Genomic DNA, 55,319 nt, shown 5'->3' on the forward strand with positions numbered 1-55,319 from the left:
GGGGCCCCTTCGCCCCCCCCCCCGGCCCGGCCACCCTAACCGGGGTGTGCCCCCCCGGACCCGCGGACCGGGGAGCCACACCCGTTACCTACTGGCCGCCGCTACGGCATGTGCGCACGAGCCTCACGCCGATTGTCACGGAAGTTGTTCACTCGACGAGCCGTCGCGAAGAGCGGGATCACCGCCCCCATCACGAGCTGGAGCGCGCAGCCGGTCTGGAGCAGCAGCAGGCCCTCCGGCGCGTCGAACGCCCAGGCCGCCAGCAACCCCATGCTCAGCACGATCCAGGACAGCATCGCCACCGCGAGCCACCCCCGCGGCTTCGGGTACTCGACCCGGCTCACCATCAGCCACGCGGTGCCCACGATCGCGAGCAGCGTCGCGAAGAAGGGCAGGCCGAGCAGCACGATGGACACCACGGTCAGCGCCCCGAAGGGGCTGGGCATGCCCTGGAACACGCCCTCCCGCACGGTCACGCACGAGAACCGGGCGAGTCTCAGCACCACCGCCAGCAACACCACGATCGCCCCGACCGCGGCGACCTTCTGGTACGCGTCGTCGGCGACCATGCCGTAGACGAGCACGAAGTACGCGGGGGCGAGGCCGAAGCTGATCAGGTCGGAGAGGTTGTCCAGCTCCGCCCCCATCGGCGACGACCGCAGCTTGCGGGCCACGAGACCGTCGAAGAGGTCGAAGACCGCCGCGCACAGCATCAGGATCACCGCGGTGGCGGCGGAGTGCCGGGCCATGCCGGACTCGTCGCTGCCGGTGAGGTGCGGGATCAGGATGCCCGTGGTGGTGAAGTACACCGCCATGAAGCCACAGGTGGCGTTACCGAGGGTGAGGGTGTCCGCTATCGACAGCCGCAGGGACAGCGGCATGTCCTCCGCATCGTCCTCGGCGCCGTCGGGCCCCTCGGACGCCTCGGCCTCCGGCACCCAGCCGGGTGAGGCCGGAGGCGAGGTCTCGGGATCAATCACGGTCAATGCGAGTCACCCCCGCGGTTGTCTTCTGTCCGACCTCGACATCCACGTCCACGCCCTCGGGCAGGTAGATGTCGACGCGCGAGCCGAAGCGGATCAGTCCGATCCGGTCACCCTGCTCGACCTTGGTGCCCTGCGGCACGTAAGGCACGATGCGGCGCGCGACCGCTCCGGCGATCTGCACCATCTCGATGTCGCCCAGCTCGGTGTCGAAGTGCCAGACGACGCGCTCGTTGTTCTCGCTCTCCTTGTTGAACGCCGGAACGAACCCGCCGGGGACGTGCTCGACCGACGTCACCGTGCCGGAGAGGGGGGCACGGTTGACGTGGACGTTGAGCGGGCTCATGAAGATCGCGACCCGGGTCCGTCCGTCCTTCCACGGCATGATGCTCTGCACCACTCCGTCGGCGGGGGAGATGACCCGGCCCTGCGCGATCTCGCGCTCGGGGTCGCGGAAGAACCAGAGCATGCCGGCCGCGAGCGCGGCGGCCGGCACGGCGATGACGGCCGCCTTCGAGGAGCGACGCGACCGGGCCAGGCTGAGGGCAGCGGTGGCGACGGTCGGCAGGAGCCACGGCGACGCTCCGCGAGCGAGGCGGACCCGGCCGCGAGGTGCAGAGATTTGGCTGTCGGGCATGGATGACCTTCGTAGCGGATGATTGCCGCGCTGTACGGGGGACGGCGGCTGTACCGCGATCGTATCGGTTGCGGGCCGCAACTGGGCAAGCCAGGAAGCCGAGTCGGAGCCCGAACAAGGTGGACAGGATGTGACGTTCTTCTCGAAGAAACCACCCTTATCGGGGCAACCGACCCGATGCTCACCCGTGAAGTCGATACTCCTCAAGCAGTCTGCGCCCGATGATCATCTTCTGGATTTCCGCGGTTCCTTCGCCGATCAGCAGCATCGGGGCCTCACGGTAGAGGCGCTCGATCTCGTACTCCTTGGAGAAGCCGTAGCCGCCGTGGATCCGGAAGGCGTCCTCCACGACCTCTTTGCAGTACTCGGAGGCGAGGTACTTCGCCATCCCTGCCTCAAGGTCGTTTCGTTCCCCGGAGTCCTTTTTGCGCGCTGCGTTCACCATCATCGCATGGGCGGCCTCGACCTTGGTAGCCATCTCGGCCAGCTTGAACTGGATGGCCTGGTGCTCGGCGATCGGCTTTCCGAAGGCGTGCCGTTGCTGTGCGTAAGAAACGCCCAACTCGAAAGCACGGTGCGCGACCCCGCAGCCACGCGCGGCGACGTTCACCCGCCCCACTTCGACGCCGTCCATCATCTGGTAGAAGCCGCGGCCGGTGTCACCCCCCAGGACGCGATTGGCCGGAATGCGCAGGCCATCCATGATCAGCTCGGTGGTGTCGACGCCCTTGTACCCCATCTTCTCGATCTTCCCGGGGATGGTGAGGCCCGGCCTGACCTCCCCGAACCCGGGTTCCTTCTCGATGAGGAAGGTCGTCATCGAACGGTGCGGAGCGGTGCCCTCCGGGTGTCCCTCGTCACTGCGCACCAGCACGGCCACCAGGTTCGCGGTGCCCCCGTTGGTGAGCCACATCTTCTGACCGTCCAGGACGTACTCCGCGCCGTCCCGCACCGCCCGGGAGGTGATCGCCGAGACGTCCGAGCCGAGCCCCGGCTCCGACATGGAGAAGGCCCCGCGCACCTCGCCGGTCGCCATCCTGGGGAGGAAGTGCTCCCGCTGCTCCGGCGTGCCGTGCTGCTTGATCATGTACGCCACGATGAAGTGGGTGTTGACGATCCCCGAGACGGACATCCAACCGCGGGCGACCTCCTCCACGCACAACGCGTACGTCAGCAGTGACTCGCCCAGACCTCCGTACTCCTCGGGGATCATGAGCCCGAAGAGGCCCAGTTCCCGTAGGCCGTCGACGATCTCCTGCGGGTAGGCGTCGCGGTGCTCCAGTTCCGTCGCGACCGGGATGATCTCCTTGTCGACGAACTCCCGGACGGTCGCCAGGATCTCCTGCTGGACCTCGGTGAGGCCGTGGGTCTGGGCGAGTCGGCTCATGGCGTCACTTCTCCTGCGGCTGCTGGGTCGGGTCGAGCGGTACGGGACGGCCCGGCTGTTCACCGCCGCGCTCCGCGACGTGGGCGCGCGTGGGCACCATGACCTTGCGGCGGAACACGCACACCAGCGTGCCGTCCTGCTTGTGCCCCCGGGTCTCCACCTGGACCACGCCCCGGTCGGCCTTCGACCGTGACGGGGTCTTGCCGAGGACGGTCGTCTCCCCGTAGATCGTGTCCCCGTGGAACGTCGGCGCGACGTGCCGCAGCGACTCGACCTCCAGGTTCGCGATCGCCTTGCCCGACACGTCCGGCACCGACATGCCCAGCAGGAGGGAGTAGACGTAGTTGCCCACGACCACGTTCCGACCGAAGTCGGTCGCCCGCTCGGCGTAGTGCGCGTCCAGGTGCAGCGGGTGGTGGTTCATGGTGAGCAGACAGAACAGGTGGTCGTCGTACTCCGTGACCGTCTTGCCGGGCCAGTGCTTGTACACGGCGCCGACCTCGAACTCCTCGTAGGTGCGGCCGAACTGCATCGCGCTCACCCCCGGGGCGCTTCGAAGGCGGAGGTGCGGGACAGTCCGGCGGCCCGCCCCTTGCCCGCGATCACCAGGGCCATCTTGCGGGACGCCTCGTCGATCATCTCGTCGCCGAGCATCGCCGACCCCTTCATGCCGCCCGCCTCCGAGGTGTGGTGGGCGTAGGCGTCGAGGATCAGCTCGGCGTGGTCGTAGTCCTCCTGCGCGGGCGAGAACACCTCGTTCGCGGCCTCCACCTGCCCGGGGTGCAGCACCCACTTGCCGTCGAAGCCGAGCGCCGCGGCCCGGCCCGCGACCTCCCGGAAGCCGTCCACGTTGCGGATCTGGAGGTAGGGGCCGTCGATCGCCTGGAGGTCGTGCGCCCGGGCGGCCATCAGGATGCGCATCAGGATGTAGTGGTAGGCGTCCGCCGGGTACCCGGGCGGCTGCTCGCCGACGACCAGCGTCCGCATGTTGATGGAGGCCATGAAGTCCGCGGGGCCGAAGACGATCGTCTCCAGTCGGGGCGAGGCCGCGGCGATGGCGTCGACGTTCAGCAGGCCCCGGGCGTTCTCGATCTGCGCCTCGATGCCGATCCGTCCGACCTCGAAGCCCATGGTCTTCTCGATCTGCGTCAGCAGCAGGTCCAGCGCCACGATCTGCTGGGCGTCCTGCACCTTCGGCAGCATGATGCAGTCGAGGTTCCGGCCGGCGCCCTCGACCACCGTCACCACGTCGCGGTAGGTCCACTCGGTCGTCCAGTCGTTGACCCGCACCACCCGGGTCTTGCCGCTCCAGTCGCCCTCGTTGAGGAACGTGACGATCGTGTCCCGGGCGGCCGGCTTGGCGAGCGGTGCGCAGGCGTCCTCCAGGTCCAGGAACACCTGGTCGGCGGGGAGCTGCTGGGCCTTCTCCAGGAACCGCGGATTGGAACCCGGCACCGCCAGGCAGGAGCGGCGCGGACGCAGTCGGTTGGCGGGGGCGGTCATGCGGGGACCTCCAGGGGTGCTAGCTCGTTCGCTGTGCGGATCTCGTCGACGATACGGCCGATGATCTCGGTGATGCCGAAGTCCTTCGGGGTGAACACGGCGGCCACTCCGGCCCGCCGCAGCTGCTCGGCGTCGCCGTTCGGGATGATCCCGCCGACGATCACCGGCACCTCGGCGGCCCCGGCCGCCCGCATCCGCTCCAGTACGTCGGGGACCAGCGCGGTGTGCGACCCGGACAGGATCGACAGGCCCACGCAGTGCACGTCCTCGGCGAGCGCCGCGGCCACGATCTGTTCCGGGGTGAGCCGGATGCCCTGGTAGACCACCTCGAAACCGGCGTCCCGGGCGCGTACGGCGATCTGCTCGGCGCCGTTGGAGTGCCCGTCCAGGCCCGGCTTGCCGACCAGCAGCCGCAGTTTGCCCGCCCCCAGGTCCGCGGCGGTCCGGGCGACCCGGGTGCGGACCAGGGCCAGCGGGGTGCCCGCCTCGGCGGTCACCGCGACCGGGGCCGACGACACGCCGGTGGGCGCCCGGAACTCCCCGAACACCTCCCGCAGCGCCCCGGCCCACTCGCCGGTGGTCACCCCGGCGCGGGCGCACTCCAAGGTGGCCTCCATGAGGTTGTCCGTGCCGGCCGCGGCCGTCTTGAGCCGTTCCAGCGCCTTGCAGGGCCTCGGATGGTTGAAGGGCGGCTGGTAGCGGGTGTCCCGCCAGCCGCGCAGTGCGGCCACCACCCGGGCCTCCACCGCCGGGTCGACCGACTGGACGGCCGTGTCCAGATCGGCCGTCAGCGGGCTCGGCTCGCTCGTCGCGAAGACGTTGACCCCGACGATCTTCTCGGTGCCCGCTTCGATCCGGGCCCGCCGCTCGGCGTGCGAGGCCACCAGGCACCCCTTCAGATAGCCGGACTCGACGGCGGCCATCGCCCCGCCCATCTCCTCGATGCGGTCCATCTCCGCCAGCGCCTCGGCGGTCAGGGCGATCACCTTCTCCTCGACCACGTGGGAACCGGCGAACAGGTCCTCGTACTCCAGCAGGTCCGACTCGTGGGCCAGCACCTGTTGGATGCGCAGGCTCCACTGCTGGTCCCAGGGCCGGGGCAGCCCCAGGGCTTCGTTCCACGCGGGCAGTTGCACCGCCCGGGCCCGGGCGTCCTTCGACAGCGTCACGGCCAGCATCTCCAGGACGATCCGCTGCACGTTGTTCTCGGGCTGCGCCTCCGTCAGACCGAGCGAGTTGACCTGCACGCCGTAGCGGAACCGGCGCTTCTTGGGGTCCGTGACGCCGTACCGGTCCCGGGCCACCCGGTCCCAGATCCGGCCGAAGGCGCGCATCTTGCACATCTCCTCGACGAAGCGGACCCCCGCGTTCACGAAGAACGAGATCCGTGCCACGACGTCGCCGAACTCCTCCTCGGGCACCTGCCCGCCGGCGCGCACCGCGTCCAGCACGGCGATCGCGGTGCTCATGGCGTACGCGATCTCCTGGACGGGCGTCGCCCCCGCCTCCTGGAGGTGGTACGAGCAGATGTTGATGGGGTTCCACCGGGGCAGGTGCCGGACGGTGTACGCGATCATGTCGGTGGTCAGCCGGAGCGAGGGGCCGGGCGGGAAGACGTGCGTCCCGCGCGACAGGTACTCCTTGACGATGTCGTTCTGCGTGGTGCCCTGGAGCGCGGTGAGGTCGGCGCCCTGTTCCTCGGCGACCACCTGGTAGAGCGCCAACAGCCACATGGCCGTGGCGTTGATCGTCATCGAGGTGTTCATCCGCTCCAGCGGGATGTCCCGGAACAGCCGCCGCAGGTCCCCGAGGTGGGACACCGGCACCCCGACCCGCCCGACCTCGCCGCGGGCGAGCACGTGGTCGGGGTCGTAGCCGGTCTGCGTCGGCAGGTCGAACGCCACCGAAAGTCCGGTCTGGCCCTTGGCGAGGCCCAGCCGGTACAGCTCGTTGGACGCCTCGGCGGTGGAGTGGCCCGCGTACGTCCGCATCAGCCACGGCCGGTCCTTGGATCGCTCGGTCATGCGTGCGCTCCCTTCCCGCGCTCAGACGTTCCGGAAGCGGTTGATGGCGTCGAGGTGCCGGGCGCGGGTCTCCCCGTCGCGCACGCCGAGCCCTTCCTCGGGCGCCAGGCACAGCACGCCGACCTTGCCCTGGTGGAGGTTGCGGTGCACGTCGTACGCGGCCTGCCCGGTGTCCTCCAGCGCGTACACCCGGGACAGCGTGGGGTGGATCTTCGCCTTGGCGACGAGCCGGTTGGCCTCCCACGCCTCGCGGTAGTTGGCGAAGTGCGAGCCGATGATCCGCTTCAGCGACATCCACAGGTAGCGGTTGTCGTAGGCGTGTTGGTAGCCGGAGGTCGATGCGCAGGTCACGACCGTGCCGCCCTTGCGGGTGACGTAGACGGAGGCGCCGAAGGTCTCCCGGCCGGGGTGTTCGAAGACGATGTCGACGTCCTCGCCCCCGGTCAGCTCACGGATGCGCTGGCCGAAGCGCTTCCACTCGCGCGGGTCCTGCTCGTGCTCGTCGCGCCAGAAGCGGTAGTCCTCGGCGTCCCGGTCGATGATCGCCTCGGCGCCCATGGCGCGGCAGATCTCCGCCTTCGCCGGACTGCTGACGACGCAGATCGGGGTGGCGCCCCCGGCCAGCGCGAACTGGGTCGCATAGGAACCGAGCCCTCCGCTGGCGCCCCAGACGAGGACGTTGTCGCCCTGTTTCATGCCCGCCCCGTTGCGGGACACCAACTGCCGGTAGGCGGTGGAGTTGACCAGGCCGGGGGCCGCCGCCTCCTCCCAGCTGAGGTGGGCGGGCTTGGGCATCAGCTGGTTGGACTTGACGAGGGCGATCTCGGCGAGCCCCCCGAAGTTCGTCTCGAAGCCCCAGATGCGCTGTTCGGGGTCGAGCATGGTGTCGTTGTGCCCGTCGGAACTCTCCAGTTCCACCGAGAGGCAGTGCGCGACGACCTCGTCCCCGGGGCGCCAGGCGTTGACCCCGGGCCCGGTGCGCAGCACCACGCCCGCGAGGTCCGAGCCGATGACGTGGTAGGGCAGGTCGTGGCGCCGGGTCAGCTCGGACAGCCTGCCGTACCGCTCCAGGAAGCCGAAGGTGGACAGCGGTTCGAAGATCGACGTCCACACGGTGTTGTAGTTCACCGAGGAGGCCATCACGGCCACCAGGGCCTCGCCCGGGCCCAGTTCGGGCACCGGCACCTCGTCCAGGTGGAGCGAGTCGCGCGGGTCCTTCTGCCGGGTGCCGAGGCCCGCGAACATCTCGGTCTCGTCCTTGTGCACGGTGACCGCGCGGTACGAGTCCGGGATGCGCAGGGCGGCGAAGTCGGCGGCCGTGCTGTCCGGCGACTGGATCGCGTCCAGGATTTCCTTCACGGTGTTGCCTCCGGCGAAGTGGTGTTCCCCGCGGGACGGGAGAAACACGAGAGGGAATGCGGGGAACGCTCGGGGGCCCCGGGACGGGGCGGGGAGGGTGAGGTGGGTGGGGCTGCCGTCGGTCCGGCGGAGGTGCGTGGGGCGCGGGTGGCGCCGAAGGTGCTGCCTGTGACGCAGGCGTCCGGGCGCACGGGCGGGTGCTCGTGGGGACAGTCGACGTACGGGGAGTCCCGTGTCGTCGGCCGCCCGGACCACTTCACGGTATTGGCACCCCGTGCCATATCGCAAGACACTGCGTGCCAAGAATTGGTCTCATCTGGCTAATGTTTCCCTCAGATGAGCGATGATCGATCGTTGTCCCCGCGCAGCCCGCTCGTCGGGTGCGCACGGGCACGGCACACGCGCACGGCACACGCACACGGCCCTGGTGACGCCCCTCGTCGGGGTGTCGCCAGGGCCGTGCGGGTCCCTCCTGGGGACGCGTACTCAGTCGCCCGCGGGATGGCGCAGCGCGTGCTCGATGGTCCGCATGACCTCGTCCAGCGGCGCGTCGGTGCGGGCGACGGCCACCAGTACCTGGCCCTCGGTGCCCTCGGCGGTCGACACCGCCGTGCTGCGACCCGAGCCGATCCCGGTGCCGAACGTCCGGCGGACGATGGCGAAGGCGTGGTCCAACTGCCCCTCGACGTCCCCCTCGCCGCCGGCCCGCAGCCACCGACGCAGAACGTGGTTGTGCGCGGTCACCACCGCGGACGCGGCCACCTCGGCGAGCAGCGGGTCGTCATTGCCGTGGTGGTGCGCCTGCTCGTCGAAGTGGGCCAGCAGATAGCGCGTGAACAACCGCTCGTAGCGGGCCACGGAGGCGATCTCCCGCTCCCGCAGGGTGGGCACCTCCCGGGTGAGCCGGTAGCGCTCCACGGACACCGCGGGCGAGGCGGCGTACATCTTCATGACCTCTTTGATCCCGCGGCACACCGTGTCGAGCGGATGCTCGTGCGGCGGGGCCGCGTTGAGCACGGCCTCGGCCCGGATCAGGGTGTCGTCGTGGTCGGGGAAGATCGCCTCTTCCTTGGACCGGAAGTGCCGGAAGAAGGTCCGCCGCGCGACCCCCGCCGCCGCCGCGATCTCGTCGACCGTCGTGGCCTCGTACCCCTTCGTCGCGAACAGCTCCATGGCTGCCGCCGCCAGCTCCCGGCGCATCTTGAGCCGCTGGGCGGCGGCACGGCTCCCGGCCGCGCTCTCGGGTGCTTCGGACGTGGACGAACGGGGTGCACGGCGGGCGGAATCCGCGGACTGGGACATGCCACGAACGTACTCCATCCCCCCGCACGGGCGCGCACGTCCCCGCTCCCCGCGGAACGCGGGCGCGGGAGCCGGACGCGGCGGTGGACGGGGCAGCGGGCGGGGCGGACGCGACCCCGCCCGCCGCCCGCGCCCGCCCCGCCCGAACCGGCCGGCTCCCGTGGGCGTTCGGGTCGCCGCCCGACGGCTCAGCGAGGGGCGTGCTCGCGGAAGCCGCGCCCCGACTTGCGGCCCAGGCAGCCCGCGGCCACCAGGTGCTCCAGCAACGGCGCCGGGGCGAGGCCCGGGTCCCGGAACTCGGCGTGCAGCACCTTCTCGATGGCCAACGAGACGTCGAGCCCGACCACGTCCAGCAACTCGAACGGCCCCATCGGATACCCCCCGCCCAGCTTCATCGCGGCATCGACGTCGTCGGGGGTCGCATAGTGCTCCTGCACCATCTTCACCGCGTCGTTGAGGTACGGGAACAGCAGCGCGTTCACGATGAACCCGGCGCGGTCACCGCAGTCCACGGGATGCTTGCGGATGCCGCCGCAGACCTCCCGGACGGTCGCGTGCACGTCGTCCGCGGTCAGCACCGTCCGCACGACCTCGACCAGCTTCATCGCCGGTGCCGGGTTGAAGAAGTGCATCCCGATGACGTCCTCGGGCCGGTCGGTGGCCCGGGCGCAGGCGATGACGGGCAGCGACGAGGTGGTGGTGGCGAGCACCGCACCCGGCCGGCACACCCCGTCCAGCACGCCGAACAGCCGCTGTTTGACCCCCAGGTCCTCGGCGACGGCCTCGACCACGAGGTCCACCGGGGCGAACGCCTCGTACCCGCCGGCGGGCGCGATCCGGTCCAGCGCCAGGGCGGCGGCCTCGGCGGAGGTCCTGCCCCGGGCGACGGAGCGGTCCAGGGCGGCGCCGATCCGGGTCCGGGCGGCCTCGGCCTTCGACCGGCTCCGGGCGGCGAGCACCACCTCGTACCCGGCCCCGGCGAAGACCTCGGCGATCCCGGAGGCCATGGTCCCCGACCCGGCCACCCCCACCGTCCGCACGGGCCGCCCGGCGGCGGTACGCGGACCCGGCAGCCCGGGAGTGAGGGCGTCGGGCGCCACCGCGGCGCCACCGCGCTCCGCGTACGTGTAGAAGCCGCGGCCCGCCTTGCGCCCCGTCAGACCCGCCGCGCCGAGCTGTCCGAGGACCGGGGCGGGCGCGTACAGCCGGTCGGCGGATGCCGCGTACAGGGCCTCCAGGACGGTGCGCGCGGTGTCGACGCCGATCAGGTCGAGCAGGGCGAGCGGCCCCATGGGAAGTCCGCAGCCGAGCCGCATCGCCGCGTCGATGTCCTCGCGGCTCGCGTACTTCGACTCGTACATGGCGGCTGCCCGGTTGAGGTAGCCGAACAGCAGCCCGTCGGCGACGAACCCCGGTCGGTCGCCCACCGCGACCGGTTCCTTGCCGAGTTCCACCACGAGGTCCGTGACGGCGGCCACGGCGGCGGGCGCGGTGAGCACCGAGGAGACCACCTCGACCAGGCGCATCGCGGGCGCGGGGTTGAAGAAGTGCAGTCCGAGGAGGCGTTCGGGGCGGGCGGACCCGGCGGCGAGCCGCGTCACCGACAGCGCGTTGGTGCCCGTCGCGAGGACGGCATCGGGGGCCACGACCGCGTCGAGTGCCCGGATCACCTGCTGTTTGGTCTCGTAGGACTCCGGGGTGACCTCGATGACGAGGTCCGCTTCGGCGGCGGCCCGCAGATCGGTGGTGGCTCGGAACCGGGCGAGGGCGTCGGAGCGTTCGGGGTCGCTGAGCCGCCCGCGGCGCACCGCGCGGGCGGTGGACGCCGCCAGGGTGCTGACGGCCCGGGCCGTCAGCTCGTCGGTGAGGTCCACGCCGACGACCTCGCGTCCGGCGCGCGTCAGCACCTCGGCGATTCCGGTGCCCATGGTGCCGAGGCCGATGACGGCCACCTTGCGCAGCGGACGGGAACCGGGGACGCCGGAAGACGGGGACGGGAGGGGAGCGGGGGACAGGGGGGACACGGGAGTTGCCATCGAGGGGACTCCAGGGAGGGAAGGGGTGACGTGCCTCCCCGGGCCACGCGGGGCGGGCCCGGGAGGAGAGCGGCGCGCCCTGTCCCGAGCCGCGCCGTGAGGAGACGTCCAGCGGCGGACGACGTGCCGTCACGGTGCCACCGGTCGCCGAACCGACCGCACTCCCGCCGGCTGCGTCACCAGGCCATCGGGAGCCGTACACGGGAGTTCATCCCGCTCGAATGAGCTTAACTCGCGAGTAACGAGCGCACCAGCCCTCGGGGGCGCGGCATTTCCGCTCACCCACGGCGACTGTGCGCTCACCCACGGCGCCGATAGGCTCGTCGGCATGGACCAAGAGTTGCGAGCGCTCACGGAACGTCTGCGCAAGGAGTCCGGCGGGGCGGACCCGTTCGGGCCGCTCACCGCAACCGGTGACCCCGAGGTGCTGGCTGCGGTGCTGACCGCGCCGGGCCAGCCGCTGTGGGCCCGTGAGCTGGCCGCCTTCCGGCTCGGCGGCGCCGGCGACCGACGCGCCTTCGAGTCCCTGGTGCTGCTGCTCAACCACCGTGATCCCGCGCGGTGCGCGAGTGCCGCCACCGCACTGGCCCGGCTCGCCGACCCGCGCACGGCCCGGGCGGCGGCGGCGCTCGCCACCAACGAGCTGCGCGTGGCGTACGCACTGCACCCCGTGCGCCTGTTGGTCGCCCTGCGCGCCCCCGAGTCGGTGCCCGCGCTGATCACCGCGCTGGAGCGCCGGTTGACCCCGGGCGACCCGTACCGTGCGGTGGCCCTCGCCTGCGTGGAGGGGCTGGGCGAGCTGGCGGACCCGCGGGCCCGCCCGGTACTGCGGGCGGCCCGTGCGCGTCCGGCGTTGACCGGGGCTGCGCAACGGGCGCTGGAACTGACCCGCTGACCCGTGCCGGGGCCGTCAGCCGTCGGTGGCGGGCGCGGCGGGCTCGGCGACGACGGCGTACGCCTCGATCTCCATCAGGAACTGCGGGGCGACCAGCGCGCCGACCTGGACGGCGGAACTCGCGGGCAGGCGGGTCGGGTCGAGGAACTCGCCGCGCACCGTGCGGACCGCGTCCAGGTGGGCGATGTCCACCAGGAAGTACGTGAGCTTCACGACGTCGTCGAAGGTGGCGCCCGCGGCGGCCAGGCAGCGGCCGAGGTTGGTGAAGACCTGACGGGCCTGGGCGACCGGGTCGTCCGCGCCGACCAGTCCTCCCCCTTCGTCGAGGGCCAGTTGGCCGGAGATCGCCACGAACCGTCCGGTTCCCAGGACGACATGGGTGTAGGCGGTGGCGGGGAAGACCCCGTCGGGCGCGGGCAGACGGGTGAGATGGCTGGTCATGGCGCCATCCTCACCCACCCGTTCCCCGGCCCGACGGGCGCCCCCGGTCAGCCCCGGAATCCGAGCAGTCCGTGCAGGGCGGCGCCCCGGGCTGCGGCGGAGCCGCGCGGGGCCCGCGGCTCGGGCTCCGGCAGACGTGCGCACACCGCGTCCGCCCCGGCCCCGGTGCCCGGGCCGTCCGGCACCCGCCCGGTGGCCAGGTAGTCGGACAGATGGCGGTCGAGGCAGGTGTTCCCGCTCAGGGTGACCCCGTGGTTGCCGCCGCCCTCCTCCACGACCAGTCGGGAGCCGCCCAGGGCGCGGCGCAGCGCGTAGGCGCCCGCCACGGGGGTGGCCCCGTCGTCCGACGCCTGGAGGAGCAGCACGGGCGGCAGGTCGTCGGTGCCGACGTTCGGCGGTGCCAGCGGTGCGGTCGGCCAGTGGGCGCACGGTGCGTTGTACCAGGCGTTGTTCCAGGTGGAGAAGGGCGCCTTGGTGTGGGTCCGACGGTTGTCCGCCCGCCAGTCGTCCCAGTCGCGGGTCCACCAGGCGTCACGGCACTGCACAGCGGTGTAGGCGCTGTAGCCGTTGTCGCCCTCCGCGTCGACCGTGCCGAACGCCTCGTAGGCCGCGACGAGCACGTCCGGGTCCTGCCGCTCGGTGTACGCGGCGAACGCCTCGGCCAGGTACGGCCAGTAGCCGTCGAAGTAGGCGCCGGGCAGGAAGGTGTCCTCCAGTTCGGCGCCGCCCACCGTGCCGCCCGCCGGTTCGCGGGTCACGGCGGTGCGCATCGCGTACCACGCCTCCTCGATCCGGGCCGGGTCGGTGCCGAGCCCGTAGACGGCGTCGTGCCGGGCGATCCAGGCGAGGAACGCCTGGTGCCGGGCCTGGAAGGCGGTGTCCTGGCCGAGGTTCGCCTCGTACCAGACCTCGTCCGGGTCCACCACCGAGTCCAGGGCCATCCGACGCACCCGCTGCGGGTACAGCGTGGCGTACACCGATCCCAGGTAGGTGCCGTACGAGTAGCCGAGGTAGCTGATCTGCGGGGCGCCGAGCGCGGCGCGGACGGCCTCCACGTCCCGCACCGTGCTGAGGGTGTCGATGTACGGGAGCACGTCCCCGTGCTTCTCGCCGCACGCCCGTGCGAAGGCCCTGGCCCGTTCGGTGTTCGCCTCTTCGACGGCGGGGGTGTCCGGCACGCTGGGCGGTCGTACCGGGTCGAAGTGGCCGGGGAGGCAGTCCAGGGCGGGTTCGCTCTTGCCGACGCCGCGCGGGTCGAAGCCGATGACGTCGTACTGGGCGGCCACCTCGGCGGGCAGCTCCCGGGCGACGTGTCCGGCGAGGGAGAGACCGCTGCCGCCGGGGCCGCCGGGGTTCACCAGCAGCGGGCCCTGGGAGGACTTCGCGGTGTGCGGGACCCGGGACAGGGCGAGGGTGATCCGTCTGCCGTCCGGATCGGCGTGGTCGAGCGGCACGTCGAGGGAGGCGCACTGGAGTTCCGGGTACCGTCCGGTGCCGCACGCCTTCCACCGCAGGGTGGTGGCGGTCGGGACGTCCGCAGCGGTGGCCGAGGGGGTGGCGGTCGCGGAGTGGGGGAGGGCCGTGAGCGTCCCGGTCAGCGCCACGGCGATGCCGCAGAGCGCGGCTGCACGTTTCTTCATGGGGCCTTCAAGGGCTGAGGGTGCGGGGCCGTGGGCCCACGACCCCCGGGGCATGCTTCCGGACGGGGGCGCCGGATCGGCCCCGGCCGGCGGGGTGTTGCCGACCGTTGACCCGAAGGGGTGACCGCCCGGGCGTCCGCGCCGGTGTCCGGGTCCGGGCGGCCCGCCGTCGCGCCGGGGTCACAGCAGCGACAGCTGGGTGGCTCCGGGAGCCGGGGGCGACGGACGGGGCGCGTCGTGGTCGGGCGTGCGGCCGGGGCGCCCCGGGCCCGCCGGGCCGATCCCGTACTCCTCGGCCAGTTGGTGCACCTGGCGGGTGATGCCGCGCTGGTACCAGTTCGGTGCGTACGCCCCGTGCGCGTACAGCCGTTCGTAGCGCGGCACCAGCTCCGGGTGGTGGCGGGCGAGCCAGGACATGAACCACTCCCGGGCGCCGGGCCGCAGGTGCAGCACCAACGGGGTGACGGAGCTGGCCCCGGCCGCCGCGATCGCCCGGACCGTGTCGCGCAGCTGTTCGTGGCGGTCGCCGAGGAACGGCACCACCGGAGCCATCAGCACCCCGCACCCGATGCCCCGTTCGGCGAGCGCCCGGACGACGTCGAGGCGGCGCCGGGGAGCGGGCGTCCCCGGCTCGATGCTCCGCCACAGCGCCGGGTCGGTGAAGCCGACGGAGACGGAGACGCCGACCTCGGTGACCTCGGCGGCCTGCTGCAACAGGTCCAGGTCCCGCAGGATCAGCGTGCCCTTGGTGAGGATCGAGAACGGGTTGGCGCGGTCGCGCAGCGCCGTGAGGATGCCCGGCATGAGTCCGTACCGTCCCTCCGCCCGCTGGTAACAATCCACGTTGGTGCCCATGGCGATGTGTTCGCCCTGCCAGCGGGGCGAGGCGAGTTGGCGCCGCAGCAGCTCGGGTGCGTTGACCTTGACGACGATCTGGGTGTCGAAGCCGATGCCGGTGTCCAGGTCGAGGTATCCGTGCGACTTGCGCGCGAAGCAGTAGACGCAGGCGTGGGTGCACCCGCGGTACGGGTTCACCGTCCATTCGAACGGCATCCGGGACGCCCCGGGCACCCGGTTCAGGATCGAGCGGGCCCGCACCTCGTGGAAGGTGACCCCGCGGAACTCCGGGGTGTCGAACGTCCTGGTGACGACCGCGTCCGCGTCGAACAGGGCGGGGGAGCGGTCCGGACGGTTCCCGGGCCCGTCGCTCAGGTTCTCCCAGCGCATGGTGCCTCCCTCGGTAGCACTCGTCCATAGAATAGAACACATGTTCCCTTCGGGTGGGGAGGGCGTCGGCGGGTCGTCTCCGTCGGTAGTCGGGAGGGCGCCTTCGCGTCACGGTGCGGCGCGAAGGCCGACCCCGATTTGGGGGGCCGGCCACCGGGGTGGTTGGCTTTCCGCGGACCGTTGGAAGAACAAGCCCTGGAGGAGTGCAATGGCGCAGGTCGAGGCCACCACGGAGCGGACCATCGCGGCGAACCCCGACGACGTCTTCGACGCGCTGGCCGACTACAGCGGTATGCGCGGGAAGCTGCTGCCGGAGCACTTCAGCGAGTACGAGGTCCGCGAGGGCGGCGACGGTCGGGGCACCGTCGTCCACTGGAGGCTCCAGGCCACCAGCAAGCGGGTGCGCGACTGTCTGCTGGACGTCACCGAGCCGAACGAGGGCGAGCTCGTCGAGAAGGACCGCAACTCCTCGATGGTCACCACCTGGGTCGTCACCCCCGCCGGCGAGGGCAGGGCCCGGGTCGTGGTCACCAGCCGCTGGCAGGGCGCCACCGGCATCGGCGGCTTCTTCGAGCGGACCTTCGCCCCCAAGGGCCTCGCCAAGATCTACGACGCGATCCTCGCCCGCCTCGCCGCGGAGATGGAGAAGTAGCACGTCCGGTCCGGGGTGCCCCCAGGGGCGCGCCCGGACTCTCCCGCGGTGTGCTCCGGGGCGCACCGCGGGAGTCCGGGTCCTCAGGGGCGCCGGAGTAGGGGGGCGCACGGTAGTGGAAGGCGGCGTGGGACGGCGCGAGTTCCTGCGTTGTCGCACACCGCAACACGGGCCGGACGTACCGTGGTCGCAGCGACCAGATCTTGTGGCACCGCCCGGAAGGAGCCTCGGTCATGGAGCACGGCACGGGACCGGTACGCCCCGAGGGCTCGGGGCCCGGCTCCCCGCGCCCGGCCGCCGGACGGGTCCCGCTGGCCGTCGTCGTCGTGGACGGCGGTGGCCTCGTCACCCACTGGAGCACCGGGGCGCGCCGCCTCTTCGGGTACCCGCGGGAGACGGCCGTCGGGTGTCGGGCCACCGATCTGCTCCCGGTCTCCGGCGTGCTGCGCGACCCGGACCACCTCGAAGACCCGGGTGCTCCCGACGACCCCGGTGACCCGGATGACCCCGACGGGTCGCCCGGCGCGCGCGAGGCCCACGATCCGGATCTCGCCGGCCCGCTGCTCGGCCGGACCGCGTACGCCACTGCCGGCCGCGCCCGGCTCTCCGTCGAGCCGGAACCGCCCGCCTACCTCTCCAACGGTGCGGCCGGGCCCGCCGACGACCGGGTCCCGCGCCCCCGCTCCTCCCACGACCGTCCCCCGGCCGAGGGCGACGACACCCCGGCCGGCACGCGGATCGACGTGCTGTGGTGGGCCTACCCGCTGGTCGGCCCGGGCCCGGAGCGGCTGCTCGTCCTCGCTGCCGAGGACCCGGGGTCGGGCGCGGACGGGACCCGACGGGTCGTCCCCGGCTTCGCCCGGCACACCGACTTCACCGGCGCCGACGACCTGGCCCGGCGGTTGCCCGAGATCCTGCCCAGCATGAGCGTCGCGGAGAGCGCCCGGATCGCCGCCCAGGTCCTCGAACTCGGCTACCCCGTAATGGAGTTCAGCCAGCACGACCGGGTTCCCGTCACCCCGGACTGGGGAGTGGCCCGGCGGGCCGAGCGGATCGCCCGCCGGGAGCGCGCGGCCCGGGCCGCCGCCACGGGTGAGCCCCCGCCGCAGGACGGGCCCGGCGTCGACGACCCCGACGGCGGGGTCGACCTGGAGTACGCGGCCGTCCGTGAACGCCTGGAGTTCCTCAACGAGGTGAGCGGGCGGATCGGCTCCTCGCTCGACCTGTCGCGCACCATCATCGAGGTGAGCCGGGCCGTCGTGCCCCGGTTCACCGATGTCGCCGGCACCTATCTGCGGGAGCAGGTCGTCGCGGGCGAGGGGTTCCCCGAGGGCCCGCCGGACGCGACCACGATGTGGCACCGGGTGGCCGTGGAACACACCGACGAGCCCGGGCGCTGGGACGACGTGGTGCCCGTCGGCGAGTCGATGCCGTTCCCCGTGCACACCCCGTTCTTCCAGTGCATGACCACCGGAGACCCGGTGCTCGTCCCCAGGATCAGCGAGGAGATGGGCAACGCCATCGCCGCGCAGTTCGAGAAGCGGGACATCCGCCCGCTGATCAACCACCGCTCGATGCTGGTCGTCCCGCTGAAGGCCCGCAACGTGGTGCTCGGCTTCATGATCCTGCTGCGCCACCGCGAGCGCCCGGTCTTCAACGACATGGACCGGGTCACCGGCGCCGAACTCGCCGCCCGTGCGGGGCTCGTGCTCGACAACGCCCGGATGTACACGTACCAGGAGAACGTGGCGGAGACGCTCCAGGACAGCATGCTGCCGCACATCGCGCCCCGCATGCCGGGCTGTGACATCGCCACCCGCTACCTTCCCGGCACCCTGCTCGGCCGGATCGGCGGCGACTGGTTCGACGCGGTGAAGCTGCCCGGCTCCCGTACCGCCCTCGTCGTCGGCGACGTGATGGGGCACGGGCTGAACTCCGCCGCGATGATGGGGCAGTTGCGGACGTCCGTGCAGACGATGGCGGCACTCGACCTGCCGCCGGCCCAACTGCTGCGCAATCTGGACGACCTGGCGCAGCGCCTCGGCGAGCACTATCTGGCGACCTGTCTGTACGCCGTGTACGACCCGGTCCGGGGCCATCTGGAGATCGCCAACGCCGGCCACATCCCGCCCGTGGTGGTCCGGGCCGCCGACGGGCGCAGCGAACTCCTCGACCTGCCCACGGGTGCCCCCATCGGGGTCGGCGGGGTGCCGTTCGAAACGGTGCGGGTGCCGGTGTCACCCGGTGACCGGCTGGTGATGTGCACCGACGGCCTGGTCGAGATGCGCGGCGAGGACATCGGCGTGGGTCTGGCCACCCTGTGCGAGTCGGCGGCCCACCCGGCGGCCTCCATGGACCTCGCCTGCGACACCATCATCCGGACGCTGGCCCGCCGCGGCGGACGCAAGGACGACGTGGCGCTGCTGATGGCCCGGCTGAACGGCATCGCCCCCGAGGACGTGGCCCACCACCGGCTGCCCGCCGACCCCGCTCGGGTCGGTGAGGCCCGGACGTTCGTCGGGGAGCAACTCACCGCCTGGGGCCTCGGGCCGCTCGTCGACACGGCCCGGTTGCTCGTCGGCGAGCTGGTCGCCAACGCGGTGCGGCACGCCGGGGGCGGTCGGGTCGGGGTGCGGCTGGTGCGCGGCGGGGGCGCCCTGCTGTGCGAGGTGACGGACGACGACCACCACCTGCCCACCCTGCTCAGCGCCGGACCGACGGCCGAGGCCGGGCGAGGACTGCGGGTCGTCAGTGCGCTCGCCCGCGCCTGGGGCTCCGGTCGCACGGCCACCGGCAAGACGGTCTGGTGCGAACTGCCGCTGCCGGCGAGGCGCCCGACCCGCTAGGACCGCCGCCGCGCGTGCGCTACTCCGGACCCCGCGGTACGTCGCCGAGCCCGGTCAGCAACTCCCTCAACAGGCCGGCCAGTTGCTGCTGCTTGTCCTCGTCGAGCGGGGTGAGGAGCTGCGACTCGGCGGCGAGGTGCCCGAGGAGTGCGGCCTCCACCGTGCGGTGGCCCTCGGAGGTGAGGGTGATCAACAGGCTGCGCCGGTTGTCGGGGTCGGTCTCCCGGGTCACCAGTTCCTTGGCGACCAGTCGGTTCAGACGGTTGGTCATCGCCCCCGAGGAGATCATCGACGCCTCGCTGAGCGCCCCCGCGGTGAGGCGGTACGGAGCGCCGGACCGCAGCAGGGTCGCCAGGATGTCGAACTCGCCCAACTGGAGGCCGTGGGTCGCGAACTGCTCGGACAGTTCGCGTTCGAGCAGTCGGGCGGCGCGCTGGATGCGGCCGATCACCCCCATCGGGGTCGCGTCGAGCCCGGGCTTCTCGGCCCGCCACTGGGCGAGTACCCGGTCCACGTTGTCGCCCATGTGCTGTCCCCGCTCCCTGGCCGCTGTAGATTGCTTTACGTCGAACTGTTTGACGTGAAGGTAGCAGATCCGTAGTCTGCTTCATGTCGAACAGTTCCACGTCAAACAATCCGGGCGGGGTCCCGGAAGGGGAGGGACCGTCATGCGCGTCACCGTCTTCGGAGCCGCCGGGAACGCCGGCAGCCGGATCGTCAGCGAGGCCCTGGGCCGGGGGCACGAGGTCACCGCGGTCGTCCGCGACTCCGCCCGCTTCGCCCAGCTGCCCGCCCGGGTCACCCCCCGCGTGGGTGACGCCTCCCGGGCCGCCCAGGTGCGCGCCCTCGCCGCAGGGCAGGACGTGGTGATCGGCGCGACCCGCCCGCCGCAGGGCCAGGAGGACGAACTCGCCGCGGCGGCCCGCGGGCTGCTCGCGGGGCTCACGGGCACCGGGGTGCGGCTCCTGGTGGTCGGCGGCGCCGGAAGCCTCGTCGTGCCCGGCTCCGGCGGGCGGCTGCTGGTGGACGACCCCGCTTACGTGCCGCCCGCCTGGCGGGACGTCGCCCTCGGCAGCCAGCGGCAACTGGAGGTCTTCCGGGCCGCCACCGACGTCACCGGCGGCGACGTCGACTGGGCCTACGTCAGCCCGCCCGCGATCCTGGAGCCCGGGGAACGCACCGGCCGCTACCGCACCGGTCGCGACGAGGTGCTGACCGGGCCCGATGGGCTGTCGCGGATCTCCATGGAGGACCTGGCGATCGCCCTGCTGGACGAGGTGGAGCGCCCCCGCCACCACCGGACCCGCTTCACCGTCGTCGCCGACTGACGACGGCCCGCGCCCGCCCGGGTGCAGCGGTTCACGCCGGCGCGCCGGTCAGGGCGCGTGCGAAGTGGTCGCCGAGGCGGGGCAGCCACTCCGACCGTGCGTTGCCGAGGAGGTGGTCGCCGTGCGGGACGGACAGATAGCTGCCGCGCGGTGCCAGACGGGCCAGCGGCGCACCGTTCGTCACGCCGGGGATCACGTCCTGACCGCCGTCCACGACCAGCAGCGGGGCCGTGATGCGGGGCGCCAGGGCGGCGAGGTCCACCCGGCGGGCGAACGCCCGGGCGGCGTCGGCTCCTCCGGCGCGTCGGGCCATGACGTCCCGTACCGACGGGGGCAGTTCCTCCCAGTCGAGGCGGAAGGGGCCGCTGACCGTGGCGACGGCCGCCACGCGCGGTTCGAGCGCCGCGGCCCGGGCCGCGAAGTAGCCGCCCAGGCTCAGGCCGACGAGCCCGATGCGTGCGGCGCCGAGCGCGTCGACGACCCGCCCCACGACCCGCTCGTAGTCCGGTACGAGGGTCGTGCGGGCCGCGAGCACGCCCTGCCCGGGGCCGTCCATCGCGAACACCGCCAGTCCCCTGGCCGTCAGCGCGGACACCAGATCGAGGAACTCCTCCTTGGCGGAGTCCAGGCCGGGGACGACCACCACGGTCCCCGGCGCGTCACGGGGGCCGCGCAGCCAGCCGGTGAACCCCTCGCCGCTCACCCGCCGGGCCCCGGGCTCCAGCAGCGCGAGCGCCCTGCCCAAGGCGTGATCCGCCTCGGCGGCGGCCCGGGGTGCTTCGGCACCCGGGCCCAGGGTGGCCAGGTGGAACCACCGGGCCGCCCTCAGCAGGTGTTCACCGGCCGAGTGGGGCGATCCCGCGTCCTGCGCGTGCCGGAGGTGGTCGTGCCCGGTGCGCAGGAAGGCCGGCCCCCAGTCGGCGACGGAGGCGAGGCCATCGGTGACCCGCCGGTACTCGTCGGGGTCCACGCCCGTGCCGAGGGCCCGGGTCCACAGGGCGGCGGCGAACTCGGTGGTGCTCACGGTGTTCCTCCGGTCAGCAGCACGGCCTTGCCGCGTATCCGGCGCTCCCGCAGGTCGACCAGGGTGTCGGCGGTCTCCGCCCAGTCGGCGGTGCGGCCGATCTCCGGATGCAACCGGCCCTGCTCCACCAGGCGCACCAACGCCGCGAGATCGGGACCGTACGGGGCGCCGGCGTAGTGGAAGTGCTGGAGCGTGACCCGCTCGGGCCCTTCGAGCAGGTCGAAGAAGTCGAGGGTCACCGGGGTGCGGCTCGCCTGGCCGAACCAGACCACCACACCGCCCGGGCGCACCTTCGACAGCGCGAGCGGCAGATCCGGCCCGCCCGTGGACTCCAGCACCACGTCGAACGGCCCCCGGGCGTCCGCGACCCGGTGCACCAGCTCCGCACCCAGGTCCACGAGCCGCGCGCCGCGCGCCGGGGTCGCCGTCACCGCGGTCAGCTCCGCCCCGGCCCCCACGGCGAGTTCGGTGACGTAGTGGCCGACGCCCCCCGACGCGCCCGTCAGCAGCACCCGCCGGCCGGGCAGGGGGCCGGCCGCGCGCAGCAGCCGCAGGGCGGTGATCCCGGCCAGGGGCAGCGCCGCCGCCCGTTCGCTGTCGACGCCGTCCGGGAGCACCGCGAGCGAGTCCGTGGGCACGGCCGCGTACTCGGCCCAGCCGCCCTGCGCCGGGTGCCCGACGACCCGGGTGCCGATGCCGGGACCGGAGCCGTCGGCCGCCGCCTGGACGACGAGCCCCGCGACGTCCTTGCCGGGCAGCAGCCCCGGCCGGGGGCGTTCGAGGAGGAACGTCTCGCCCCGGTTCGGGGCGAACGCCTCGACCTTGATCAGTACCTCGGAGGGCTCCGGCAGGGGCGGGGGGACCTCGGCGAAGGCGACCGGGCGCTCCGCCTCTCCCGTGGGAATCAGTCTGCGCATGGAGGGGATGCAACCCCGGCGGACGCCCCGCGAGCCAACAACGACCGAGCACCGCCGACAACCATCGGTTGTCGCCCTAGGGTGGGGCCATGGATCTCGACGTGGCGCAGGCACGCGCCTTCGTGCGCACCGCCGAGGAACTGCACTTCGGCCGGGCGGCCGGGACCCTCGCGATCTCCCAGCAGGCGCTGTCCAAGCGGGTCGCGCGGTTGGAATCCCTGCTCGGCACCCCACTGTTCCACCGCGACGGCAACGGGGTGCGCCTCACCGAGGCCGGACGGCGTTTCCTCACCCCGGCCCGACAGGCCGTCGCCGCCGCCGACACCGCCGTCGCAGCGGTGCTCGGGCCGCGGCGTCCGCTGCGCGTGGACGTCTGGGGGCACCTCTACGCGCCGATGCGGACGCTGGCCCGGGTCGCCGGCCGGGCCGGGGAACTGACCTCGGGACACGGGCGCGATCTGCCGTCGGTGACCACCGCGCTGCTGCACGGAGACATCGACGCGGCGCTCGGCCGGGTCCACCCCCCGCTGCCCGCCGGGCTGACCCACCGTCTCGTCCGCCTCGAACCGGTGGACGCCGTACTGGGCGCGGACCATCCGCTCGCGGCCGAACCGGCCCTGCGACCGGAGCAACTGGGCGACAGCGTGCTGTGGGCCCCCGGCTCGCTGGACCGGCTCGACTTCCTGCACCGGTTCGCCGACCGGTTCGGCATCCGGAACACGGCCACGAGCGTCAACCTGGGCCTCGCCCACTTCCTCGCCGAGGTGGTGGCAGGGCCGCGACGCTTCTCGCTGGTGCCGGCCGACGTGCCGTTGCCGGAGGTGCCCGGGTTGCGCTCGGTGCCCCTCGTCGACCCCACGCCGCTGTACGCCTGGTCGCTGCTGTGGCGCTCCGGACCCGGACACCCGGGGCTGAACCGCCTCGCCGCGGCCTGTGCCGAGGAGGCCGGGCGGAGCCGGTGGTTGGAGTACGCCCCGACCCGCGACTGGCTGCCCGAACCACCCACGAGCGGTCCCCGTCCCGGCTCCGGACCCTTGCCGACGGGTCCCCCAGGACGGTAGACCGGTCGTACCGGTGTTCGGTGAGGGCTCGTACGAACGGTGGAGGGGGGCGCGGATGAGCGTGGAACCAGCGCACAGGGCGGCGTGGCAGGGGTTCTGGGAGGGCGCACCCGGGGAAGCGGGCGGAGTCTTCTGGGACGCCGAGCCGGCGACCACCGTCGAGGTCCATCTGACCCTGTTCGAGTCCCACTTCGTCGGCGGTCTGCCGCTCGTGGACGTCGGGTGCGGCAACGGCACCCAGACCCGGTACCTCGCCCACCGCTTCCCCCGGGTCATCGGGACGGACCTCGCGCCCGCCGCGATCGCGCACGCCCGGCGCGCCGACCCCCGGGGCACCGTCGACTTCCGCACGGCCGACATGACGGACCCCGTCGAGACCGGGCGGCTGCACGACGAACTCGGTGACACCCACGTCTACATGCGCGGGGTCCTCCACCAGTGCGCGCCCGAGGACCGGCAACCGCTGCTGGACGGGATCGCGACCCTGCTCGGTGCCCGGGGCCGCGGGTTCCTCGTCGAGCTGGGTGAGGCCGCCGGAAGCGTGCTCCGGGGTCTCGCCGGCTCCCCGGCCGGCCCCCCGGCGAAGCTCGCGCCGGTCCTCGCCCACGGCATCGCGCCGGGTGAGGTCTCCGACGAGTCCGTACCCGCGTACGTGCGGGCCGCCGGGCTGGACATCCTCGCCCGCGGGGAACTCCCGCTGGCCACCACGGAGGTCACCGCGGACGGCCCGATCGTGCTGCCGTCCCGCTGGATGCTGGTCACGGCCCGCGCCCGCTGAGCACCCGTCGCGGCGTCCGCGCGGGCCCGTCCCCGGGTGCAGACCCGGACCGGTGAACCGGGCCCCGGGCTCCTGGCTCGACCCCGCCCCGGCGCGTACCGTGACGGCAAGGAAGAGGGGAGCCCCCTTGAAGATCCTCATCAGCGCCGACATGGAGGGCGCGACCGGAGTGACCTGGCCCGCCGACGTCCTGCCGGGCACCCCGCAGTGGGAGCGCTGCCGGTCGATGTTCACCTCCGACGTGAACGCCGCGGTGCTCGGCTTCTTCGACGGGGGAGCCGATGCGGTCCTCGTCAACGAGGCCCACTGGACCATGCGCAACCTGCTGCTCGAACACCTCGACGACCGGGTCGAGATGCTCACCGGCCGGCACAAGTCGCTGTCCATGGTCGAAGGCGTCCAACACGGGGACATCGACGGCATCGCCTTCGTCGGTTACCACACCGGCGCCGGCATGGAGGGCGTCCTCGCCCACACCTACCTCGCCAACTCCTTCACCGGCGTCTGGCTGAACGGCGAACGCGCCAGCGAGGGACTGCTCAACGCCCGGGTGGTCGCCGAGTACGGAGTGCCCGTCGTCCTCATCACCGGCGACGATCTGACCTGCGAGGACGCCCTCGGCTACGCACCCGGCGCACTGAAGGTCGCCGTCAAGGACCACGTCTCGCGGTACGCCGCCGTGTGCCGCACCCCCACCCGCACCGCCGCCGCGATCCGCTCGGCCGCCAAGGAGGCGGCGGCCCTGTCGGAACGGCACGCACCCGTGTCCGACGGGCCGTTCACCGTGGAGATGGAGTTCGACGCGGAACACCTGAGCCTCGCGGCCACCGTGGTCCCGGGGGTGGCCCGCACCGGCGAGCGCCGGGTCGCCTACACCAGCGACACCATGTACGAGGGCATCAGGACCTTCAAGACGGTGACGACGGTCGTCTCGGCGGCGGTGGAGGAGTGTTATGGCTGACGCGGACCGGTCCGCCCTCGTGGAAGGCGCCGCCGGCGCCCGCGACGGCGTCGACGGGCAGGCACTGGACGAGGTGGTGCGGTTCACCTCCGACCTCATCCGCATCGACACCAGCAACGGGGGCGACGGGGACTGCCGCGAGCGGCCCGCCGCCGAGTACGCCGCGGCACTGCTCGCCGATGCGGGCATCGAACCGACCCTCCTCGAACGGACCCCGGGCCGCACCAACGTCGTCGCCCGCTACCCGGGCAGCGACCCGTCCGCGCCGGCACTGCTGCTCCACGGCCACCTCGACGTCGTTCCCGCCCGGCCCGCCGACTGGTCCGTGCACCCCTTTTCCGGGGAGGTCCGCGACGGCGTGGTCTGGGGGCGGGGCGCGGTCGACATGAAGGACATGGACGCGATGATCCTCGCGACCGTGCGACGGTGGGCGCGCGACGGCGTCCGACCCCGGCGCGACGTGGTGATCGCCTTCACCGCCGACGAGGAGGCCAGCGCCGCCGACGGGGCGGGGTTCCTCGCCGACCGGCACGCCGACCTGTTCGAGGGCTGCACCGAAGGCGTCAGCGAATGCGGCGCCTACACCTTCCACGACGGGCGCGGCACCCAGATCTACCCGATCGGCGCCGGTGAACGCGGCACCGCCTGGGTACGGCTCACCGCACGCGGCCGGGCCGGACACGGCTCGAAGATCAACCACGCCAACGCCGTCACCCGGCTCGCCGCCGCGATCACCCGCATCGGCGACCACGCCTGGCCCGTCCGCCTCACCCCGACCGTCCGCGCCTCCCTCACCGCCCTCGGCGCGTTGTACGGCCTGGACGCCGACCCGAGCGCACCCGACTTCGACGTCGACGCCTACCTCGACGCCCTCGGCCCCGCCGCCGCCCTGGTGGCCCCGGTCGTCCGCAACAGCACCAACCCGACGGTGCTGAACGCCGGCTACAAGGTCAACGTCATCCCCGGCGAGGCCACCGCCCTGGTCGACGGACGCTGTCTGCCGGGCACCGAGGAGGAGTTCCGCGACACCCTCGACACCCTCACCGGACCCGATGTCAGCTGGGAGTTCCACCACCGGGAGATCCCGCTGCAATCCCCCGTGGACACCCCCGTCTACGCACGGATGCGGGCCGCCCTGGAGGAGGCCGCGCCCGAGGCCCGGGTGGTGCCGTTCATGATGTCGGGCGGCACCGACGCCAAGCACTTCTCCCGGCTCGGCATCACCGGATACGGCTTCACCCCGCTGCGGCTGCCCCCGGGGTACGACTACGGCGCCATGTTCCACGGCGTGGACGAACGGGTCCCCGTCGACGCCCTCCACTTCGGCGTCAAGGTCCTCGACCGCTTCCTGCGCACCGCGTGACCTCCCGCCGCCCCCCGCGCCCGGCGGCGGCCCGCCCCGCCCGACTGCGACCGGGTGCCCGGGTCGCGGTCGTCGCGCCCAGCGGGCCCGTCCCCGCCGACCGGCTCGCCGCCGGGCTGGACGTGCTGCGCGGCTGGGGGCTCGACGCCTACGCCACCCGCCACGTCCTCGACGGCCGTCCGCGCCTCGGCCACCTCGCGGCCACCGACGCCGAACGGGCCGCCGACCTCCAGAGCGCCTGGTGCGACCCGTCCGTGGACGCGGTGCTCTGCGCCCGCGGGGGCTACGGCGCGCAGCGGGTCGTCGACCTCCTCGACTGGACGGCGGTCAGGGCCGCCGGGCCCAAGGCGTTCGCCGGGTTCAGCGACGTCACCGCACTGCACGAAGCGTTCGCCGTGCGCGCCGGGTTCGCCACCCTGCACGCACCGATGACGGCGACGGCCGACTTCCTCGCCCTGTCCCCGCCCGAGGCCCCCGAGGACCCCGACCGCACGGCCGCACCGGACGGCACCCTGGCCCGGGACCACCTGCGGGCCACCCTCTTCGCCCCGGAGACCGTCCGCACCCTCGCCCTGGGCCGACCCCTGCTCCCGGGCCGGGCCGAAGGCGTCACCCTCGGCGGCTGCCTGTCGGTGCTCGCCGCCGAGCTCGGCACCCCGCACGCCCGCCCCTCGGCCGCCGGGGGACTGCTCTGCCTGGAGGACGTCGGGGAGGAGCCGTACCGGCTCGACCGCTATCTGACGCAACTGCTGCGCTCCGGCTGGCTGGACGGCGTCGCGGGCATGCTCCTCGGCTCCTGGTGCGACTGCGGCCCCTACGAGGCGGTGCGCGCCGTGCTGCTCGACCGGCTCGGTCCGCTGCGGGTCCCGGTCCTCGAAGAGTGCGGCTTCGGCCACGCCCCCGGTGCCCGCACCGTTGCGCTGGGCGCCCGCGCGGTCCTCGACGCCGATGCGGGCACCCTCACCCTCGCGGAGCCCGCCCTGCGCTGACCGGCACGTCCGGTCGCCACGCGTAGGGGACCCGGGACGGCCGGTGACCGATCCCGTCCCCGCCGTGCAGGGCGGTCCTACGCTGCCCATGCTGGTGGGGGAGGGGCGGGCCGGACCAGCGGAAGGGCATGCACCATGAGCCCCAGAACCACCACGAGCACCAAGTCCAAGAGCTCGGTCGGCGAGCTGGCCACCCCGGGCCGCATCGTCGTCATCGTCCTCGCGATCCTCGCCCTGATCTTCATCTTCGAGAACACCCAGGACACGAAGATCAGGCTGCTGATCCCCGAAGTCACCATGCCGCTGTGGCTGGCACTGCTCGCCATGTGGATCATCGGCGCGGTGTGCGGGGCGTACTTCATGCGTCGCCGCGGACGCCGCTGACCCCGTACGCCAGCAGCGGGCCGACCGACCCCGGGCACCACGGGGGCAGGCCACTGACCCCGGGCACCACCGGGCCGACGGAACAACGGCGTTGTCATCGGCGCCGAAGCCGTCCAGGATGGCCCGATGCGACGGATCGTGGTTCTTGACGCGCCCTCCAACCTGGGCCTTCGCCCGCCCGCCCCCGGAACGGTCCCCGGCTGCCACAAACTCGCCGGCGCCCTGCGGGACCAGCGGATCGTCCAGCGGCTGGGGGCGGTCGACGGCGGGGTCGTGGTGGCGCCCCGCTACGACCGGGGGGACTGGCAGGAGGGGGACGGGGTCTTCCATGCCGACGCCATCGCCGCGTACACCGTGCGGCTCGCCGACCGGATCGGCACCCATGTCGCCGCCGGTGACCTGCCCGTCGTCCTCGGCGGCGACTGCTCCGTCCAACTCGGCGCCTCGCTCGCCCTGCGCCGGGCCGGCCGCTACGGGCTGGTCGCCGTCGACGCCTCCGCCGACTTCCGGCACCCCGGGAACTCCGACCGGATCGGCGCGGCGGCCGGCGAGGAACTGGCGATCGCCACCGGCCGCGGCCCGGACGCCCTCGCCGACCTGGAGGGCCTGAAGCCCTACCTCCAGGACGAGGACGTCCGCCTCTTCGGCATCCGGGACGTCGACGAGGACCGTGCGGAACTCGCCGCGCTGCACATCCCGGTGACCACCGTCGGTGAGGTCCGGCAGTGGGGCGCGGCCGACCTCGCCCGGGCCGCCGAGCGCAGCTTCGCCTCCGACACCCACCGGGGGTTCTGGGTCCACCTCGACGCGGACGTCCTCGACCCGTCCGTGATGCCCGCCGTCGACAGCCCCGACCCGGACGGACTGCTGCCCCACGAGGTGACCGACCTGCTGCGGCCGTTGCTCGCCTCACCGCGCTGCGCCGGCATCAACATCACCATCTACGACCCCGACCTCGACCCCGACGGCACCGCGGGCGCCCTGCTCACCGACCTGGTGGTGGACGCCTTCCCCACGGCCCGGGGCTGACGGAGCCGACCGGCCGGGACGGGACGCCGGTGACCGGCCGGTACGGAGGGGCCCGGGGCGGCGCGACGGTGACCGGGAAAACCTTGGCGGAAACGTAACCGGCGAAAACCCTGGTCAGGACGGGCCCGGCGCTGTTCCATGGTCATCGTGAGGACGGGAACCGAAGAAGGAGAGGCTGCCGCCTTGACGCCGACGGCCACGACGATCCACCGCGACACCCTGACCCTGCCCGCCGCCGCACTGGGCACAGCCAACCCGCTGCCGCCGCTGCGGTCCCGGCACGAGGTCCACGAGCTGGACGACCGCTCGCTGGTCGGGCTCCCCCGGGACATGGCCCGTCAGATCGGCTACGAACCGCTCCACAGCGCCCTGCCCACCCGGGTCCTCGACGGGTACGGACGCGACCGGACCGCCACCGTCCTCGACACGATCGTCATCGAGAACGACAAGCTGCGCGTCACCGTGCTGCCCGGACTCGGCGGTCGCATCCACGCCCTCCACCACAAGCCCACCGGGCGGGACCTCCTCTACACCAACCCGGTGTTCCAGCCGGCGGACTTCGCACTCAACGGCGCCTGGTACTCCGGTGGCATCGAGTGGAACATCGGCGCCACCGGCCACGGCGCACTGTCCTGCGCCCCGTACCACGCAGCGGTCGTCCCCGCCCCCGACGGCGGGTCGATGCTACGGCTGTGGGAATGGGAGCGGCTGCGCGACCTCCCCTTCCAGGTGGACCTGTGGCTGCCCGCGGACTCCGACTTCCTGTACGTGGGGGTCCGCATCCGCAACCCGCACGAGAAGCCGGCCCCCGTGTACTGGTGGTCGAACATCGCCGTCCCCGAGGAACGCCGGGTCCTCGCACCCGCCGACGAGGCCTGGCACTTCGGCTACACACGCTCCCTGCGCAAGGTCCCCGTACCCGCACTCGACGGCGTCGACCTGACCTACCCGCTGCACAGCGTCCACCCGGCCGACTACTTCTACGACCTGCCCGACGGGCAGCGCCGCTGGATAGCCGCGCTGGACGGCGACGGACACGGTCTCGTACAGACCTCCACCGACCCGTTGCGCGGCCGGAAGCTGTTCCTGTGGGGCAACGGCACCGGCGGCCGACGCTGGCAGGACTGGCTCACCGAATCGGGCACCGGCGGTTACGCCGAGATCCAGGCCGGCCTGGCCCGGACCCAGCTGGAACACGTCCGGCTCGACGCGGGCACCGAGTTCAGCTGGCTGGAGGCGTACGGACCGCTCGGCGCGGACCCCGGACTCGTGCACGGCGACGACTGGGCCGCGGCCCGGGCCGAGACCGAGGACCGGCTCGCCGCCGCCCTGCCCCGGGAGGCCGTCGACGCCGCGTACGCCGCCTGGCTCCCGCACGCCGACGCCGAACCCGTCGAGACCCTGGCCACCGGCTCCGGCTGGGGCGCCCTCGAAGTGCTGCGCGGCGGCTACAAGCTCCCCGGCACCCCCTTCGACGAGGCCCACCTCGGACCCGAGCAGGAACCCTGGCACGCGCTGCTGAGCACCGGGGACTTCCCGGTACCGGACCCCACCGCGCCGCCCGGCCCCAGCCTGGTCGCCCCGCCCTGGCGGGACATGCTGGAGACGGCACTCGCCGAGCCCCACACCGAGTACCACCTCGGTGTGGCCCAATGGCACGCCGGCGACCGGGCCCAGGCCGTCCGCAGTTGGGAGCGGGGCCTCGTCCTCGCCCCGTCGCGCTGGCCGTTGCTGCGCGCCCTCGCCGCCGCCGACCAGGTCGACGGCTTCCCCGAACGGGCCGCCGACCACTACGCCGAGGCGTTCGACGCCCTGTGCGGGGAACGCCACGACGACGGACCGGAGTGGACCGCCGCCACCGCCGCGCTCGGCCGGGAAGCGCTCGCCGCGCTGATCGCCGTGGGGCGCACCGCCGAGGCCCGACGGGTGTGGGAACGGCTGCCCGCCGCGGTCCGCGCCCGGGGCGCCTTCCGGCTGGCCGAAGCCCAATTGCTGCTCGCCGAAGGGGACCCGGCGGCGGTCCGGGCGGTCCTCGCCGAGGGGTTCGAGGTGGCGGACCTGAAGGAGGGCGCCGAGGTCCTCGGGCAGCTGTGGGCGCGGGTCAGCGACGAACCCCTGCCCGCCCGCTACGACTTCCGGATGCGTCCGTCCGCCCCCGGAGACGGGCGGACGGCCGGGGACTGAGCACTGGCTGGAGGACCGCCTGCCGGCTCCTGGGCGCTACGTCCTGCCTGACGAACGAGTGCGGTACGGCCGCGTCCACCCGGTCCGCGGACGGGCGGCCGCGGGCCGTACCGCTCGGTTGCCGGGCCGGGTGGTCAGGACTTCGGTGAATCCGCCGCGCCGCCCGACCAGAAGTCGGAGCGCACATCGGGGGTTGGGATGGGGCCGCCCGCATAGTTCGGGCCGACGGTCTCGGCCGTGGGGGCCGTCACCGCAGAACGGTCCACGCACGGCGTCGCTACCTCGAAGAAGGCTTGGCCGTTGCCGCCGAACCGGAGACGCACCCGGAAGTCGTCCGGGGTCTCGAAGTACGTCGCGGGCATCTTCCTGCTCGCGTTGACCCCGAGCGGGGAGAACCCCTCGCCCTTCCAGTGGCGTTCGACCACGCCGAGGAAACTCCCCCGACGTTCCTCCGAAATGACGGTCATCACCGCTCGACGACGTGATACGTCGCAGTCGCCCTCGCTGGTCTCGCCGTGAGTCCAGTTCACCGCGGGCTCCACGGCGGCGAACGTGCGGTCCAGAATTGCGTCAGCTCGTTCGGCAGCTTCCTGCATGTTCATCTTTGCGTCGTCTCCGTGTGGAATGTCCGAGGAACTGCACCCGGTCAGCAGCAACAAGGCCGCCGCCGGGACGGCTGCACGGGGGAACCTCATCGCGGCCTCTCCAGAACGATCTCATCTGACCTGCCGACGACGATGTTGGCGATGTTGTCGGCCGACATCTGATCTTTCCTGGGGTTGAAGTAGTTGGAGTGAGCGTCGACCCCGCCCGGAACGAGCGGCTTGCCGTCGTCCACGAGGAACCGTGTGGCGCCGAAGTCCTTGTGTGCCGGGTCGGTTCCGAAGTAGATCTGACTGGGGTCGGTCTGCGCGTCCTGGGCCAGGTACCCGGCGATGCCTCCCACGGCGGCGCCCCCGATGCCACCGACCGCCGCTCCGAGGGGCCCGCCCATCCCCAGCCCCAGTACGGCGCCCGCCGAGCCGCCACCGAGGGCCCCCGTCTTGAGGCCGTCGGCCTCGTCGGGGTTGGGTAGCTTCGACACGATGTCGTTGTCGGCTGCCCCGACGAACACGTGCTCCTTCCCAACGTTGAGGTCCTCGGCGTGGTCGGCGCTTGTGCCGGGACTGCCGACGATGATGATGTCGTCCGCCCCCGGGATGCCGCCCTCCTGCTGTGCCGCCAGCCCTACGGTGAGTGACCCGTAGGAGTGGCCGATGGCGGTCACGTGGGGATCCGCTCCCTCGTTCGTCGCGGAGATGCCCGCCATGAACTCGTTGTAGGCGGGCGCGCCCGCCTCCGCGTGATCCTCCTTCATGACGTTCTTGTCGCCGAAGGGCAGCTCGTCGAGCGAAAGTTGCGGAGCGTCGTAGCCGAGCCAGACGATCGAGGACGTCGCGCTGTCCGGATCGGCCTCCTTTGCGCCCAAAGCGGTGTCGTGGGCGCGCTTCACGGTGCCCCCCGCGAACTGCTCGTCCAACTTGGTGTCCAATCCGGGGACGTACGCGGCGACGTTCTTGGCCGTGTCGGGATTCCCGTAGGCGATAATGGCGCGCCCGTTGCCTTCCTCCCCGACACCCAGGAGGAGCATGGGAGGCTCACTACCCGCCTGGAGCTTTTGGTCGATCGCTCTCAACCCGTTCAGCATGGTCTGCGAATCCTCGCCCCCCTGTCCTTCCAGCTTGGCCATCAGGAGCGGGAGGTTGTTGCGGTTCGCCTCGTCCCGCACCAAGGAAGGGACACCGTCCAGGTTCCCGATCACGTCGGGGTAGACGGCCAGGTACTCCTCGCGTTGTTCCTGCGTCAGGTCGTCCCACCACGCCTTGCGCTCGGCGGGAGTCGCCTCGGTGGGGATGCCCCCCTTCAAGTACTCGTCCACCGTGTCGCGGACGGCTGCCGCGTCCTTGGCCGCGTCCCCCCAGGTAGCGGAGTCGACGGCCAGGCCCTCCTTGGCCTTGAGCTTCCCGAGGGCCCCGCTGTAGCGGGCGTCGGTCTCGTTCGCCTCGCGGACGGCCCCGGCGATGCGGTCCGCGATGTCGGCGGCGAGGGCGTGGTTCGGGTTTTGGTTGACCAGCCGAGATGTGTCACCGGGGATAAACTTGCCGTCCGGCGAGGGCCTCGGCTCCAGGAGCCCCGTGCGGCCCGCGACCCTGCCCCCGGGGTACTCCGCACCGTTCTGGTGCTTGTTCGCGCCTCCTGCCGGATAGCTGACCGTGCCGTTCGCCTCCACAGTGAACTGGCGCTCGGCCGCCTCGGCGAGGGCCTGCTTCAATGCCTGCTGCGGTACCCGGAGCTCGGCAGCGAGACCGTTGAGTACGGATCGGACGAGGCCGCATTCGGTCTGCGCATAGGCGTAGTTCTGACTCAGCCGTTGTAACCGCTTCACCGCGGCCCCGGCGGCTTCGCCCTCCTGAGTCTTGCCGACCTTTCCGGTCATCTCGTTGTCGACGCGGTCACGAGCAGCGTCAGCGGAGTTACTCACAGCGCCCCAGCCATCCGCGGCGCCGTCGAGCTGACCGCAGTCCAGGTCACGCAGGAGCTGCCATGCCAGCAAGGCGTCACCACCCCTTCAACTCGTTGCCGACACGCACGGAGTTCAGTTCCGACTTGACGCCGGCGTCGGTGCCCTTGAGGTCGCTCGCGGTGCGGCGAAGAGCGGGTCCGAGGGATTCACACTCGTCGCGCACCGCCTCCAACCGTTTCTCCCAGGAGGTGAGCACGGTGCGCAGCACCGCGAAGCTGTCCAACCCCTCGGTCTCACCGGACGCCCCCTGCGACCCTGCGATCCCGTCGTGGGCCGTGCCCAACTTCACCAAGGCCTGGTTGGTGCTGGTCCGTAGTTCACCGGCGACTCCGGCGGCGTCGTGCCACGGCTTCCTGCTGTGCTGCAACCCACCGCCTCCCCCCGGACCTGTTGCTTGATTGAGCCGGGTACCCGTCCGTTCGGCAGCCGCGGTCTTCAGCTGCTCCCACTCGTCCCACGCCATCCCCGTGTCGCCCCTTCACCCTTTCGATTCCGTGCACCCCGAATGCGCGTCACAGTACCGTCCTCCACGTCCGCCCCGACCATCCAGTTGACGGGTGACACGGAACGCGGAAAGCTCGACGGCACGGCTCGAAATCGCATAGCGCAGAGGGACGTTGACGCATCCGATGAACTGTGTGCTCAGGGGCGCACATTTCGTCCGTTGTGCATTCGGAAGATGTCGAGCATGGCGTGGTGGACGCCATCGCCTGCGCGGCGGCAGTTGCGAAGGACCTTCCGTTCTTCATGCGAGCGAGGACGTGCTCGGCGCCAACGGCAGACTTGGCATCGGACTCCTCCCAGGCTCTGCATCCGTTGCGGCTTCCGGCGGGCGGCCAGCCCAGCACGACAACCAGGCGAGTGTTGGCATCCGTCAGCAGCTTGCCGAAGCAGCGCCGACCCAGGCCGGTGAACGGGGCTATCCAGGACGGTTCTGATGCCGTGATCACCCCTACCCTGATCATCACGCACCGGCCCAACGCCGAGACGATCTCCGCAGCTACGCTTCTCGGGGCAGCCGATGATGAGCAAGTCCGGGGGAAACTGTGAACCGACCGCTGTTGTTCCTGGGCGTCGACGGGCCACTCAACCCTTTGTGCGGCCAAGCCGGAGAGGCGCCCCGACGGCTACACCACGCTCTGGGTGCCCCTGGACGGCAGGAGCCATGAGGGCCACTGGGGCCTTCGGTCCCGACGGCGCCCCCTGCGGGTCTGGCTCGACCCGGAGCACGGGCGGTACCTGCTCCGGCTCGGTTTCGAGCTGTGTTGGGCCACCACGTGGAGGGGCGATGCCAACCGGTGGATCGCCCCGGTGCCCGGTCTTCCTGAGCTTCCCTCCGTCGACTTCGGTGACGTCTTGCTCCAAGAACGCCCCGACGGGGTCCACTGGAAGACCGGTCCGCTGGTGGACTACGCCAACGGCCGCCCCTTCGCCTGGGTGGACGACGAACAGGGCGAGCTGGACGAGGCGTATGTGGACGTCCACCATCGCGGGTCCGGGCTGCTGCACCACGTGAATCCGCGGATCGGTCTCCGTCAGGGCGACTTCCGCACGCTCTCCGGCTTCGCCCAATCCCCGGACAAGTCGCCCACCGCCAGCTGACACATCGCCGGATCTCTAGGTGGCTACGTACTCGGAGCCACGAGCCTTGCGGGACAGTCATTGGTTCTGAGCCACTTCGAGGGCCGCTGCTCCACCGGCGGGCGCCGCCACGTCACCGCCGCCCACCTCGTCCTCACGGACAGTGGATCTCCCCCAAAGCCTCGCCAGGACCTGCCGCACCCGCTGACAACCCACCCCGTGGCAGTCCTACGACACCACCTGACAAGGCACTACTGGGGTCCCGCTCCCCGGTCCGCGTACTCGAACACCGATCCGTCCGGGTGCACCGCGATCAGGTTGCGCCCGGCCGGGGTGTCCACGGGGCCCGCGAGGACCTTCGCGCCGGCCGCGTCGAGCGCCGCGGCCGTCTCGCCCACGTCCCGGACGGCGATGGTCGCGGTCACCCGGCGCAGTACGTTGAGTTCGTCCTCGGGCCCGCTCATCAGCAGGAAGCAGCCGACGGCGGCGGCCGACACCCCGCCCCGTTCGAAGCGCAGGGCCGGACTCCCCGTCAACCGTTCGTAGAAGGCCACCGAAGACTCCAGATCGGCGACGCAGATGCGCAGGGTGGTTCCCAGGATCTCCATGCGGGCGAGCCTAGTTGCGGACCGTGCGTCAGGTGATCGTTTCGTCGGAAGGTCGACCGGGACGGTCCGGTGCGGTCCGGTGCGGTGCGCCGGGGTGTACGGGGGCGCCGGGCGGGTAGCCGAGCAGCGATGCTCCGGGGGGAGTACCCCGATCGGTTGGTCCTCGCCCCGGGTGAGCGCGGCCGGGCCCGGCAAGCGCCGGCTCGGGAGGAGCGGAGGGAAGGCTGGGGACCATGACCGATCCGCGCTACCTGTACGCCGTGTGCCGCCCCTGGAACGCACCCATCCAGGTCGATCTCCGGGGCGTCGCCGGAGCCCCGCCCAAGGAACTGCGACACGGTTCCCTCGTCGCGGTCGTCAGCACCGTGCCCGCCCGTGACTTCGAGGGCGAGGCGCTGCGCGCGCACCTGGCCGACCCCCGGTGGCGGGCCGACCTCATCCGGTCCCACGAGGCGGTCGTCGCCGCCCTCACGACGGTCACCACCCCGCTGCCCGTCCGGCCAGGGGCGGTGTTCCCCGACGACAGCGCGGTACGGGTACTGCTCGCGGCGGAGGGCGACCGGCTGGACCGGGTGCTGGACCGGCTCGCGGACCGCGTGGAATGGGAGGTGACCGTCACCGTCGCCGCAGCGGACGCCGCGCGGGTCGACGGGGCCGACCCCGTACGGGAGTTGCACGACCGGCTGTCGACGCTGGCCGACGCCGCCCGGTTCGACCCGCCGGGCCGGTTCGGCGCCCCGGTCGGCCCCGCGGAGCCGGTGTTGCTGCGCGCCGCGTACCTCGTGCCCCGCGGGGCCTGCGAGGAGTTCGTCGAAGCGGTCGAACACCACCGGGGCGACCCGCGCGCCCGTCCCGGGCCGCAGGTGTCGCTGTCCGGCCCCTGGGCGCCGTACTCCTTCACGCCCGCCCCGTACGGCGACGGCTGACCCGCGGTTCGGGGGCCGTTCGACCGGCCCCCGAACCCCGGACGTGTCCCTACGCGGCGACGGTCCGCCGGGCTCCGGGTCTCATGCCCGGCACAGGACCTCCCCGTGCAGCACCGAGAACCAGGCGTCCGGCGCGGCGCTCCACTCACGCCAGGCCCCGGCCACCGCGTCGAGCCCCGCCCGGTCGGTGTGGCCGCCCGCGACGGCCCGGTCCGCGTAGTCCGAGGCCACCGTACGGTCCGCCCACAGCCCGCCCCACCAGGCCCGTTCCTCCTCGGTGGCGAAGCACCAGGTGCTGGCGGACGCGGTCACGTCGGTGAATCCGGCGGCCAGCGCCCAGGACTTGAGCCGTCGCCCCGCGTCCGGCTCCCCGCCGCCCGCCCGCGCCACCCGTTCGTACAGGTCCAGCCAGTCGTCCAGACCCGGGGCGCCCGGGTACCAGACCATGGCCGCGTAGTCGGCGTCCCGGACGGCCACCAGCCCGCCCGGCCGGGTGACCCGACGCATCTCGGACAGCGCCCGCACCGGATCGCCCACGTGCTGGAGCACCTGGTGGGCGTGCACGACGTCGAAGGAGTCGTCGGGGAAGTCGAGGTCGTGCACGTCCGCGACGGCGAAGTCCGTGTGGCGCAGGTCGCGGGCGGCGGCCGTGGCTCGGGCCTGGTCCAGGATCTCCGGAGCCCGGTCCACCCCCGTGACGTGCCCGTCCGGGACCAGCTCGGCCAGGTCCGCGGTGATGGTGCCGGGGCCGCAGCCGATGTCCAGCACGGTCATGCCCGGGGTCAGCGAGCCGATGAGGTAGGCGGCGGAGTTTGCGGCGGTCCGCCAGGTGTGCGACCGCAGCACCGACTCGTGGTGGCCGTGCGTGTAGACGGCGGTGTCCTTCGACATCTTCTGCTCCCCTGTCCCCTGTTCCCGATCCCCGCCCGAGGTCCCGCCCGGCCGGCGGCACGGGTACGACCACGGCCCCGCGCCCGCCCGGTCGGGTGACCGGTGCATGGCACCAGGGCCCGCGGCACAGCGCCGCGGACCGTCCCTCCACGCTACGCAATCGGTCGCATGGTGAGACAGTCCGTCTTGCTATGTGAAACAGGAGGCTTACAGGGTCAGCGGTCGGTACACCGTCAGCGCCTCGTGGAGCTTGTCGACCCGCAACACCGGGCCGCACGGGCCGATCTCCCCGTCGTACGCCAACTGCGTCCCCGGTGCGACGCCCTCGACCCGCAGGCGCAGACGTCGCACCGCCGCGTGCAGGGGCGAACGCGACAGCGGTCCGGCGAGCGCCGCCCCCAGCAGCCGCACGCCCGGCCAACGCCCGCCGTGCACCGCCCGCACGTCCAACAGCCCGTCCGCCAGGTCCACCCGCCGCCCCGCGGTCAACCCCATCCGGCTGTACGTGCAGTTCCCCGCGAACAACAGCCACAGGGCCCGCCGCTTGCCGTCCACCACGGCCCGCAGCGGGCGCCCCCGGCGTCGCACGTGGAAGGCGGCGACGACGTCGGCGAGCCGCCCGCCGATCCGCCCCGACCACCGCTCCCGCTCGTGCACCAGCTCCGGGTACACCCCCAGGCTGAACGTGTTGAGGAAGATCCCCGAGGTGCCTTCGGGACCCGACCGGAAGCGCCCCACGTCCACGGCGACCGCGTCCCCGCGCTCCACCGCACGGACCAGGTCCTGGGGGTCCTCGACCCCCAGGTCGTACGCGAAGTGGTTCAGGGTGCCGCCCGGCAGCACCGCCAGCGGCAGCCCGTGCCGCAGCGCGGTGGCCGCCGCGGCGTTCACCGTGCCGTCGCCCCCGCACACGCCGAGCGCCACCGCCCGCGCCGCCGCCCGGTCCAGGTCCCGGACCAGATCGCCGCCCGCCGACTCCACGACCTCCATCAACGGCAGGGCGTCCCGCAGGGCCCGCACCCGGTCCGGGGTGCCCGCCCCCGTGTTCACCACCATCACCAACCCCTTCCCGCCGGGCAGCGCCGGCGTGTCCACCAGGGGACGCCCGGGCGACGGCATCTGGTCGCGGGTCGGCACCAGACCCCGCACCGCGAAGGCCGCGCCCACCCCGAGCGCCGCACCCGCCAGCACGTCGCCCGGATAGTGGACACCCGTGTAGACGCGCGAGAACGCCACCGAGAAGGCCAGCGGCGCCACGACCGCGCCCCAGCCCCGCGACTCCAGCGCCACCCCCGCCGCGAACGCCGCCGCCGACGCCGCGTGCCCCGAGGGGAACGAGGTCGTGATCGGCTGGCGCTTCAGCTGGCGGACCAGGGGCACCGCGTCGAGCAGCGGCCGGGGCCGCCGCACCGACCGCTTGCCGAGCGTGTTGATGGTCGCCGAGGCCACCGCCAGCGACGCCAGGCCCCGCACCGCACCCCGCCGGGCCCGCGGCGACCGGGTCAGCGCCAGGCCCGCCGCGACCGCGCCCCACAGCACCCCGTGGTTGGCGCAGCGGCTCAGCGAGGGCAGCACCCGGTCCCCGTACGGCCAGTGGTGATCGGCGACGGACTCGAACAGCCAGGTGTCCGCGGCGGCCAGCCGCTCGCGCAGCGAGGGCGGCACCGCCGGCCCGTCCGCCCGGTCCGGCAGCCGCGACGGCAGCTCCCGCAGCCGTTCGTACACCGCGCGGCCGAAGCGGCGCGCCGGGTCGCCGAGGGTCGGTCCGAAGGCGTTCCTGTGATCTGGGTGCATTCCGGTCGCCTACCCGCTCGGACCGTCGTGATCCCGCGTCGGAGGAAATCCATTTGGTCCCGACCCCGTCGAGCACGGAGAATGCGGCCTCATGGGACATCTGGAAGCCGCGCACCTCGAGTACCACCTCCCCGACGGCAGGACTCTGCTCGGTGACGTCTCCTTCCGCGTCGGCGAGGGCAGCGTGATGGCGCTCGTCGGTCCCAATGGCGCCGGGAAGACCACCCTGCTCCGACTGCTCGCCGGGGAGCTGAAGCCCCACGGCGGCACCGTCACCGTCACCGGCGGGCTCGGCGTGATGCGGCAGTTCGTCGGCTCCGTGCGCGACGAATCGACCGTCCGCGACCTGCTGGTCTCCGTGGCCGAACCGCGCATCCGCACGGCGGCCGAGGCCGTGGACCGCGCCGAACACGCGATCATGACGGTGGACGACGAGGCCGCCCAGATCCGGTACGCACAGGCACTCTCCGACTGGGCCGAGGTGCGCGGCTACGAAGCCGAGACGTTGTGGGACGTGTGCACCACGGCGGCCCTGGGCGTCCCCTACGAGAGCGCGCAGTGGCGCGAGGTGCGCACCCTCAGCGGCGGCGAACAGAAGCGCCTCGTCCTGGAGGCCCTGCTGCGCGGCACCGACGAGGTGCTGCTCCTCGACGAGCCCGACAACTACCTCGACGTCCCCGGCAAGCGCTGGCTGGAGGAGCAGCTGAGGGAGACCCGCAAGACGGTCCTGTTCGTCTCCCACGACCGGGAGCTGCTGGCCCGCTCGGCCCAACGGATCGTGAGCGTGGAACCCGGGCCGGCCGGGGCCGACGCCTGGGTGCACGGCGGCGGCTTCGACACCTTCCACGAGGCCCGCAAGGAACGGTTCGCCCGCTTCGAGGAATTGCGGCGGCGCTGGGACGAGAAGCACGCCCAGCTCAAGAAGCTGGTCCTCACCCTCCGTCAGGCCGCCGAGATCAGCCACGAGCTGGCCTCCCGGTACAAGGCCGCACAGACCCGGCTGCGCAAGTTCGAGGAGGCCGGGCCGCCGCCCGAGCCGCCCCGCGACCAGGACATCCGGATGCGACTGCGCGGCGGACGCACCGGGCTGCGCGCGATCACCTGTGAGCAGCTGGAGCTGACCGGCCTCATGAAGCCGTTCGACCTGGAGGTCTTCTACGGCGAACGGGTGGCCGTGCTCGGCTCCAACGGCTCCGGCAAGTCCCACTTCCTGCGGCTGCTCGCCGGGGGCGAGGTCGCCCACACGGGACACTGGAAGCTGGGCGCCCGGGTCGTCGCCGGGCACTTCGCCCAGACCCACGCCCACCCGGAACTGGAGGGGCGCACCCTGCTCGACATCCTCTGGCGCGAGCACGCCAAGGACCGGGGGGCGGCCTCCTCGCTGCTGCGCCGCTACGAGCTGACCGCCCAGGCCGAACAGAGCTTCGACCGGCTGTCGGGCGGACAGCAGGCCCGCTTCCAGATCCTGCTGCTGGAACTGGCCGGGGCCACCGCGCTGCTCCTCGACGAGCCCACGGACAACCTGGACCTGGAGTCGGCCGACGCCCTCCAGGAGGGTCTCGAGGCGTTCGAGGGCACCGTGCTCGCCGTCACCCACGACCGCTGGTTCGCGCGTTCGTTCGACCGGTTCCTCGTGTTCGGCAGCGACGGACGGGTACGGGAGACCCCGGAGCCGGTCTGGGACGAACGACGGGTCGTCCGCAGCCGCTGACCCGCCGGGACCGCCCCGTACCGGCGGGTCCGACAGGCGGTGCGGCGGTCCAGCGAGGACAGTGGGAGGAGGACGTCCCCGACTGGGAGTGGGGTGCCGCCATGACCGGAGTCGATCCCGCGCGCCTGGACGACCAGCAACTCATGCGGGAGCTGGAGACCATTCACCGGACCCGTCACGACACCCTGCTGCACGGTTCCAACGACGCGCTGCGCGTGCACAACGCGCGGATGGCCGAGCTGGAGGGCGAGTACCTGCGCCGGCATCCGCGACGACCGGTGGCCCCCGGCCGGACGCGGGAGGGCGCACGCGAGCGGAGCCCCGTCCCCGGCACCCCCTGAGGCCGCCGACACGTGCGCGACCCGTCGGAACGGGGACCTCCGGCTCCTTCGGTGCGCATCTGCCTGCGCTCGGGTGCACGGCCCTCGGCTGGCCTCTGCCCGGGGCGACGACCCGCTCCCGGTCAGTGCCGGGCCGCGGCCGACTCGTCAGCGCCCTCAGGGGGCTCCAGCGGCCGGCGGCGCCCGCTCGTCGGGCCGGGGGACGTCGGCAGGTCGCGGGCTCGCCGGATCGGGGAGAACACCAGGATCAGCGCGGCGAGCGGGACCGCTGCCGCCGTGACCGCGATGGCGGCACGGAGGCCGAGCACGGTTCCGAGTGCCCCGCCGAGCAGGGCGCCGAGCGGGATCGTGCCGTAGCCCAGGAACGCCGTGCTCGCGGTGAGGCGACCGAGCAGACCCGGCGGACAGTACCGCTGTTGGAAGCTCGCCTTGATGACGTTGCCGGCCACCACCCCGGCGGAGACGCAGAATCCGCCCACCAGGAAGAACAGGACCCCGGCCCCGTCGACGGTGAACGGAATGAGCAGGGCGAGCGTGGGAAGTCCCAGTTCGCACAGCAACGTGGCGCGGGCCGTGCCGATCCGGCCGGCGACCCGGCGCGCGACGAGCGCTCCGGCCACGCCCCCGGCACTGGTGGCGGCGACGAGCGCGCCCACCGGTCCGGGGCCCAGGCCGACGGTGCGCACCAGGAAGACCACCTGGATCGACTGGTACCCCATCAGGGCCAGGTTCGAGGCGGCCCCGAAGAGCGTGAAGGTGCGCAACCAGGGGTCGTCCGCGATCAGCCGCAGCCCTTCGCGCACGTCGCCGAACAGCGTTGCGGGGCGGCGTTCGGCCCGGGTGACGCGCGGTTCGCGGTGCCGGATGCCGGCCAGGCAGAGCAGCGAGACGAGGAACGTCGCGGCGTTGGCGAGCAGCCCGTTCACAGCCCCCGCCAGTTGCGCGATCAAGCCGCCCGAGCCGAGCCCGGCGATCTGTGCGGCGGAGGCGCTGCCGTGCAGCTTGGCGTTCCCCTCGGGTTGGTCCTCGGGTTCCAGGATGGTGGGGAGATAGGCGCTGTAGGCGGTGTGGAAGAACACGGCCGCCGTGCCCGTCGCCAGGGCGACCGCCCACAGCACGCCGATGCTCAACCAGCCCGTCCACGCGGCGATCGGGACCGAGGCGAAGAGCACGAGGGAGGCCGCGGCGGCGGCCAACATGACCGGTCTGCGTCGCCACCTGTCCACCCAGACGCCCACCGGAAGGCCGATGAGCAGCCAGGGCGCCCAGGCGGTGGCGCTCAGCAGACCGACCTCGAACGTGGTGGCGTCCAGGGCGGAGACCGCGATCAGCGGGATGGTCACCCCGGTGACGGCCGCACCGTACTTGCCGGCGGTCTCGCTGCACCACAGCAGTCGGAAGTCGCGGTGGTGACGCAGGAGGCCACCGCGCGCACCTCGTCCCATGCCTTCCGGTGCTCCTTCCGGGGAGGATTTCCGTGTCGTAGCCGTTCTTGTGCAGTCGAGGCTGCCACAGGTGAAGTCCGCGTTGCGGTGACGTCCGTGGTCCTCGCTCGTGCCACCGACCGTCGAGCCGGCGCCACCGCGATCCCGACGACCCTCGGGACGGGGGACGCTGAAGGTGCCTCACCGGCCGGGCCGGCCGTGGAACTTCGACGTGCCGCTGCGCGTTCTCCCCAGGGCGGGCGGAACGCACGCGGACGAGCAACGGGTAACCGAGGTGGCACGGATGGCGATGTGGGACCGGATCAAGGACCAGGCTAAAGGCTTGCAGCAGGCGCAGGGAGCAAGGAGCTCCGGTGGCCACGCGCCGTCGGGATCGGGGTCCGGCGGCGGATCGAAGGCCCAGCTCGTGGGCCTGCTCAAGTCCCAGCTCACCTCCCTCAAGACGGAGCTCAAGAGCGGTTCCTACCGGGACGCCAGCATGGCCATCTGCGCCTTGGTCGCAGCGGCTGACGGATCGGTCGACCCGGCCGAGCGGCAGCACGTGGAGTCCCTGATCCTCCAGAACGACGTCTTGCAGAACTTCCCGCCCGAGCAGCTCCGGCAGCGGTTCAACAAGCACGTGGACCAGTTGATGTTCAACTACCCGCAGGGCAAGGCCGAGGCCCTCCAGGAGATCGCCAAGGCCGCGAAGAAGCCGGTGGAGGCCAAGGCGGTCGTACAGACCGGCTTCGTCGTCGCCGGAGCCGACGGATACATCGCCCAGGCGGAGGCACAGGTCCTGCGGGAGGCGTGCACCGCGCTCGGGGTGTCCCCGCAGGAGTTCGGCCTCTGACCAGGCCCCCCGGCCAGGCCCCCTGACCCGGCCTCGGACAGGGGACACCCACGGCTTCCGTCGACGCACGGCCCGCTCCCCGGCGGTGACGACACCGCTGGGGAGCGGGCCCGGGCCCGTCCCCGGTGAACGGCCGCCGCGAGGGCGCGTCCTGGGTTCCGGTCATTCCACCACGTGCCACCGACATCGCACTCGGCCAGCCTCCCGCGGCGAGCGGACCCGGAGCCCGGCAGACGGCGGTGTCGCCTTCTCCAGCGGTTTCCTCGTGCCCGTGCCGGTCACCCCCGCACATGCCGGGCGAAGAACGACCGGACGAGCCCGCGCACCGCGGGCACGGTGACGCGCGGATCCGCCCCGCCCACCATGGCGGCACGTCCGGCAGCGGTCATCAGGCCCGCCTCGTGGAGTTGGGGGACCAGGGCCGCGTAGTCGGTGAAGACCCAGTGCGCGGTGCCGTCCAACTGCCGTCGGGTGACGGGGCCCGCGTGGGCGAGGAGCGCTGCCCAGGACCGGTCCAACCGGGCGTTGCGGAAGCCGTCGGTGCCGGCCAGGAGCAGCGGCCGGACCGTGCCCTCGCGGGCCACCGGCAACAACTCGCCGTCCAACTGGTCGAGATACCCCTCAAGGTTGACGGCGGCGGCTATCCGCCGGTCCTCGTGGAGCGCCTGCACGGCCGCGGTGCCGCCTGCGGAATGTCCGTAGACCCCGACCCGCTCCGGGCCGAGCGCATCGAGGACGAAGCGGAGGTCGGCGACCCGCGTGTCGATCACGGTGCGGAAGGTCGCCGCGTCGAGGTCCGGCCGCAGCACGGTCGTCCGGACCCGGTCGCGGCCCGGCCGCTCGTCGGGGAACTCCACCTCGCTCCCGTCCCCGGGGTGGTCGACCAGGATCACGGTCCAGCCGTGGGAGGCCAGGTCGATGGCCAGCGAGCTGCCCATCGTGCGGGCGTCGCCGCCACCCGGGCTGTAGAGCAGTACGGGCCGCGGCCCGGGCCGCGGCGGGGCGCCGGCCCGGGCCCGGGTCAGGGTGGAGGACCAGTCGACCCCGGTGGCCGGCAGGTGAGGCCGGATCCGGTGGGCGAGCAGGGTGAACGCTTCGGCGGCGCCGGGCGTCAGGTGCGGAACGCGTGGGAAACCCGGACGGGCCGACGCCGGCCGGAGAACGGTGACCATGAGCTCGCGCACGCCGATCCCGGGCGCCCACGGGTCGTTGCGCGAGCTGTCGACGAGGTGCAGGACCCGGGCACCGACCGGGTACGGGCCGGTGGGCCCGGGCAACCGGAGGCGGGCCGCCCTACAACGCCCGGGCGCCGAGGTCGAGCCGGGGGCGGTGGCCGCGAGGAACGGGGCGGTGCCGCCGACGAGGGCGATCTTGGCGAAGGAACGGCGGCCGGGTACAAGGGGAAAGGGCATGAGCGGCATCCTGGGGGCGGGCACGGTGCCCGGGCGAAGCGTGCGGCCGGGGCCGAAAGGCTTGCCCACAGGGGGGAGACCTGCGTGACCCGGATCCACTTCACCTCGGATGACTTCACGCGGGTCCGGTTCGCCCCTCGCCCCTCGCCCGTACCCGAACTGCACGCCGCCCTGCTGATGTTGGGCTCCAGGAACGAGAACCTGCTCTTCGGGCGCTGGCGGAACAGACTCCGGCGCACCCTGCCGGGCGCGGCCGAACCGCTCGCGGACCTGGCACCGAACGGACTGGCCCCCCGCTTCCTCGACGTCCTCGGCGACACGCTGGACGAGGGGATCGCATTGATCAGGTCGGCCCGACCGGAGTCGGTCCGGACCGGGATCGAGCAGGTCTACGGGCGACGGGCGGCCCCGCCGTGGCTCCGCGCACTGCACGGCGGGGACCCCGACGCCTGGCGGACCTGGGACCGGGCGCAGCGCGCGGCCCACGGGACGGTACTCGCGCCGGTGTGGCCCCTGGTCCAGGACCTGCACCGAGCGGAGTTCACCCGCTTCGCCCTCGCCGTCGCCGAGCACGGCCTCGGTGCTGCCCTGATCGACCTGGCGCCGGGGTCGCGGTGGCGGGACGGAGTCTGGGAATGGCCCTCTTCGGACGTCCCGGATGTGCGGGACGTCCACCTCGGTGGTCGCGGACTGGTCCTGCGCCCGACGTTCCACTGGCGTCGCGGCCCGCTCGTCCAAGGGCTGCCCGACCGTCCGACCGCGCTCGCCTACCCCGCGGGCCGGGGGCTGCCGCCCGCCCCGGGCGGAGTCGGCTCCCCGGCCGAACCCCTCGCGGGAGTCCTCGGACGCACCCGGCTGGCCCTGCTGCGGGCCCTGGAGGAACCGTCCACGAACACGGCACTGGCGCGCCGCGTCGGCGTCAGCGACGCCACCGCCTCGGCGCACGCCTCGGCCCTACGGGCGGCTGGTCTCCTGACCACCACCCGCACGGGCCGTTCGGTGAGCCATGCGCGCACACCCCTGGCGGAGTTGCTGCTGACGGGCGGCCCGCCCGCCGGTTGACCGGCGAGGGCCGCCCGGAGCCCGCTGCCGGTGCGGGCGGCCCCACCCGCACCGGTCCTCAGCTCGCCCCGCCGGGCGTGTTCATCCTGCCCTCCCACGGACGGTGCCGCCCCGGTTCGAGACCGGGGCGGGCGACCCCGTCACCGCACGGGCAGCGGGGTGACCCCCTGCGCGCCCTTCGCACCCTGCGCCCCGCCCGGTTCCGTCCCGCAGAACTCCGCGTTCAAGGGCGCGGCCAGGTCGTCGCCCTTCCAGTCGCTGTTCACGTTGAAGGCCAGCGAGTGCTTCCCGTCCTCCGTGGTGACGGCCAGGGACAGGGAGCCGAGCCAGCCGCCGCTGTGCCCCCAGACCGTGGTGCCGCACGCCGTCCGCGTCTTCATCAGGCCCAGGCCGTAGCCGGTGTCCGGGTCCGCGGCGTCGGGCACCAGGGTCTTCATCGCCGCGAGCTGCTCCGGAGGGAGCACCTTGCCGCCGAGGAGGGCGCTGAAGAAGCGGGTCAGATCGCTCGCGCTGGAGATCATGTCCCCGTCGGCCCAGGCCTGGGTCCCGTTCTGGAGGGTGACGTCGTAGACCTTCGGCGCGGCGAGGTCCGGCGACAGCTTGGAGTACGAGCGGCTGCTCGGCTTCGGCAGGCCTACGGTGTTGCCTGGCATGACCGTGCCGCGCAGCTTCAGCGGCTTGATGATCCGCTCCCGCACTTCGCGTTCGTAGGAACGCCCGCCGGCCTTCTCCATGATCAGTGCGGCCAGTACGTAGTTGGTGTTCGAGTACGCGTGGTGAACACCGGGCGCGGCGGTGGGCGGGTGCTGCATCGCCACCGCCACGGCGGCCTCGGGCGTGCGCGCCTTGAAACGGTTGTGCAGGTAGTTCGGGGCGTACATGTAGTCCCGGGTGTAGTCCGGGTCGTTCAGGTAGTCGTGCACCCCGCTGGTGTGGTTCAGCAGTTGACGGATCGTCATGTTCCGGCCGTCGTGGCCGTTGCCGCGCACCAGGCCGGGCAGCCACCGCTCCACCGTGTCGTCCAGGTCGAGCTTGCCCTCGGCCTCCTGCTGGAGCAGGACCGTCGCCACGAACGTCTTCGTGATGCTGGCGATCCGGAACCGGTCGTCCTTGCCGCGGGGCGCACCCGTCCTGACGTCGCCGACGCCCGCCGCGTCCTTCCACACCCCGTGCCGGTCCCGTGCCTGCCCCGTGATCCCGTAGACCCCGTTCCGCACCACCAGGTCGAACGCGCGCTGGGTCGCCCCGTGGCCCGTTCCACCAGTGGTGCCCCGGGCCTGGGCCGGGACGGTGAACGCGGTCGCCAGGACGGTCGCCGCCGCGATCCCGACCATTCCCGTCCGCGTCCAACTCCTCGTAGCCATGCGTCTGCTCCTTCGTTCGTACGACCGGTCGACGATCTCCGCACAGGAGGACCGCCCGGCCCGGCTCCGGGTTGACTCCCGTCCGCCCGGCACCTGTTGGCGTCACCCGAGTGGCGCCGTCCGACCCGGCCGGCTCCGCGCCCGCCGAACGCCCGGGCGGCCGTCGCCGGACCCGGACGTCGAGGCGTACCCGGGGCGCACCGGGGTTCGCGACCGCTTCGTCCGGTAGCGCACGCCCCCCATCGGCGGAACCCTGGGTACGAGACCGGGAGGCACCGGGCCCGGTGCCGGAATCGCGGAGGCGCACATGCGGCGGACGGACCAGGCGGACCACGGCCCGCCGACCGGCCACGGCCCGCTCCGCTACGCACCGACCCTGCCCGGTACGGGCCAGCCCGTACCGGAGGGAACGGCACGCACCCTCGCCGCCGCCGTGGACGGGCCCGCCGAACCGGTCGGCGGCGGCCCCGGGCTGCGCGACGCGGCGTGCGGGTACTGGGCACGGCGGGGGCTCACGGTCCGACGGCACCAGGTCGCCGCCGCTCCCGGCGGGGCGGTCCTCCTGCTCGCCCTGGCCGCCGCGCTGGGCGGTGACGTCCTGGTGCCGCGTCCCTGCGCCGCCTGGTGGCTCCCCGAAGCCCGGCTGCTGGGCCGCACCGCGTACCCGGTGCCGACCCCGGCGGAGTGCGGCGGGGTCCCCGACCCGTACGCGCTGCTGGAGACGGTGCGGCGGGTGCGCGCCGAGGGCGGCGACCCCCGGCTGCTCGTGCTCGCCGTCGCGGACGACCCCACCGGTACGGTCGCCCCGCCCGAGGTGCTCCACGAGGCCGTCGAGGCCGCCGCCGGGGCGGGGCTGCACCTCGTCAGCGACGAGACCTGGCGGGACACCGTCCACCCCGGGCCGGACGGTCCGAGGACCGTGCTGGCCGGTCCCGCCGGGATGCTGCCGGACGAGGTGACCGTGCTGATCGACCTGGCCGGCGCGTTGCTGCCCGGTGCGTGGCCCGCCGCGGTCGCCCGGTTCCCCGCCACCGACCGGGGCGCGGCCCTCCACGACCTCGTGCTGGACGTCCTCGCGGGCACCGGCGCGTTCCTCGCGACGCCCGTCGCCGCCGCGGCGGCGTACGCGCTCACCGAGCCGCCCGAAGTGACGGCACGGGGTGCCACCGCCGCCCGGGTCCACGGCGTCCTCGCCGCCGCCGTCCACCGGGAGCTGCGGCGGGCGGGCGCCCTGGCGCTGCCGCCCCGCGCCGGACGGCAGCTGTACGCGGACCTCGGGCCGCTGCGCGCGGCGCTCACCGCCCGCGGTGTCGGTGACGCCCAGGACCTGGAGGACCACCTCACCGGGCTGCTCGGCACGCCCACCCCCGGCGGGCACCGCTTCGGCGACGACCTGGGCGCGCTACGGGTCCGCCTCTCCACCGAGCCGTTCCTCGGTGTCACCGCCGCGGAGCGGGCCGCCGCCCTCGGCGCCGCCGAACCACTCGCCGAACCCCCGGTACGGGACGCACTGACGAGGTTCGCGGCGGTCCTGGACGGCCTGCGCACCGACACCCGGCGAAGGGAGCCGCCCCGATGACCGCCCCCCCGACCCGGCCGACCCGGCCGACGGTGCGGCCCGACGCCGATGACCCCCCGCGACCGGCAACCGGCTCCACCGGACCGACGACCGCGCCCCGCCCGGTCCCCGACACGGTCCCGCCCGCTCCGCGCCAACTGTGGCCCGCGTCCTTCGCCGACCGGCTCACCGCTCCGCTGCCCGGACTGCGGGGCCTGGCCCGGTTCGCCCGCGAGGGTGCCCTGCGACCCGGCCCCGAAGCGCTCCGCGACATCCCGGAGCTGCCGTACGATCCCGGGCCGCTGCCCCGTACCGACGCCCGGACGGTCGCCGTCACCTGGGTCGGGCACGCCAGTTGGGTGGTGCGGATCGGCGGGCTGACCGTACTCACCGACCCCGTGTGGTCCCGCCGCATCCTCGGCACCCCCGCGCGGGTGACCCCCGTCGGGGTGGCCTGGGACGCGCTGCCGCCCGTGGACGCCGTCGTCATCAGCCACAACCACTACGACCACCTGGACGCCCCCACCCTGCGCCGGCTGCCCCGCGACACCCCCGTACTGGTCCCGGCGGGCCTCGGCCGCTGGTTCCACCGGCGGCGGTTCAGCCAGGTCACGGAACTCGACTGGTGGCAGGGCACCGCGCTGGGCGGGGTCCGCTTCGACTTCGTGCCGGCGCACCACTGGTCCAAGCGCACCCTCCTCGACACCTGCCGCAGCCTGTGGGGCGGCTGGATGCTCACCGACGCGCACGGGCGGCGGGTCTACTTCGCCGGGGACACCGGGTACGGCCACTGGTTCGGTCGGATCGGCCGCCGCTACCCGGGCATCGACCTGGCGCTGCTGCCGATCGGCGCCTACGCACCCCGCTGGTGGCTGCGGGACGTGCACTGCGACCCGGAGGAGGCCGTCCGGGCCGCGCGCGACCTCGGGGCCCGCCGGATGGCCCCCATGCACTGGGCCACCTTCCTGCTCTCGGCCGAACCCGTCCTCGAACCCCTCACCCGGGTACGGGCCGCCTGGCGCGCGGCCGGACTCGACCGGGACGACCTGTGGGACCTCCCCGTCGGCGGCAGCCGGCTGCTGCCCGCGGGCTGACGCCCCCCTGCCGGTGGTCAGCCCGGCGTGGACCGGGGGCCGCGCAGCCGCCGCCACAGGGCGGGCACCGCACTCAGCAGCAGGGTCAGACCCACCGCCGTGGCGACCCCCTCCCAGGGCTCCGCGAACAGCGCCCCGCCGAGGATGCCGATCAGTTGGTACGTCACCGCCCAGGCCAGGGCGGCCGGAACGGCCCCCCGGGCGAAGCGGCGCAGCGGCCACTCGGCCATCAGGCAGGCGAGCATCACCGGGACACGGCCCGCGGGGACCAGCCGGGACAGCACCAGGACCGTCACCCCGTGGTCCCGTAGCCCCTGTTGCGCCCGCTCCAGCCGGTCCGCGGGGGCGTGCGCGCGGATCGCCGCGAGCCAGCGCGAACCGCCCTTGGACCGTATGCCGCGCTGCCCCAGCCAGTAGAGCGCGAGGTCCCCGGTGAGCGCCGCCAGGGCGGCCACCGCGAAGACCGCGAGCAGGGCGAACGGCACGGTCTGGTGGAAGGCGACGACCGCCGCCGAACTCACCAGGGCGCCCGTCGGCACCACCGGTACCAGCGCACCGATCAGCACCAACAGGAACAGCGACGGATAACCGAGGGCCTGCTGGGTGGACTCGGGCGGCACCGCGGCAGCGGCCAGCCAGTTCACCGGTCGACCTCCGGCCGGACGCTCTCGCCGTGCCCGAGCAGGTGCACCGCCACCTCGGGCGCGCGGGCGGCGGTCAGCCGGACGAACTCGTCGCCGGGGGAGTAGAACTCGTGGGGGCGCACCCCGTCCATGCCGATCGGCCAGTAGGTGCCGAAGTGCACCGGCACCGCGCAGCCCGGCGCCAACCGGGCCGCCGCCTCCGCCGCCCGGCCCGCGTCCAGGTGCCCGTGCCCGAGGAACGGTCCCCAGCCGCCGACCGGCAACAGGGCCACGTCCACCCGCCCCACCTCGGCGGCCATCCCCTCGAACAGGCCCGTGTCCCCCGCGAAGTAGGTGCGGGCCTCGCCGTTCACCACGAACCCCAGCGCCGGGATGTGCCGGGGGCCCACCGGCAGGCGCCGCCCGTCGTGCGCGGCGGTGACCGCCCGCACCACCAGGTCGCCGTGCGTCGCCTCCTCGCCCGGTCCGATCTCGGTGATCCGCAAGCCGGTGAGCCGGCGCAGCGCCGGTACCGCCCGCCGGGCACCGCGCGGCACCAGGACCCGGGTACCGGGCGGCAGCGCGGCGAGCGAGGGCACGTGCAGGTGGTCGGCGTGCAGATGCGAGACGAGCACCAGATCGGCCGCCCGCGCACGCTCCGTGGGAAGGGCGCCGCGCCGTCGCCGCAGATGGGCCAGGCGCCGGGCGAACAGCGGATCGGTGAGGACCCGGGTTCCCGAGTCCTCGACCGTGCAGGTGGCGTGCCCCCACCAGGTGATCTCCACCGGCACCGCTTTTCCTCCTCCGCGCGACTCCCCCCGAGCCTACGGGCAGCGATAGGGTCGACGCCCGAACGATGACGTGAGGGGCACCCCATGAATGGCGGCGTTGGCGGCCTTGGCGGCGACGGCGGTGACGGCTGCGAGGGGGCCGGCGGCGCATCGGGCACGGTCCGGGTCGCGGCGATCGCGAGCCTCACCCCGCTGGAGGAACTGGACGCCGAGCCGTTCCTGGTGGACTCCCGCAGCCAGTACGCGATGTGCGCCCGCTGGGCCGCCGCCCAGGGTTACGTCATCACCAGCGAACTCCTGGTGCACGCGCTCCGGCACGACCACTGCGCGCTGTGGGTCGACGTGGACGAGGGCCAGGTCGACCTGTTCGTGGCTCCGAGCCGTCGGGTCCTGGAACGGGCGCTCAGCTCCGTGGACGCGTTCACCGAGGAATGCGCCCGGCGCGGGGTGCGCGTGGAGACGGTCGGCAGCGAGGAACCCGCCTACAACGCCGAGATGAAGGCCCGGGTGCACCGCAGGCTGTCGATGCCGACCGCGGGTTACGACGGCCGCTGACCCGGGCCGGGGCCGCGCCTGTACGCGGGGCGCCCGTACGCGGGGCTCAGGGCGTGCCGAACCGTTCCCGCGCGGCGCCCCGCAACCGGGTGCCGGGAACCCCGCGCCCGAAGGCGACGAGCAGGAGTTCCTGGGCCGGGCCCACCAGCTCGGGACCCGTACCGAAGGACCAGTCGAGGTCGTCGGCGACGAGCCGCACCCCGGTGAGGTCCGCGCCGAAGAACCGCCCCGACTTGACCGTCACCCGTTCCAGCAGGGGACGCAGCCGCTGGTGCGGCACCTCGCGGCCCAGCCCCAGGGCCACCGTGATGTCCAGACCGTGCACCACGTCGTGGCCGAGCGCCGCCGCGATCCCGCCGACCGGGGGACGCCACGGATGGCGGGCGTGGTCACGCAGGGCCGCCGCGAGCTGGGAGGTCCCGAGCGCCGCCGCGTCCGCGCGGGCCCGGCGGTCCGTCATCCGGTGCAGCCCGCCCCGGGCGCGGACCAGCTCCCACAGCACCCGCGGCAACGGGTACCGGAAACCCAGCGACATGTGCGCCGCCACCTCCCGCACCCGCCACCCCGCGCACAGGGAGGGGGCGTCCCACTGCTCGGGGGCCAGCGTGTCCAAGAGGTCGGCCAGCTCCCTGCGCTCGGCAGCGATGGCGTCCCTGACGAAGTCGTCGTCCGTGCGTTCACCCATGCCCCGAGCATGATCGCCACCAGTCCATAAGTCCAAGAGTGAAAAGTGCTGCCAGCCAGCACCGATGCTTATGAGGCGGTCGGGTGCGGGAGGGCTCGCGGGCGGGCGTGCGCACCAGGAGCAGGGCGCACCCGCTCCTGCCGTCGCGCCCCCGTACGCCGGAGGGTTCCCCGGCGCGGATGTGCAAGGCTGGAACGCAGAACCAAGAGCGCGTGAGGCGGGTGGAACGGCGAGTGGCCACGACACGATGGCGGGGGATCATCAGTGCCGCATGGCGCTCGATCACCGTGTGGGCGGTCAGCACGCTCACCATGCTCGTCCTCGCCGGCATCCTGCCGGACTTCCGCCTCCAGTCGCCCGACGGCGACAGCGCCACCCGCATCGCGATCACGGCAGCACTCGGCGCCGGAGCGTTCGGCCTGCTCAGTGCCGTGGTCTGGCCCCTGCTGGTGCGCACCCTGCTCCTCGTCCCGGCCCTCGTCCTCGGCCTGCTGGTCTTCTTCCTGAACGGCTCCCTGCTGCTCCTCGCGATGCGCCTCAACCCGGCGGGCCGGGGCGAGGTCGCACCGGAGACCGCCGTGGTCGTCGCCGCGGTGATGTCCGCGGTCGCCTCGGCGACCGGCGCGGCCCTCGCGGTCCGCGACGACGACGCCTACCGCCGCCGGCTCTCCCGCTTGGCCGACCGGCGCCGCCGCCGCGCCCCGGACACCGGATGCCCACGCACCCCCGGCACGGTGTTCCTCCAACTCGACGGCGTCGGCCACGACGTCCTCGTCTCCGCGATCGGCAAGGGACTGATGCCCACGGTCGCCGCCTGGCTCGGCGGCCCCGCCCGCTCCGACGACCCCGCCGGCTCCGATGGCTCCGACGATGAGGTGTCGCGCTCCACCCACCGCCTCACCCCCTGGCGCACCGACTGGTCCAGCCAGACCGGGGCCAGCCAACTCGGCATCCTGCACGGCAGCAACCACGACGTCCCCGCCTTCCGCTGGTACGAGAAGGACACCGGCGAGGTGATGGTCTGCAACCGTCCCACCAGCGCCGCCGAACTCCAGCGCCGGGCCGTCCGGCGCACCGGCGACGGCGGCCTGCTCACCGTCGACGGCGCCAGCCGCGGCAACCTGTTCAGCGGTGGCGCCGACCAACTCGCGCTGGTGCTGTCCGTCTCGGCGCGCCGGGGCCCGCAGAACCGTTCCCGCGCGGGCTACTTCGCGTACTTCAGCGATCCGGCGAACGCGGTGCGCACCGCCCTGTCCTTCGTCGCGGAGGTCGCCCGGGAGCTGGGCCAGTCCACGTACGCACGGCTGCGCCGGCACCGACCGCGGGTCTCCCGGGGCGGGCTGTACCCGCTGATCCGGGCGTTCGCGACGGTCGTGGAGCGCGATGTGGTGGTCGCCGCCGTGATCGGCGACATGCTCGCCGGCCGCGGCGCGGTCTACGCCGACCTGGTCGCCTACGACGAGGTCGCCCACCACTCCGGTCCCCGCGGTCACGACACGGAACGCGTGCTGATGCGCCTCGACCGGTCCCTCGCCCTGCTCGCGAAGGTCGCCGACCACGCCCCGCGCCCCTACCGGATCGTGGTCCTGTCCGACCACGGGCAGAGCCCCGGAGAAACGTTCCTCGGGCGTTACGGCCTCACCCTCGGCAACCTGGTGCGGGCGGGCTGCGGCCTGCCCGTGCCCCGGCGCGCGGGTCGCACCCACAGCGGTGCCGAGGCCCGGGCCGCCGTCCGCGCCGCCCTGCACCGCCCCGTCGAGGAGACCCCCGTCCCGGCCACCCCGGCGCGCGGCTCCGAACCCGTCGTCCTGGCCTCCGGGAACCTGGGACTGATCTCGTTCCCCGACGTGCCGCACCGGATGACCCGCCAGGAGATCGACCGCCGCCACCCCGCGCTGCTGTCCACGCTGGCCAACCATCCCGGGATCGGGTTCCTCCTGGTCGCCGACGAGGTGCACGGCGGAGTGGTGCTCGGTGCGCGCGGCGTCGAGGTCCCGTTGGCCGATCTGGACCACGATCCGGGCCCGCTCGCCGAGTTCGGGCCCGGGGCTGCCCGGGCGGTTCGCCGCACCCACTCCTTCCCGCACGTCGCGGACGTCATGGTGAACTCCTGGTACGACCCCGTGGACGGTGAGGTCCTCGCGTTCGAGGAACAGATCGGTTCGCACGGCGGCCTCGGCGGCAGCCAGAACCTGCCGTTCCTGCTCTCGCCCCTCGACCTGCCCGATCCGCTCGCCGATCACAAGGAACTCGTCGGTGCGGAGCAGCTGTACGAACTGTTCCGTTGCTGGCTCGGTGCTGCGGAGGGTCCCCAGGTGCCGGTTTCGCTCACGCACCCTGGGCGTACGCGGGCCGGTACGTTCCGCCGCACGTAGGCGGTTCCCGCGAGGGTGCGTGGTGGTCACCCGCGCAGTTCCCCGCGCCCCTTCAGGTGCTTCCGCTGCACGTGCGTTGCTCCTGTGCGGGTGCGCTGTGGTCGTGCGCAGTTCCCCGCGCCCCTATCGGGGCCCTTCCCCCACAGGCCCACCAGAAG

The 55,319-nt window shown here is 73.2% G+C and carries 48 protein-coding genes and 2 pseudogenes; 22 read left to right on the forward strand and 28 right to left on the reverse strand.

The genetic code is table 11. From position 1 onward, the window contains the following. Nucleotides 1-101: 101 nt before the first annotated feature. From pssA to ACFWIA_RS21340, 9 genes are all read right to left on the reverse strand, one after another. On the reverse strand, nt 102-881 hold the full coding sequence (gene pssA, locus ACFWIA_RS21300; protein WP_387007477.1) for a CDP-diacylglycerol--serine O-phosphatidyltransferase: 780 nt from the start codon (nt 879-881) through the stop codon (nt 102-104). A 91-nt stretch (nt 882-972) separates the two neighbouring features. After that, a complete protein-coding gene (locus ACFWIA_RS21305; protein ID WP_387007398.1) occupies nt 973-1,620 on the reverse strand; it encodes a phosphatidylserine decarboxylase in 648 nt (215 codons plus the stop codon). A 181-nt stretch (nt 1,621-1,801) separates the two neighbouring features. Continuing rightward, nucleotides 1,802-3,007 (reverse strand): acyl-CoA dehydrogenase family protein, encoded by a 1,206-nt coding sequence (locus ACFWIA_RS21310; protein ID WP_387007400.1) that lies wholly within the window; start codon nt 3,005-3,007, stop codon nt 1,802-1,804. 4 nt (nt 3,008-3,011) lie between these two features. Further along, the gene (locus tag ACFWIA_RS21315; RefSeq protein ID WP_387007479.1) at nt 3,012-3,539 is read right to left on the reverse strand and encodes a MaoC family dehydratase; all 528 of its coding nucleotides are present in this window, start codon (nt 3,537-3,539) and stop codon (nt 3,012-3,014) included. Between the two features lie 5 nt (nt 3,540-3,544). Next, complete coding sequence (locus ACFWIA_RS21320) at nt 3,545-4,510, reverse strand: HpcH/HpaI aldolase/citrate lyase family protein (RefSeq protein WP_387007402.1); 966 nt, start codon at nt 4,508-4,510, stop codon at nt 3,545-3,547. After that, nucleotides 4,507-6,534, reverse strand: coding sequence for a protein meaA (locus ACFWIA_RS21325; RefSeq protein WP_387007404.1), 2,028 nt, complete (start codon nt 6,532-6,534; stop codon nt 4,507-4,509). The genes ACFWIA_RS21320 and ACFWIA_RS21325 overlap by 4 nt, the downstream gene beginning before the upstream one ends. Before the next feature lie 21 nt (nt 6,535-6,555). Continuing rightward, on the reverse strand, nt 6,556-7,893 hold the full coding sequence (gene ccrA, locus ACFWIA_RS21330; RefSeq protein ID WP_387007406.1) for a crotonyl-CoA carboxylase/reductase: 1,338 nt from the start codon (nt 7,891-7,893) through the stop codon (nt 6,556-6,558). Nucleotides 7,894-8,379: 486 nt separating this feature from the next. Continuing rightward, a complete protein-coding gene (locus ACFWIA_RS21335; RefSeq protein ID WP_387007407.1) occupies nt 8,380-9,213 on the reverse strand; it encodes a TetR family transcriptional regulator in 834 nt (277 codons plus the stop codon). A 170-nt stretch (nt 9,214-9,383) separates the two neighbouring features. Further along, nucleotides 9,384-11,231, reverse strand: a complete 1,848-nt coding sequence (locus ACFWIA_RS21340) for a 3-hydroxyacyl-CoA dehydrogenase family protein (RefSeq protein WP_387007409.1) — start codon at nt 11,229-11,231, stop codon at nt 9,384-9,386. A gap of 328 nt (nt 11,232-11,559) precedes the next feature. Here ACFWIA_RS21340 and ACFWIA_RS21345 point away from each other — a divergent pair, with 328 nt between their 5' ends. Continuing rightward, nucleotides 11,560-12,126: a HEAT repeat domain-containing protein gene (locus tag ACFWIA_RS21345; RefSeq protein ID WP_387007411.1), complete on the forward strand. Its 567-nt coding sequence runs from the start codon at nt 11,560-11,562 to the stop codon at nt 12,124-12,126. A 15-nt stretch (nt 12,127-12,141) separates the two neighbouring features. Here ACFWIA_RS21345 and ACFWIA_RS21350 read toward each other — a convergent pair whose 3' ends face one another. From ACFWIA_RS21350 to ACFWIA_RS21360, 3 genes are all read right to left on the reverse strand, one after another. Next, entirely contained in the window at nt 12,142-12,567 is a 426-nt protein-coding gene (locus tag ACFWIA_RS21350; protein WP_387007412.1) for a RidA family protein, read from the reverse strand. Nucleotides 12,568-12,614: 47 nt separating this feature from the next. Next, nucleotides 12,615-14,207: an alpha/beta hydrolase gene (locus tag ACFWIA_RS21355; protein ID WP_387007414.1), complete on the reverse strand. Its 1,593-nt coding sequence runs from the start codon at nt 14,205-14,207 to the stop codon at nt 12,615-12,617. A gap of 180 nt (nt 14,208-14,387) precedes the next feature. Beyond that, entirely contained in the window at nt 14,388-15,434 is a 1,047-nt protein-coding gene (locus ACFWIA_RS21360) for an Rv2578c family radical SAM protein (RefSeq protein ID WP_387007416.1), read from the reverse strand. 208 nt (nt 15,435-15,642) lie between these two features. Here ACFWIA_RS21360 and ACFWIA_RS21365 point away from each other — a divergent pair, with 208 nt between their 5' ends. Together ACFWIA_RS21365 and ACFWIA_RS21370 are read left to right on the forward strand one after the other, a co-directional pair. Further along, the gene (locus tag ACFWIA_RS21365; protein WP_387007418.1) at nt 15,643-16,086 is read left to right on the forward strand and encodes an SRPBCC family protein; all 444 of its coding nucleotides are present in this window, start codon (nt 15,643-15,645) and stop codon (nt 16,084-16,086) included. Nucleotides 16,087-16,319: 233 nt separating this feature from the next. After that, complete coding sequence (locus ACFWIA_RS21370) at nt 16,320-18,932, forward strand: SpoIIE family protein phosphatase (protein ID WP_387007420.1); 2,613 nt, start codon at nt 16,320-16,322, stop codon at nt 18,930-18,932. A 19-nt stretch (nt 18,933-18,951) separates the two neighbouring features. On the opposite strand, the gene ACFWIA_RS21375 is transcribed toward ACFWIA_RS21370, so the two are convergent. Then, on the reverse strand, nt 18,952-19,458 hold the full coding sequence (locus ACFWIA_RS21375) for a MarR family winged helix-turn-helix transcriptional regulator (protein ID WP_387007421.1): 507 nt from the start codon (nt 19,456-19,458) through the stop codon (nt 18,952-18,954). A 142-nt stretch (nt 19,459-19,600) separates the two neighbouring features. Here ACFWIA_RS21375 and ACFWIA_RS21380 point away from each other — a divergent pair, with 142 nt between their 5' ends. Continuing rightward, a complete protein-coding gene (locus ACFWIA_RS21380; protein WP_387007423.1) occupies nt 19,601-20,260 on the forward strand; it encodes an NAD(P)-dependent oxidoreductase in 660 nt (219 codons plus the stop codon). Nucleotides 20,261-20,291: 31 nt separating this feature from the next. Here ACFWIA_RS21380 and ACFWIA_RS21385 read toward each other — a convergent pair whose 3' ends face one another. Further along, complete coding sequence (locus ACFWIA_RS21385) at nt 20,292-21,284, reverse strand: alpha/beta hydrolase family protein (RefSeq protein ID WP_387007424.1); 993 nt, start codon at nt 21,282-21,284, stop codon at nt 20,292-20,294. Beyond that, entirely contained in the window at nt 21,281-22,201 is a 921-nt protein-coding gene (locus tag ACFWIA_RS21390; RefSeq protein WP_387007426.1) for a zinc-binding dehydrogenase, read from the reverse strand. The genes ACFWIA_RS21385 and ACFWIA_RS21390 overlap by 4 nt, the downstream gene beginning before the upstream one ends. Before the next feature lie 89 nt (nt 22,202-22,290). On the opposite strand from ACFWIA_RS21390, the gene ACFWIA_RS21395 reads away from it, so the two are divergent. From ACFWIA_RS21395 to ACFWIA_RS21430, 8 genes are all read left to right on the forward strand, one after another. Then, nucleotides 22,291-23,262 (forward strand): LysR family transcriptional regulator, encoded by a 972-nt coding sequence (locus ACFWIA_RS21395; protein ID WP_387007428.1) that lies wholly within the window; start codon nt 22,291-22,293, stop codon nt 23,260-23,262. Between the two features lie 55 nt (nt 23,263-23,317). Then, on the forward strand, nt 23,318-24,040 hold the full coding sequence (locus ACFWIA_RS21400) for a class I SAM-dependent methyltransferase (RefSeq protein ID WP_387007430.1): 723 nt from the start codon (nt 23,318-23,320) through the stop codon (nt 24,038-24,040). Nucleotides 24,041-24,167: 127 nt separating this feature from the next. Continuing rightward, nucleotides 24,168-25,001: a M55 family metallopeptidase gene (locus ACFWIA_RS21405; protein WP_387007432.1), complete on the forward strand. Its 834-nt coding sequence runs from the start codon at nt 24,168-24,170 to the stop codon at nt 24,999-25,001. Continuing rightward, on the forward strand, nt 24,994-26,364 hold the full coding sequence (locus ACFWIA_RS21410) for a M20/M25/M40 family metallo-hydrolase (protein WP_387007434.1): 1,371 nt from the start codon (nt 24,994-24,996) through the stop codon (nt 26,362-26,364). Before ACFWIA_RS21405 ends, ACFWIA_RS21410 begins: the two co-directional genes overlap by 8 nt. Beyond that, entirely contained in the window at nt 26,361-27,353 is a 993-nt protein-coding gene (locus ACFWIA_RS21415) for an LD-carboxypeptidase (RefSeq protein ID WP_387007435.1), read from the forward strand. The genes ACFWIA_RS21410 and ACFWIA_RS21415 overlap by 4 nt, the downstream gene beginning before the upstream one ends. A 135-nt stretch (nt 27,354-27,488) precedes the next feature. Beyond that, the gene (locus tag ACFWIA_RS21420; RefSeq protein ID WP_387007436.1) at nt 27,489-27,737 is read left to right on the forward strand and encodes a DUF1049 domain-containing protein; all 249 of its coding nucleotides are present in this window, start codon (nt 27,489-27,491) and stop codon (nt 27,735-27,737) included. A 126-nt stretch (nt 27,738-27,863) separates the two neighbouring features. Then, nucleotides 27,864-28,766, forward strand: a complete 903-nt coding sequence (locus ACFWIA_RS21425) for an arginase family protein (RefSeq protein ID WP_387007438.1) — start codon at nt 27,864-27,866, stop codon at nt 28,764-28,766. A gap of 183 nt (nt 28,767-28,949) precedes the next feature. Continuing rightward, nucleotides 28,950-30,950 (forward strand): DUF5107 domain-containing protein, encoded by a 2,001-nt coding sequence (locus ACFWIA_RS21430; protein WP_387007440.1) that lies wholly within the window; start codon nt 28,950-28,952, stop codon nt 30,948-30,950. A gap of 134 nt (nt 30,951-31,084) precedes the next feature. Here ACFWIA_RS21430 and ACFWIA_RS21435 read toward each other — a convergent pair whose 3' ends face one another. The 4 genes and pseudogenes from ACFWIA_RS21435 to ACFWIA_RS21450 all read right to left on the reverse strand — a co-directional run bounded on the left by ACFWIA_RS21435 (nt 31,085) and on the right by ACFWIA_RS21450 (nt 34,478). Beyond that, a complete protein-coding gene (locus ACFWIA_RS21435) occupies nt 31,085-31,552 on the reverse strand; it encodes a hypothetical protein (RefSeq protein WP_387007442.1) in 468 nt (155 codons plus the stop codon). A gap of 89 nt (nt 31,553-31,641) precedes the next feature. Beyond that, the gene (locus ACFWIA_RS21440) at nt 31,642-33,543 is read right to left on the reverse strand and encodes an alpha/beta hydrolase (protein WP_387007444.1); all 1,902 of its coding nucleotides are present in this window, start codon (nt 33,541-33,543) and stop codon (nt 31,642-31,644) included. Nucleotides 33,544-33,547: 4 nt separating this feature from the next. Further along, a complete protein-coding gene (locus tag ACFWIA_RS21445) occupies nt 33,548-33,880 on the reverse strand; it encodes a hypothetical protein (RefSeq protein WP_387007446.1) in 333 nt (110 codons plus the stop codon). A gap of 275 nt (nt 33,881-34,155) precedes the next feature. Next, nucleotides 34,156-34,478, reverse strand: a pseudogene (locus ACFWIA_RS21450) (hypothetical protein). 81 nt (nt 34,479-34,559) lie between these two features. Here ACFWIA_RS21450 and ACFWIA_RS21455 point away from each other — a divergent pair. After that, a pseudogene (locus ACFWIA_RS21455) lies at nt 34,560-35,115 on the forward strand (hypothetical protein). Nucleotides 35,116-35,345: 230 nt separating this feature from the next. Here the strand turns inward: ACFWIA_RS21455 and ACFWIA_RS21460 are convergent. Beyond that, nucleotides 35,346-35,702, reverse strand: a complete 357-nt coding sequence (locus ACFWIA_RS21460) for a VOC family protein (protein WP_387007447.1) — start codon at nt 35,700-35,702, stop codon at nt 35,346-35,348. Nucleotides 35,703-35,935: 233 nt separating this feature from the next. Here ACFWIA_RS21460 and ACFWIA_RS21465 point away from each other — a divergent pair, with 233 nt between their 5' ends. Then, the gene (locus tag ACFWIA_RS21465) at nt 35,936-36,628 is read left to right on the forward strand and encodes a GvpL/GvpF family gas vesicle protein (RefSeq protein WP_387007449.1); all 693 of its coding nucleotides are present in this window, start codon (nt 35,936-35,938) and stop codon (nt 36,626-36,628) included. An 81-nt stretch (nt 36,629-36,709) separates the two neighbouring features. Here the strand turns inward: ACFWIA_RS21465 and ACFWIA_RS21470 are convergent, their stop codons facing one another. Further along, nucleotides 36,710-37,519, reverse strand: coding sequence for a methyltransferase domain-containing protein (locus tag ACFWIA_RS21470; protein WP_387007451.1), 810 nt, complete (start codon nt 37,517-37,519; stop codon nt 36,710-36,712). 207 nt (nt 37,520-37,726) lie between these two features. Then, on the reverse strand, nt 37,727-39,313 hold the full coding sequence (locus ACFWIA_RS21475) for a bifunctional phosphatase PAP2/diacylglycerol kinase family protein (protein ID WP_387007452.1): 1,587 nt from the start codon (nt 39,311-39,313) through the stop codon (nt 37,727-37,729). Between the two features lie 91 nt (nt 39,314-39,404). Between ACFWIA_RS21475 and ACFWIA_RS21480 the strand changes: the two genes are divergently transcribed. Beyond that, the gene (locus ACFWIA_RS21480; protein ID WP_387007454.1) at nt 39,405-41,024 is read left to right on the forward strand and encodes an ABC-F family ATP-binding cassette domain-containing protein; all 1,620 of its coding nucleotides are present in this window, start codon (nt 39,405-39,407) and stop codon (nt 41,022-41,024) included. Nucleotides 41,025-41,125: 101 nt separating this feature from the next. Next, nucleotides 41,126-41,365 carry a DUF6158 family protein gene (locus tag ACFWIA_RS21485; protein WP_385491050.1) on the forward strand — a complete coding sequence of 80 codons (240 nt, stop codon included), beginning with the start codon at nt 41,126-41,128 and terminating at the stop codon, nt 41,363-41,365. 122 nt (nt 41,366-41,487) lie between these two features. Here ACFWIA_RS21485 and ACFWIA_RS21490 read toward each other — a convergent pair whose 3' ends face one another. Further along, nucleotides 41,488-42,810, reverse strand: coding sequence for an MFS transporter (locus tag ACFWIA_RS21490; protein ID WP_387007456.1), 1,323 nt, complete (start codon nt 42,808-42,810; stop codon nt 41,488-41,490). A gap of 283 nt (nt 42,811-43,093) precedes the next feature. On the opposite strand from ACFWIA_RS21490, the gene ACFWIA_RS21495 reads away from it, so the two are divergent. Continuing rightward, nucleotides 43,094-43,642 (forward strand): tellurite resistance TerB family protein, encoded by a 549-nt coding sequence (locus tag ACFWIA_RS21495; protein ID WP_387007457.1) that lies wholly within the window; start codon nt 43,094-43,096, stop codon nt 43,640-43,642. Between the two features lie 278 nt (nt 43,643-43,920). Here the strand turns inward: ACFWIA_RS21495 and ACFWIA_RS21500 are convergent, their stop codons facing one another. Beyond that, complete coding sequence (locus ACFWIA_RS21500; RefSeq protein ID WP_387007459.1) at nt 43,921-45,054, reverse strand: alpha/beta fold hydrolase; 1,134 nt, start codon at nt 45,052-45,054, stop codon at nt 43,921-43,923. Nucleotides 45,055-45,138: 84 nt separating this feature from the next. On the opposite strand from ACFWIA_RS21500, the gene ACFWIA_RS21505 reads away from it, so the two are divergent. Next, nucleotides 45,139-46,116 (forward strand): ArsR/SmtB family transcription factor, encoded by a 978-nt coding sequence (locus ACFWIA_RS21505; RefSeq protein WP_387007461.1) that lies wholly within the window; start codon nt 45,139-45,141, stop codon nt 46,114-46,116. Between the two features lie 140 nt (nt 46,117-46,256). On the opposite strand, the gene ACFWIA_RS21510 is transcribed toward ACFWIA_RS21505, so the two are convergent. Next, nucleotides 46,257-47,480 (reverse strand): serine hydrolase domain-containing protein, encoded by a 1,224-nt coding sequence (locus ACFWIA_RS21510; protein ID WP_387007463.1) that lies wholly within the window; start codon nt 47,478-47,480, stop codon nt 46,257-46,259. A 307-nt stretch (nt 47,481-47,787) separates the two neighbouring features. Here ACFWIA_RS21510 and ACFWIA_RS21515 point away from each other — a divergent pair, with 307 nt between their 5' ends. Together ACFWIA_RS21515 and ACFWIA_RS21520 are read left to right on the forward strand one after the other, a co-directional pair. Beyond that, nucleotides 47,788-49,059 carry an aminotransferase class I/II-fold pyridoxal phosphate-dependent enzyme gene (locus tag ACFWIA_RS21515; RefSeq protein WP_387007465.1) on the forward strand — a complete coding sequence of 424 codons (1,272 nt, stop codon included), beginning with the start codon at nt 47,788-47,790 and terminating at the stop codon, nt 49,057-49,059. Beyond that, nucleotides 49,056-50,132, forward strand: a complete 1,077-nt coding sequence (locus ACFWIA_RS21520) for an MBL fold metallo-hydrolase (protein WP_387007466.1) — start codon at nt 49,056-49,058, stop codon at nt 50,130-50,132. The genes ACFWIA_RS21515 and ACFWIA_RS21520 overlap by 4 nt, the downstream gene beginning before the upstream one ends. Nucleotides 50,133-50,149: 17 nt before the next feature. Here the strand turns inward: ACFWIA_RS21520 and ACFWIA_RS21525 are convergent, their stop codons facing one another. Beyond that, the gene (locus ACFWIA_RS21525) at nt 50,150-50,776 is read right to left on the reverse strand and encodes a DedA family protein (protein WP_387007468.1); all 627 of its coding nucleotides are present in this window, start codon (nt 50,774-50,776) and stop codon (nt 50,150-50,152) included. Then, a complete protein-coding gene (locus tag ACFWIA_RS21530) occupies nt 50,773-51,546 on the reverse strand; it encodes an MBL fold metallo-hydrolase (protein ID WP_387007469.1) in 774 nt (257 codons plus the stop codon). Before ACFWIA_RS21530 ends, ACFWIA_RS21525 begins: the two co-directional genes overlap by 4 nt. Before the next feature lie 84 nt (nt 51,547-51,630). Here ACFWIA_RS21530 and ACFWIA_RS21535 point away from each other — a divergent pair, with 84 nt between their 5' ends. Further along, nucleotides 51,631-52,101 carry a hypothetical protein gene (locus tag ACFWIA_RS21535; RefSeq protein ID WP_387007471.1) on the forward strand — a complete coding sequence of 157 codons (471 nt, stop codon included), beginning with the start codon at nt 51,631-51,633 and terminating at the stop codon, nt 52,099-52,101. Between the two features lie 46 nt (nt 52,102-52,147). Here ACFWIA_RS21535 and ACFWIA_RS21540 read toward each other — a convergent pair whose 3' ends face one another. After that, on the reverse strand, nt 52,148-52,786 hold the full coding sequence (locus ACFWIA_RS21540; RefSeq protein ID WP_387007473.1) for a maleylpyruvate isomerase family mycothiol-dependent enzyme: 639 nt from the start codon (nt 52,784-52,786) through the stop codon (nt 52,148-52,150). A gap of 179 nt (nt 52,787-52,965) precedes the next feature. On the opposite strand from ACFWIA_RS21540, the gene ACFWIA_RS21545 reads away from it, so the two are divergent. Next, nucleotides 52,966-55,161, forward strand: a complete 2,196-nt coding sequence (locus tag ACFWIA_RS21545; RefSeq protein WP_387007475.1) for a phage holin family protein — start codon at nt 52,966-52,968, stop codon at nt 55,159-55,161. Nucleotides 55,162-55,319: the final 158 nt, after the last annotated feature.

This window comes from Streptomyces sp. NPDC127068, from assembly GCF_042724695.1.
Classification (GTDB): Bacteria; Actinomycetota; Actinomycetes; order Streptomycetales; family Streptomycetaceae; genus Streptomyces.

What these genes read in the sequence shown, in the direction of transcription:
- pssA (WP_387007477.1), bottom strand. Translation starts at nt 881, where the DNA reads ATGCCGCTGTCCCTGCGGCTGTCGATAGCGGACACCCTCACCCTCGGT.
- ACFWIA_RS21305 (WP_387007398.1), bottom strand. Translation starts at nt 1,620, where the DNA reads ATGCCCGACAGCCAAATCTCTGCACCTCGCGGCCGGGTCCGCCTCGCT.
- ACFWIA_RS21310 (WP_387007400.1), bottom strand. Translation starts at nt 3,007, where the DNA reads ATGAGCCGACTCGCCCAGACCCACGGCCTCACCGAGGTCCAGCAGGAG.
- ACFWIA_RS21315 (WP_387007479.1), bottom strand. Translation starts at nt 3,539, where the DNA reads ATGCAGTTCGGCCGCACCTACGAGGAGTTCGAGGTCGGCGCCGTGTAC.
- ACFWIA_RS21320 (WP_387007402.1), bottom strand. Translation starts at nt 4,510, where the DNA reads ATGACCGCCCCCGCCAACCGACTGCGTCCGCGCCGCTCCTGCCTGGCG.
- ACFWIA_RS21325 (WP_387007404.1), bottom strand. Translation starts at nt 6,534, where the DNA reads ATGACCGAGCGATCCAAGGACCGGCCGTGGCTGATGCGGACGTACGCG.
- ACFWIA_RS21335 (WP_387007407.1), bottom strand. Translation starts at nt 9,213, where the DNA reads ATGGAGTACGTTCGTGGCATGTCCCAGTCCGCGGATTCCGCCCGCCGT.
- ACFWIA_RS21340 (WP_387007409.1), bottom strand. Translation starts at nt 11,231, where the DNA reads ATGGCAACTCCCGTGTCCCCCCTGTCCCCCGCTCCCCTCCCGTCCCCG.
- ACFWIA_RS21345 (WP_387007411.1), top strand. Translation starts at nt 11,560, where the DNA reads ATGGACCAAGAGTTGCGAGCGCTCACGGAACGTCTGCGCAAGGAGTCC.
- ACFWIA_RS21350 (WP_387007412.1), bottom strand. Translation starts at nt 12,567, where the DNA reads ATGACCAGCCATCTCACCCGTCTGCCCGCGCCCGACGGGGTCTTCCCC.
- ACFWIA_RS21355 (WP_387007414.1), bottom strand. Translation starts at nt 14,207, where the DNA reads ATGAAGAAACGTGCAGCCGCGCTCTGCGGCATCGCCGTGGCGCTGACC.
- ACFWIA_RS21360 (WP_387007416.1), bottom strand. Translation starts at nt 15,434, where the DNA reads ATGCGCTGGGAGAACCTGAGCGACGGGCCCGGGAACCGTCCGGACCGC.
- ACFWIA_RS21365 (WP_387007418.1), top strand. Translation starts at nt 15,643, where the DNA reads ATGGCGCAGGTCGAGGCCACCACGGAGCGGACCATCGCGGCGAACCCC.
- ACFWIA_RS21370 (WP_387007420.1), top strand. Translation starts at nt 16,320, where the DNA reads ATGGAGCACGGCACGGGACCGGTACGCCCCGAGGGCTCGGGGCCCGGC.
- ACFWIA_RS21375 (WP_387007421.1), bottom strand. Translation starts at nt 19,458, where the DNA reads ATGGGCGACAACGTGGACCGGGTACTCGCCCAGTGGCGGGCCGAGAAG.
- ACFWIA_RS21380 (WP_387007423.1), top strand. Translation starts at nt 19,601, where the DNA reads ATGCGCGTCACCGTCTTCGGAGCCGCCGGGAACGCCGGCAGCCGGATC.
- ACFWIA_RS21390 (WP_387007426.1), bottom strand. Translation starts at nt 22,201, where the DNA reads ATGCGCAGACTGATTCCCACGGGAGAGGCGGAGCGCCCGGTCGCCTTC.
- ACFWIA_RS21395 (WP_387007428.1), top strand. Translation starts at nt 22,291, where the DNA reads ATGGATCTCGACGTGGCGCAGGCACGCGCCTTCGTGCGCACCGCCGAG.
- ACFWIA_RS21400 (WP_387007430.1), top strand. Translation starts at nt 23,318, where the DNA reads ATGAGCGTGGAACCAGCGCACAGGGCGGCGTGGCAGGGGTTCTGGGAG.
- ACFWIA_RS21410 (WP_387007434.1), top strand. Translation starts at nt 24,994, where the DNA reads ATGGCTGACGCGGACCGGTCCGCCCTCGTGGAAGGCGCCGCCGGCGCC.
- ACFWIA_RS21420 (WP_387007436.1), top strand. Translation starts at nt 27,489, where the DNA reads ATGAGCCCCAGAACCACCACGAGCACCAAGTCCAAGAGCTCGGTCGGC.
- ACFWIA_RS21425 (WP_387007438.1), top strand. Translation starts at nt 27,864, where the DNA reads ATGCGACGGATCGTGGTTCTTGACGCGCCCTCCAACCTGGGCCTTCGC.
- ACFWIA_RS21435 (WP_387007442.1), bottom strand. Translation starts at nt 31,552, where the DNA reads ATGAACATGCAGGAAGCTGCCGAACGAGCTGACGCAATTCTGGACCGC.
- ACFWIA_RS21460 (WP_387007447.1), bottom strand. Translation starts at nt 35,702, where the DNA reads ATGGAGATCCTGGGAACCACCCTGCGCATCTGCGTCGCCGATCTGGAG.
- ACFWIA_RS21465 (WP_387007449.1), top strand. Translation starts at nt 35,936, where the DNA reads ATGACCGATCCGCGCTACCTGTACGCCGTGTGCCGCCCCTGGAACGCA.
- ACFWIA_RS21470 (WP_387007451.1), bottom strand. Translation starts at nt 37,519, where the DNA reads ATGTCGAAGGACACCGCCGTCTACACGCACGGCCACCACGAGTCGGTG.
- ACFWIA_RS21475 (WP_387007452.1), bottom strand. Translation starts at nt 39,313, where the DNA reads ATGCACCCAGATCACAGGAACGCCTTCGGACCGACCCTCGGCGACCCG.
- ACFWIA_RS21480 (WP_387007454.1), top strand. Translation starts at nt 39,405, where the DNA reads ATGGGACATCTGGAAGCCGCGCACCTCGAGTACCACCTCCCCGACGGC.
- ACFWIA_RS21485 (WP_385491050.1), top strand. Translation starts at nt 41,126, where the DNA reads ATGACCGGAGTCGATCCCGCGCGCCTGGACGACCAGCAACTCATGCGG.
- ACFWIA_RS21490 (WP_387007456.1), bottom strand. Translation starts at nt 42,810, where the DNA reads ATGGGACGAGGTGCGCGCGGTGGCCTCCTGCGTCACCACCGCGACTTC.
- ACFWIA_RS21495 (WP_387007457.1), top strand. Translation starts at nt 43,094, where the DNA reads ATGGCGATGTGGGACCGGATCAAGGACCAGGCTAAAGGCTTGCAGCAG.
- ACFWIA_RS21500 (WP_387007459.1), bottom strand. Translation starts at nt 45,054, where the DNA reads ATGCCCTTTCCCCTTGTACCCGGCCGCCGTTCCTTCGCCAAGATCGCC.
- ACFWIA_RS21510 (WP_387007463.1), bottom strand. Translation starts at nt 47,480, where the DNA reads ATGGCTACGAGGAGTTGGACGCGGACGGGAATGGTCGGGATCGCGGCG.
- ACFWIA_RS21515 (WP_387007465.1), top strand. Translation starts at nt 47,788, where the DNA reads ATGCGGCGGACGGACCAGGCGGACCACGGCCCGCCGACCGGCCACGGC.
- ACFWIA_RS21520 (WP_387007466.1), top strand. Translation starts at nt 49,056, where the DNA reads ATGACCGCCCCCCCGACCCGGCCGACCCGGCCGACGGTGCGGCCCGAC.
- ACFWIA_RS21535 (WP_387007471.1), top strand. Translation starts at nt 51,631, where the DNA reads ATGAATGGCGGCGTTGGCGGCCTTGGCGGCGACGGCGGTGACGGCTGC.
- ACFWIA_RS21540 (WP_387007473.1), bottom strand. Translation starts at nt 52,786, where the DNA reads ATGGGTGAACGCACGGACGACGACTTCGTCAGGGACGCCATCGCTGCC.
- ACFWIA_RS21545 (WP_387007475.1), top strand. Translation starts at nt 52,966, where the DNA reads ATGTGCAAGGCTGGAACGCAGAACCAAGAGCGCGTGAGGCGGGTGGAA.